This window comes from Tumidithrix helvetica PCC 7403 (genome assembly GCF_965232925.1).
Taxonomy (GTDB): Bacteria; Cyanobacteriota; Cyanobacteriia; order Pseudanabaenales; family Pseudanabaenaceae; genus Tumidithrix; species Tumidithrix helvetica.
This window is the reverse complement of record NZ_CBDDRA010000041.1, coordinates 1-41,272: the sequence shown is the minus strand read 5'-3', so window position 1 is coordinate 41,272 and position 41,272 is coordinate 1. Positions and strand designations below refer to the sequence as shown.

The window sequence follows — 41,272 nt, the reverse complement described above, 5'->3', positions numbered from 1 at the left end:
GAAGAAATGGAATTCTCGATATTGGATGGATTGGTACTGCCTAAATTAGTTCTTGATATATGTTCAAAAAAAGAGGTTTATTTTCCTTGTTGACTTCCGTCCACCTCAGGGACTATGTTATGCCCCGATCGCTTATTCATTCCTAAACTTTGCGATCGCAATAACTTCTCGGAACCCATCAACGAAGTAAATCATTTTTGAGCGATTGTGGCAATAAACAAATAGCTTTAAAGGGTGTTTCGGTCTCAATGGAAGGGTTAAGCAGCAAGCTTAAATATCCCAAAAATTATCTAAACAGAGGATTTTTGGATTCAGGATATTCAGCTAAGCAACATCGTCGCTCCGACTACTACCAAAAACGACGCAAAAAAAAGCCAGAAGAAATGTCGCCACAAAGGCACATGTCTGTTGAGTACAGCCTCTTCTGGTTTCACTGGATCGTAGTAGATAGTTACATTCTTGCCAACAGCATAGGGAGAAAGATGCATATTAGCATCTCGTTTAGTATTTCCGTTAACTGAGTAAAAGTAGAGTCGCTCGCTCACATAGCGCTTTCTTTCCACAGTATACTCATAGCGAACATGAGGATACCAACCATCAGAGTCTTCTTTAAGGTTGCTTTCCAAAACCTCTCCCGTTGTCGTAGACCAACGCTTTGACAAATGCTGATGCCTCAATGTCCAGAGTAGGTAGAGACCAAAACCTAGTCCAATGACAATGCAGATGAGACCAGCGATTTGAGGACTGAGTTGCATAGATGTCAGATAATTCGGGATGATTGTAATATACTAAGCACGGTTGAGGATTAAACTTTCTGGGTTGTCACAAGCTTGACTAATTATGGTTTGACTGCGAAATTAAAAGTACATTTTTTAGTCGTTTACAGCATAACGACTAAAATCAGCGGCGGCAGACAAACTCGAACTCAGCACCAGCGGCTTTCAACCGTCCGCCTGCATTTGAATTGTTAGACGGCTTTTTTCTAAGTTGCTTGCAGAATATAGAACGTATAACCATAGAAGTCGTTGAATTTTTCAAACAGTCTCATTTCTTCTTCAGTTTCATAAATAACTAATTCAGTATTTGGGGTAATTTCCATCTGTTGCATCCGCTCACGGAGTGGTTCATAATAATTGACCCACCAAGCCTGACTCGGCAGCCGATGCGTAGAAAGTACGCTAAAGCCAGACCGATTAGCCCGATCGATATTCTCAGCCTCGCTACCCATCATAGGATAGGCGTTTTGCCAATACGCGATCGCAGGCTCTGGCACATTATCAGTAAACCAACTCATCTCTGATATGACGGCAATGCCGCTGTTGGCAAGAAGCGGTTGCCAGATTTTAAGAGCCTGCTCAAATCCAAGATTATAAGCAGCCCCCTCAGACCAAAGCAGGTCAACCGAACCCACTGACCAATCGAGCTTAGCCATGTCACCCTGAATTGGAGTGATTAAATGCTCAAGACCAAGCTGTTTTGCGCGAACTTTGAGTTCGTCGATAAAAACCGACGAGGAATCTACTGCCATGACAGTGCTTTGGTAGTGTTGTGCAAGCAGCAATGCACTAGCACCGCTTCCACATCCTAGATCAGCAATTCGCGGCTTGAGCGGCAAAGTAGAAAGATTGCACAAAATATTGCGCGAGAAGTCAGAGTCACCTGGACCTTTACGGTCAAGTCCACGGTGTAAATCAGTCAAAGCGGCAACGTACTCAGTTTGAGTGTCTGTACTCATATGGATTTTTGGTAGCTCTAATACCAAGAGGCTTTTGCCGTCTAACTATGTATTAGACAGAAACTTTCTGCCTAATCTGACTATAAGGCGTTTAGACGGAAAGTCAACTTTCTGTATAAACGCCCTATATGGGATCAAAAGCGGAAACTTTCTGTCTAAGATCCCAATTTGGGGGTGTTATACAGAACCTTTCTGCATAGCCACCCAGATTGGTGTGTTATACAGAAAATCTTGGATTTTATTTAGATTTGTGTCTGTCTTGTACATTGAGTACATTCTCAATAGTGGAATTTTTATTAAAATTGAGTTATCAATTAGCCGATCTCATAATGAGACTCAAAAATGCCTCATTCATCATATTTTTTCAATCATCATTTTTTTCAATAAATGCTGATTCTCAAGAAATACCTGCTGAATGCAGGATAGAAGTAAGATCGTAGTATTTGCAGATTTGCAAAGTACGATCTGAGCTTTAGAATCACAGTCAAAGCATCTATCAATCATATCTCATATAAGACTTATTGGTATCGCTGTAAGTCTTATATACAGAACGCGAGACTCACAAAATACTATACTTGGGTGCGATTCATGTAGATTCATTATTATGTACCTTCAACATATAAAGACTAAGCAAAAGGATAAATGGATGAATGCGATCGACGAATCAGATGGAGCGATTGAAAATAGCTCCAATTCCAAAAAATTAGTGCCAAGAAAGTCAGTGCCAAAAGTTCTGACCGCTCTTGGGCTAACATCAGTCAGCATTTATAGTTTTGCCTGTGTAGGTTTGTGGTTTGGGCAAACTCGATTTATCTTTAAACCAACCCATACAGTCACTACTACACCAACCGAAGCCTATAAGCTCGCATATCAGGATGTCTATCTACCAGTAAACCTAGAAAATGGTAGCATCGAAAAAATTCATGGATGGTGGATTCCTTCTGCCAATAAAGACGCTCAAGTTTTGCTTTATCTGCATGGCAATGGCAAAAACATGCAAGCAAACTTAGCACAGGCCAATCGCCTGCATAAATTAGGTTTCTCTGTATTACTAATTGATTATCGCGGTTATGGACTCAGTGACGGAGGCTTTCCCTCAGAGTCTGGTGTGTATGTAGATGCTCAGACCGCATGGAATTACCTCACCCAACAGCAACAAGTTAACCCTAAACAGATTGTGATTTACGGACATTCACTTGGAGGTGCGATCGCGATCGACCTAGCTAGCAAACATCCCGATGCTGCAGGATTAATTATCGAGAGTTCCTTTACCTCAATGCGCGATATGGTATATCGGGATCCTAAGTTCTCTATTTTTCCAGTCGATCTACTCCTCAATCAAAAGTTTGATTCCATTCACAAAGTTGCTTCTCTCAAAATGCCCGTTCTCTACATTCATGGTACAGATGATGAACTCATTCCAGCTCATATGAGTCAACAACTCTTTGATGCTACTTTGACAAGGAAGCAACTGCTGTTGATTCCAAATGGAAAACATAATACAAATGCAGTTGTGGGCGGTTCAATTTATCTCCAATCCGTACAAAACTTCGCTCAAAAGGTCAAAACCTAGCAGCCTGTCAATTATGAATGATGGGTATAAATATATTTTTTGAAGGGTATAAAGAGGGTAAAGTCGCTTAACTGAAAATCTCTAATCACTTAACGCTTTTTTTGCCTGCTGCCAGAGAACTTCCAACTGCTCGATCGCGTAATTTTCCAATGACTCTTCAGCAAGAGATTCCATAATTGCCAGACGTTGGATAAATTTACGGTTGGTCGATCGCAGTGCCGCATCAGGATCGAGCCCATGCCACCTAGCCACATTGATCAGGGTAAAAAGCAAGTCTCCCAATTCCGACTCTTGATTGTCCTTACTTTCGTGCTTAAGGGCTTGTTGAAACTCGGCAAGTTCCTCATCAAACTTCGCCCAAACACCTTCCACATTCTCCCATTCAAACCCAGCCTGGGCTGCTTTTTGCGAGATCTTCATCCCAGCACTTAAAGCGGGTAAGCTACGGCTGTAGCGACGTAACTTATCACTGAGCTTGGGCGTTTTATTGGGATCTTCACCCTTCTCTTGGGCTTTGATCTGTTCCCAGTTTTGATGAATCTGTTCCATGCTATCGACCTTGACATCCGCAAATACATGGGGATGCCGACGAATCAGCTTCTGGGCAATTCCCTCGGCTACTTCTGCAAGGCTAAATTGATTGGTTTCGCTGGCAATTTGCGATTGCAAAACTACCTGCATCAGGAGATCGCCCAATTCCTCTGCGATCGCACTGCGATCGCCACTCCGAATCGCCTCGGTGACTTCGTAAGCCTCCTCGATAATATAGGGAATTAGGGTCTCTGCAGTTTGTTCTAAGTCCCAAGGACAGCCACCATCAGGCGATCGCAACTTCGCAATTACTTCAATCAGATGTTGCACAGCTTCCAAATTTTTATCGGTCATAACCTCTCACTAGATAGGTCGTGGGGGAATTCTCTAATTTATTTGACGACGAAACTCTTTTGGACTAATACGGAGCGGGTTTTGGGGATCCCAGATACCGACTTCTAGCAATCTTGCCTTTGCTTGAGCGCGACTTAGGTCAGCCTCATATTTCACATTAGGAGAAACTGAATCAGCTATCACAAGTCCTTCCTCCACAAGTTGGGCATTAATCAAGCGATCGCCTTTCCATAAATAAGCTAGCACGCGTTCGGAGTTATCTTTTGTAATGACATCAAACTCTAGCAAGACTTTCTGCTCTTTCACCAATTCTTCTAAGCGTTGACGAGCGCGATCGCCCCAAGGACTTTGTTCTTTGAGTGGGGCGCTAATCCCAATCAAACGCACCCGTTTCAAAACTGCCGTCAAATCATCACTGGGTGCGCCTTCAATACCTTGACCGCTGACAACACGGTTAACTGTCCAAGTTTCACCCCGATGGACTTCAGGCTTCTTGGCAAAATTAAGGCTAATATTGATGACCACAAGCAAGATCAGCAGTCCCAACCATAAAACAACCGTTGAGCGATATCGTTTTAGCCCTGTAGGTTTTAGATCGTTGCGCTTTAATTCAGCCTTGCTTTTCATATTTGAGAATCTATCCAAGGGCTTACGATCCAAATAACTTACCACTAGCGATCTGTCAAGAATATTTTGGGATTGAAAATCAAATAAAACAACCCCTCACCTATTCAAATCTGGAACCGAAAACCCCTAGTCGTGATCTAGAGGCAATGCAAAAGAAAACCACCGCTTCCTTTGTTTAGGAAAGTATTGACCAAACTGAATCTGATACACTTCATCCTCATCTTGAGTTTCTAGCTCTAAATCGGAAGAAGCATAGCTGGAGCAAATTAGGGCATAGCCTTCTTGCTTGAGTGCTTGTGACAACCCCATGGCTTCTGACTGATCGAGTTGTCCAGAGATCACGCGCATGGCACAAGCCGTACAAGCCCCATTGCGGCAAGCAAAGGGTAAATCAACGCCCTGCTCTTCTAGGGCTTCAAGAATATAGCGATCGCTGCTTATCTCTGCCTCATAACGCTTCCCTGTGAGGCGATCGAGAATAGATACCGTATGTCGAACTTTCTGCTTAATCATTTTGCTTAACTTGATTATTTATCTTTGGGGGATCATGCCCGTTTCGCGTGCATAGGCAAAGATGCCTCCCGCGTCAATAACTGGTGCGACTTCGCCCAAGGGTTTGAGCTCAAAGGTTTCACCCGTGGTGTCGTTGGTAATGCGATTATTGTCAAAATCTAGGGTGGCAACCTGTCCAGTTTGAAAGCGATCGTGCAACTTGTTGCCTGATTCCCAAGGATATAACTCACCAGTAGCCGTACAGTTGCGAAAAAAGATGCGAGCATAGGACTGCGCCACCACAACTTTTACACCTGCTGCACCAAGAGCGATCGGAGCATGTTCGCGCGATGAACCACAACCAAAATTTTCACCACCAATCAAGATTGGAAATTCGGTTTTGATTTCCCCTTCTACAATAAATTTGCCATAGCGATCGGGCAGTCCAATCATGGCATAGCTTCCTAGCTTCTCGTACTCATCAGGCTTAGAAGGAACTAGGGTTAAATATTCGGCAGGAATGATCTGATCTGTATCGATGTTGTCGTCAACAACAAAAACTTTACCTTGGACAATTTTGCTCATAGCGTAGTTATTCTGGTTTTATGACATCCTTACTCTATTTATAACTTGTTCAAGCCAGTCAAACACAAATAATATCCAGAAATATACAGAATATTTGCACTGTAAATCCTGACAATTTTATGGTGGATAAGCGAAGATATAGCAATAGAATTTTCGAGGCTTTATGAGTTTAAAAGAATCCGAACAAATTGAAAAAGTGCTAGATATTTTGTCTCTATGCAAACGAGCTGATGGTAGAGCTTTGGTACATCTGGGAGAAACTGCCGATCGCCGACAGTTTTACGTGCTTGAAATTGCCGATGGCGATCCCATCCTAAAAGCGAAAAAGCATTTGCAAGAACTGAAAAATGAACTATTGAGACAAGACTTTTAGTTTAGTCCCTTCTAACAGGAACGTTCTAGAGGCAAGGAATCACACTAAGCAATTAGTTTGCTGATTTCCTCAACCCACCGCCTGCGATCGCTGTGCGTTAGGGTGAGAATATCCTCCAGAGCCCAGTGAAAATGAAACGCGATAAAGGCTACCTCCTCGTAAAACAGGTCTGAGGGGTAGCCTACAATTCCCCCAGGGGAGAAACTCCTATACTTTGTGGGTGTAGGTTTCCGAATAATTGCTTTAGGTAGAGAAAGTCAATCAAAAAGGTTTCCTCTAAAAGTTCGGGCGTGACTTGAGTCAGTTCGCCAAGCCGTGTAATCACTTGGGACAGCATCACAAACACACCATAGGCAGGCTCGGCAATCACGCGGCGATCGCTCTGTAACACAAGTTCGTCTTTTCCAATCGCCAGCCGCATACTTCCTTGACGATGCAAATTTCCCTGGAGATCTAACAAACCTTTAGGAAGCGTAAATTTAACTTCTTGGTGAGGCATTTTCATTTACAAACGCAGTTTTACTCGTAAGAATCCTTTGGCAGATCGGGGACTGCCTTTTGGAGGATGTGTTAGGCGATCGCCTTAGCGCATGGTGGCAAAGTTCTAAGTTCCAAATCAAAACAAGAAATAGAGTATAAAGAATTAAGCGCCTAGATCTGTGCTTGTAGAAACACCTTCATCTTCTAGATCGTTAATTTTGCGATAAAACTTTTGTAAATAATTTAAATCAGAGGCAAATAATCCCTCAATCACTGTAGGGGTAATCTCATCCAACGCCCCTAATTTTGTAATTACCCTTGTCAAGATAATCACAGTGGCATAGGCAGGGTTGCCCTTTACTCTTGGATCGCGCATTGGCACTATTTCATCCATTGCCCTTGATAAGCGCATAATTCCCTTGCGATGAACATTCCCCTGCTCATCAAGATAGCCTTTGGGTAAGGTAAATTCAAACTCAGTTTGAATCATGGGTTGTAACTACCTAACTTATTTAACCCGAATAAACTCATTGACACTCAATTCAAGCTCAGCGACGGAAAATTCACTAGAATCTGCTTTAAAACTACTTGCAAGCTTATAGCGTACTGGCCAAGCACCATTAAACCTAAATCTAACTTTCTCAGTAGCAGATTGATCGTAAACAGTGATATCACCATCTCGTAGCTGCTCAGCCCAATGTCCTGTTTCTACTTTAGTAAACCAATCCCAGAGAGTCGTGGATATGGTTATTCCCTGCTTAAGGGTGATATTACTGCTTTTACTATTACCAGCGATTTTTGTGCGAACTACACGTCCTTTAGTATTGCCAGTCTTGCCCCATACCTGTGGTGTGACTTCAGCAATTTCGATCGCATCTTGGCTGCGTTCAAACCCACTACATTCCATAAAGTAGCCGTCGATCGTTTCATTACTTCCCTGAAGTGTAATTTCAAGGTAGAAACGTGCCGTAGTTAATATTTCAAGTTGCTGAGCCATATTTGAATAAAAGCTAAAGCACTTTTATCAATGAATAGATACATTAATACAGTATTTCATCTGCGATCGCAGTAAACAAGGTAGTACAACCGTACATCCTGCCTCTTGGCTTTAAGTAGAGGCAGGATGTACGATCTTAATTATTTTGTGCGAAGCAGACTATGAAAGCCAACTTCGACTGTTTCTGTAAACAATTCGGTGCTATCAGGGGCAAACTTTGAGGTTTTGTAACTCTTGCACATAGCCCCTGTAAACGTCCAAGTAGCAGCCTCTTGCCCCCCTTGGTTGTAAAGAACAATGGAACCACTCTTCAGCGCTCCTGCTGATGCTGTACCGCCTCCAAGCATGGGAGCAGAGTGACAATCTGCATACCATTGCTGAAGTTTTTTCTCGTCAGTTGTACCGACATAAACAATCGTGACAGTACCAGTAGTACAGCCAGTAATCGTTGCCTGCATTTGAGTAACCCCATCTTTGGATACACCAAAGGGTTTTGTATCTCCAGTGGTATCCAAAGTGATGGCGATACCGCTGATGCTCTTAACATACAGGTCTTCTAATCCGTCCATCTTCACATAAAACTTAGAACAGGCGAGAATTTCACCATTAGCCATAACTTTACTTCCAAAAATTTAACCTAGCTAAAGACCGAGAAAAGTTCCTATGATACTTCTATTTTGCACGAACCATTGACTCAGCAACAATTTCAAAGGTTTCAACCGCCAAGTCTTTACTCTCAGCATTCAGATCTGACATTTTGTAAGATTTTGGCCAGCACTTCTCAAAGTTCCAACGTAGAACTTCTTTGTTACCTGAATCGTAAGCAACGATAGATCCAGACTTGCGGTTTTCAGACCACTTACCATCTCCTCCATCAGGCGTTAGCATTACCGCCTTCATCCAGTTGTAAAAATCTAGGTCGCCCTCTTTTAGATAAACCTCAATCGTAAAGTTTGGGTTTTCTAAAAAGCCTGCAGATGTACTCTGACGCATGGTCATTCCATCTTTTGTTGAAGCAAGCGCCTTTTCGTGACCAGCCGTGTTTCCTGTAAAAGTAATTTCAGTAACACTCTTGATCATTTTTTGTTCTAAGCCACCGAATTCCACATAAAATCGACTAGTAGAAACTGGTTTGAGTTCAGCCATTTCGCTACTCCTTTGTAGTAAAACAGTTAGTTTTTATCGATTAACAAAGATAGAGCGCAACCAATGCTTAGCTATCTTAGGTATCAGATTTTTTAAGAAATATTAGAGACTCAGACCAAGCATTACGTGTATCTCGATCTGTTTCTAGCTGTATCAGCATTAATACCCTATCAATATAGGGATTTAGACATCACAAACCCTAAACATAATTTATCATGTCTAATTGCTAAAGCAAAGTCGGCTATCTGGTGCGCCCGAATAATCAAGGGAGTACCAAAATTTACTGAGTCATTACCAGACAGCCAATCTCTAGTTGTGATTATTGGTTAGGGGACCACTGGCTGACGCGGAAGATCACAAATTCTGCCGGTCTTACAGGGCAAACACCAATTTCAACATACAAACGTCCCATCATCATGGTTTCATGGGTGTTGATCGAAGCATCGCACTTGACGTAGAAAGCTTCAGCAGGAGCGCCACCAAATAGGGCACCATTCCGCCATAGTCCTTCTAAGAAGTTACCAACAGTGCGCTTGACTCTTTCCCATAGATCCATATCGTTGGGCTCAAACACGACCCATTGCGTACCAATTTCAATGGACTTCTCAATGTAACTCAGCAGTCGGCGTACACTGATATAACGCCATTGAATGTTATCTGGCTCAACCAAAGTACGTGCACCCCAAACCTTAAAGCCACGGTTGTAGTTAGCAAAGTTACGAATACAGTTGATGCCTAAGGGGTTGAGCAGTTCTTGCTCGCGCATGTTGGTTTCGTAAGCTAGACCTAAAACGCCTCTGGGGGTTTCGTTTGCAGGAGCTTTAAATACGCCGCGTGATTGGTCGGTGCGACACCAAATGCCCATCATGTGGCCGCAAGGGGGAACGAGGATGGGCTTGCCGCCTGTACGAGGGTTGGCAACTTTAATCCAAGGATAATAAAGTGCGCCAAACATAGAACGGCGATTAAATGCGCTCAGCCATTGGGCAACGTCTTGGGGCTTTTGGCGATCGGGGGTGACTGGCTCAGGTCCTTTACCTGGTTTAACAGGGGGTGCATCTAGCACTGCCATGCGGAAAGCGGGACCTGGGAAAGCGTTTTCGCACATAGACACCATCATTTCCATGATGCCGTGTACTTGATCTAAGTCCATAAGACCCTCTTGATAGACCCGCATCAGATCGGGGCAGGCAATCATAGAGACTTCATCAATTTCAAAGATGCCTTGAACGCCTGTGCGATCGTCCCGTTGTCCTTGCAAATCTCTAGAGAACCTAACAGGTGTAGAGATATAAGGGGGTGGGGCGATTTCAAAGGTACCGTTGGAAGGACGACGAGAAAGGGGTTGTCCGCTAACAGAAATATCAGCACCTGTGACAAATTCTGAAGCTTCTAAAGCTGTCACCACATAGTCTGCCAATTCCGTAGCCACCTGAGGGTTCATACTGAGGTGATCGTAGCGTTCTAAGAGTTCGCCTCCCTGTGATATCACAACACTAAAGAATTCCCCTGTATTCATCGGTGGGTCAGTGCCTTCAGGGGCATCTTCAGGTAAAGGTTTAGGCGTGCTCTCAAGAATAGAAACCTTAATCCGCTCTACGCTTGCAGGTAAAGCTAATTGTCCGTCAGATGCCTCTGCTTCTTTTAAGATGAAACTCAAGGAAGGCTTATTGCTTGAGGTACCAATTTTAAGTGCAGTTTCTGCTGCTGGAGGTAAAGGCGAACCAGGTAATTTTGTACCGATACTAATTACCCAACATCTGCCCCCACCATTGTTAAACCAGCCATTTACCGCAAAGGGTAGGTAGGCATCAAAGTCTGTGTAACCGTCTGAACCTGGTTTTGCGTAGTACTCGCGATATTGGTCCCAGTTGGTCACCATCATCGGTTTAAACATCTCAGCATCACCGCGCACATCTTCAGTGAAGCCGATAAAACCAGCCACGCTCATGCTAATGCCTTCAATCGGTCGGCTACCTTTATCTACCTCTTCGACATATACGCCCGGGGCAAAATAATCTAATGCCATAAACTAATTCCCTCTGTTTAGTAATTCGTAAGGGGACATCTAATTTTTTGCTTTGTAACGCTGAGCTATCACAGGTGACATAGCTGGAGTCATGTAGCTAAAAAATTAGGGTGTATAGAATTACAGCTTAGATAGCAGTTAAACTAAGGGTTATTAGACTTAAGTCTAAACTCTTTAGAAATTATGAGATTTAGGCAGGGTGATTACAGGTAAGTACTTAGATATTTACTAGGTCGGTTTGGAGACACTACAGGGGATCCGGGGCATACCTCTAGGCTAGAAAATCGCTAGTTAGAAATCATATTTTTGGATGTAAGTACATGTAAACAATTGTAATTGCTTACATGTAACGGCTTAATTCTACAAAATCAGTCGTAATCGATGGAGCATAAAGCAATGATATGCCAACACCACAATTAGTTTCTGTTTTACTCGTTGAGGATGAATTACAGTTTCGTAGGGGGTTACAGACACTACTTACTTTCTATAATGATGACTGTTATCTACAGTTTCAAATCGTAGGTGAGGCGATTTCTGTGGATCAAGCGATCAAGTTAGCAATGGAACAAAATCCTGCCCTAATTTTATTAAATTTAGGCTTGCCAGAATTTGACGGAATTAAGGTTTTGGTTGGTTTGAGAGACCGAGGCTATAAAGGAAAGGTATTAGTCCTATCAGCACATCGTAAGGATGAGTGGGTGTATCGTGCTATGCAAGCTGGGGCAAAGGGTTATATTGCCAAGGATCGGGTGGGTAGCCAACTTTATGATGCAATCTCTACTGTCATGAATGATGAGATCTTCTTAGCCCCAGAAACTGCCACGAGTTTCTTTCGGATGTTCCATTTTTATGCGGGCCGATCGCTTCAAGCGGATCGAGAAGTACATTTAACCGAAAGAGAACATGAAGTTTTACATTGGTTAGTGCAAGGAGCATCAAACGAAGAAATTTCTAGCTATCTATTTGTGACTGTAGCAACGGTAAAAGCGCATCTGACCGCTATTTTTAATAAGTTAAGTGTCAATAGTCGCAGTCAGGCGATTATTAAGGCACTGAAGTTGGGATTAGTGATGACATAGCTTCGGCTCTGCCTAGCCACTGGTAACAGAGCCGAAGCCATCAGAATCAAAGGGTTTTATCAAGTCGTTATTATTTAGATTTATGGTTACAGATCTCAAGACTTGGCAAGCACAAAATCGGGATGCGATCGCGCAGAGATTAGAAGGAATCAGCGAACTCGAACAACAATATTGTTGCTTTGAGCCTTCTGGTATTCATTTTGTTGCGGTCAATAAAGAGGAATCTATCCTTCAACTGGCTTTATTTGGGCAAGTAGAGCTAAGCTCGGAACTGGTGCAATCTGAGATTGACCTTAAGCAACCACTCAATTTAAGTGCTTTCTATGCCCAAGCTATTTTGTTAAGTCTCGTATGGCAACCTCAACCCCAACGGGTTTACATGGCTGGTTTTGGCGGTGGCAGAATTCCTTTGGTTTTACATCACCATTTTCCAGATCTGAAGATCGAGTGTACCGAGATCGATCCAACCATTGTGCAAGTAGCACAGGAATTTTTTGGCGTTCAACTTGATGCAAGGCTCCAAGTTGCCATTCAAGATGGGCGCAAATACCTGGTAATGCAAGATTCCACAGTTCGTTATGATCTAATTATTGTGGATGTAATTTTGGGTAATGGTTATGCCCCCTATCGCATGGCAACAAGAGAGTTTTATCAGCTTTGCCAAGATCGCCTGAGTCAAGACGGCATAGTAGTTGTGAATCTAATTCAAAAAGATCCGTTTTATCTCGAAAAAATCAAGACGATTCACAGCGCTTTTGAGCACATTTATCTATGTCCTTTAGAAAAGGGAAATACAGTGATTTTAGCCACAAATCAAACTTTGCGATCGAGTTTAGAAATCATTGAGAAAGCCGCGCAAATTGCTTCAGAGCATCAATTTCCTTTCCCATTCGCCGATCGCGCTCAGCAGATAATAACCCCCGATCGGATCCACGAGTATTTACCCGATCTAGAGAAATCCCAAATTCTTACAGACGAAGCACCCCCTCAAGACTACTTTGAGCAATTGCCTTCTTTTAAAACTGTTTTTGCTAAGGTGAGTCCTGAGCATCCCTGTCCTTGCGGATCGGGTAGCCTATATCAAGATTGTCACGGTAAACCGACCCTTTAGTTGAGAGATATATGAGCAATTATCTTGCGATCGCGACGGTGACAGCTTCTCTGCAAAAGGTCTTACAGGAGGCAGTGCAAAATGATGTAGAGGGAGCTAGAGCCACAACTGCCGCTCCTAGCTCGATGGCTAGTGGTCTGCCAGAAACAGGAGTGAATATCTTTCTCTACCAAGTAGTTAGCAATCCTTCCCTTGCGAATGCAGATTCGACACCCTTTCGTTCTAAAGGTACGCCACTCAATCGTCAAGCCGCTCTGGATCTTTACTATATGATGAGTTGCTATGGTAATGATGCGGAACTGCAACCTCAGAGGATCTTGGGTAGCGTAGTACGCACGATGAACGATCGCCGAATTCTCACACCCGAATTAATTCGGCAGACCTGTAACGATCCAACATTTCCCTATTTGGTTGATTCAGACTTAGAAGATTACGTTCAACAGATTAATATCGTCCCAATCAATCTAACTCTTGAAGACCTATCCAAAACTTGGTCGGTGTTTTACCAAACGCCCTACGTGCTTTCAATTGCCTACAAGGTATTGGTTGTGATTATTGAGGGAGACGAAGGATTTAAGCGGGCTCTGCCAGTACGCGATCGCAACTCAGGCAATCTCACGCCTTTCCCCGCTCAGCCTAAAGTGGAACAGGTTTATGCCCAAACAGGAAAGCTCGATCCCATCTTGGCAGATAGTACGCTCTCGATCAAAGGTAGGAACTTACGAGGTTCTGTTACAGAGGTGAGAATTGGAGATGTGAGAGTGACTCCAACAGAGGTAAAAGAGCATGAGATTATTTTGCCGCTTAGTTCTGTTCCTATTGGTTCGTTATACGCAGGTGTACAAAGCTTACAAGTAATTCATCGTGCCTTAACATCTGCTGATGCAGGTTCGCGCTTGACCAGTGGCGTAGAGTCAAATGTTGCTCCGTTTGTGCTTTGCCCAAGCATTACAAAAGTAACCGTCACAGAAGTTGAAGAACATGACGAACTGCGTTCCGCTATGATTAATGTACTGGTAGATCTTGCGATCGGTAAAAAACAGAGGGTCGTGCTAGCACTCAATGAATGGTCGATCTCCAATCCAGTTTCTTACATGTTCGATCGCGAACCACTCGTAGCTGACACCCATAGTGTTTCAATTCCGATCGCTCAGGTCAAACCAGGAGAATATCTTGTTCGCATTCGCATTGATGGGGCTGAAAGCAAAATCGGCGTAGATACCGATCCGAATAGCCCAACATTCGAATGGTTCAACAGCCCCAAAATCACGATTTCATAGATAAACGAATCACAACCTACTAAATATTATGAGTGAAGATAATCTCGAGAAACAGCTCAATCTGGAAGTTGAGATGATGAGTACCAATCAACTAACTACCCTTGGCAATCAAGCGCAAGAGTTAGGACTAATTGCTGGACATGGGTTTCGATCTGGGAAATATGAAATTTTGCGACAGGGGGAATTTGTGCTTTTAACTCCTGCGGAAGCTCAGAAATATCTGGAAAATTTGATTAAAGAAATTACAGGCTAAATGGTCTTATCTACAGTAAGTACTTATGATAATTGGCATGCCATCAATCATGCTTATTTAATAGCGGCTCTCGCATCGATACGTTCTATTTTAGAGCAACGTATCGAAAGATTTTCTGACAATAGTAATGGCACTGCCCATATTGGTAGCGAATTTCAGTCAGACATCTATACCCCATCGCTCGATGGTGCACAAAAGCAGCCTCTCTCATCTGCCCAGTTTAATCACGCTCCTTTTGCCTTAGATCGCCTATGTCAAGCGCTTGACCTGTCACCCTTTGACCGAGATGTCCTGCTTTTATGTGTGGGCATGGAGTTTGATAGTGGATGGGCAACCCTCTGTGCCAAAGCATCGGGAGACTCTCAAAGAACCTATCCTACCCTCGGCTTAGCGCTGTCCATCTCCTCTACACCTGATTGGGTAGCATTGTCGCCGAAAGCTCCTCTAAGACGTTGGCGTTTGATTGACATCGGTGTTGGCAATGCGCTCACGACTAGTCCACTTCGTATTGATGAACGCATTCTTCATTTTTTAGCGGGCGTGCATTATCTGGACGAACGCTTAGCAGGAATCGTCGAACCGTTGCAGTTTCTACATTCATTAGTTCCTTCTCACCATCAAATCGTGCAACAAATGTCTGCAACTTGGGCAGAGTTGTCATCGGGAACTGTTTTACCAGTGCTGCAATTATGTGGCGATGATGTCAGTAGTAAGCGCGCGATCGCAGCCATGGCAAGTCAACAGACTGGGCTCAAAGTTCATGCACTCTCCGCCGAAATGATTCCCTCCGATCTCAATCAGTTCCAATTATTGAAATGTCTTTGCGAACGGGAGTACACGCTTAACGATACGGCATTACTGGTAGACTGCGATCAAGTTGAAAACCTCGATCCGCATCGAGATGTCGCCATCGCCCGACTCGTCGAGGTAATTGACTGTCCTGTGATTATTACCAGTCGCGATCGACGGCGGCAACGCCAGCGCCCAATTGTTACCTTTGATGTCCATCCACCTACCAGTGATGAGCAGCATATCATCTGGCAAGATGCCCTGACGGGCACAAATATAGTTGAGGTAGAGCATTTACAGACTCACATCGAAACCCTCGTTTCTTATTTTAGTCTCAGCGCTCCTGCGATCCAAACGATTTGCTTAAAAGCAAAGGGAGTCAATACAGAGATCGTAGCGCAAGCAAATTTAGAGCATACCCATGGGCAAGTAGATAAGAGCAACCACCAGCCTAAATTTCAAAAATCTCTATGGGATGCATGCCGTTCGCAAGCACGCCCGCGTTTAGATGAACTAGCTCAGCGGATTGACTCGGCTGCGGGCTGGGACGATCTGATACTTCCCGAAAAAGAACGGATGGTTTTACAAGATATTGCCGCCCACGTTCGCCAAAGGCTGAAAGTCTATGAGGATTGGGGATTTGCAGGAAGAGGGAAAAGAGGTCTGGGGATTACATCCATGTTTGCAGGAGGAAGCGGAACGGGCAAAACAATGGCAGCAGAGGTGTTAGGAATGGAACTCAAGCTAGATGTTTATCGGATCGATCTGAGTTCGGTGATTAGTAAATACATTGGTGAAACAGAAAAGAACCTTCGCCGCCTATTTGATGCTGCGGAGGGTGGTGGGGTCATCCTTTTGTTTGATGAAGCTGATGCCTTGTTTGGGAAGCGATCGGAGGTCAAAGACAGCCACGATCGCCACGCCAATATTGAAGTGAGCTACCTGCTGCAACGCATGGAAGCCTACCGAGGCTTGGCAGTTCTCACTACAAACTTAAAAAGCTCTTTAGATCAGGCTTTCTTGAGACGATTGCGGTTTGTCGTGCAGTTCCCCTTCCCCGATGCTAAACAACGACTGGAAATTTGGCAAAGGGTTTTTCCTAAACAAACTCCTACGGAGGGACTAGATTTCCAAAAGTTAGCAAAACTAAATGTAGCAGGTGGAAATATTCGTAACATTGCTTTAAATGCCGCATTTATTGCAGCGGATGCAAGCGAACCCGTGCAAATGAAGCATATCTTACAGGCTGCCAAGATCGAATACATCAAACTTGAGAAGCCTATGACCGATGTTGAAGTGAAGGGCTGGGTGTGAGCGATCTAAAATTTGCGATGCATCACCTTGATATTAAGTAACTCTAATAATTGTTAAGTATCGCCATCCCTTGATTTAACAGGCTTTGAGAAGCCCTACAATAGAATCATTAAATCACTTCCTTTCTAAGAGGTTAAATATATGAAACTAATGGAAATGTTGAAGCGGATGATGCAATACCTAAGCGATGGTGCTGCGAATATCTTTAGTCCAAACCGTGATAACTACCCTGCCACTGGCGTGCAACCCTTTTCTGACGATCCGCCCAGTGAAACCATTCACGGAACTAAATAGAAACGAATTGCTGTTTAGATAAGAGGCACAAACTAAATTCTCCTCTATCTATGTCTTGCTTGTGTATAGTTAACGAATAAATTTTAACTTCCTTCTAAGATGCGAGGGTGGGCGTAGCTCACCCTGTTTGCGTTTATGGCAGCTAATCCAACAGATCTGAAGTTTGGATATTCCTTTGACGACATTGGCGCTCGCTGAGAGCTTGGGAACCAAGCTCTCAGCGAGCTTTTTGATATAGTTGGTTAGGGGTTTACGCGACACCGTCGGATGCGTTGCCAAGGGCTTTGGCGATCGCTTGCAGTTTGCTGAAACCACCACCAATTGTTTACATTTTTTAAGTTGACTTTTTGAGCTATTGCCTTTAGTTTGGATTGTATCGTCTCATCGACTCCCCCCTCGATCCTTGAAAACTGCATATTTGCGTTGACATGCGTCGATAGCTTATCTAGAAAGGGTTTCAGGAACTCAGTTACCCTTGATAACCTGTCAATAAGCAAGTCTTATTGACACTAAATGAGGTGCGTCGATTGACCCCTCTAAAAGCTTTGCTAGGTATGACTCAAAAATGGTAGCCCTTGCATCTGCCCCACCCCGAAAGGGAACTGAAACGGGGCAGAAAGATCGAAGGTTGAAGAATGAAGATCGAAGAAATAGAGAAAGAATGAATTTGTTTGTGTAGGGGTAGCACCCCTGTGCCTACCCCGTAGAGATTTTGGCAACCATACAGAGACTGGCGTGCGAAAAATCCTAGGCGATCGCATAGAGATCTGGGCGATCGCGGGGGGATTGCCCCTACGGGTTTTTGGATGTTTTGTGATTCCTATCAGAATGCGTTTCGCAGAACGAAATTAAACCCTCCGATTTCGATCTTCCGCCTTCCCTCTTCCGTCTTTATTTTGTAGTGCTTATTGACAATAACAAGATCGAAAGCCAATACCCAGATAAAGCAAAAACCCTCTCGTTGAGAGGGTTTTAAGGCATGGACACAACTGGACTCGAACCAGTGACCCCCACGATGTCAACGTGGTGCTCTAACCAACTGAGCTATGCGTCCTCGAACAATCGGATTATCAATATACCATAGACCGTGAATTTAGAAGATACCTACAGTAAAAATTCTTCAAAAGGTATTGGGTTATAGATCTTGTCACGATCGATCGCAGCGAGAATCTTATTATCACAGCGATCGCTTCGCAAGCATTGACAGACGAGGTCAGCAACATCTGCACGATGAATCGTGCCCGAAATCTTAGGATTTTCTGTGAGAATGCCTTTACCTGTCGGTGGCTCAGACTTTAAGCCTCCTGGACGAATAATCGTATAGGTCAACCCACTCTCGATCAAATAATTTTCTGCCTGTGCCTTCTCGACGAGAACGCTACTAAGCGCCTGTAAAGCTTGTGGAGGAAGTGCTTCCGCACTATTGCCACTCCCAATCGAAGTAATCAAAATAAACTTTTTAACTTTTGCCTTGACCGCAGCATCGATCAAATTTTTATTTCCTAAAAAGTCAGCTCTTACCCCATCTTTGGGCAAACCACCAATGGTGCTAATTACCAGATCGGGAGCCTCTCGCAGCATAATTTGCTCTAGATCTGTTGAATTTAGGGCATCAGCGATCGCCACGAAAATACCCACTGCCCCAAACTCTACTTGGTAGGTGATGTCTCTCAACAGTGCCGTAATCGCATAATTTTGAAATAGAGAACTTGTCGTTAAGTTCTTGGCAATTTCTCTGCCTACACCACGACTAGCACCCGCTAAAAATATGCGCTCAACCATGTTGTCCAAAAGACATCACAACACCGATACGAATTTGTTTTAACTGTTAGTTAAATCAACTAAATTGATTCACTATATTAAAACGGGCTAGGAGGGATTCGAACCCCCGACACCGTGGTCCGTAGCCACGTGCTCTAGTCCACTGAGCTACAAGCCCTTAACTTGCATTAGCAAGAATAACACATCTTGATGCAAAACCCAAAAATTATCTTACTTTAACGTAAGCTTGGGATAATAAAAGCTGAAACCCTATACAGTGAGATTAATTTTATCCCCAAGGATTGGATGGTCGATCGTTAATGCTTACCCAGTAGCGAATGTCAGAAATTTTTAATACTTCCATTGCGGAAGCTTCCGCCCAAAAATCCCACCCTGCCCAACCTGCATTTTGGTCGCCATCATGAAACTCTGCCATCCGAAAACCATCCTCTTCTAAAACTTGTAGACCTTGGCGGCGACATTTCTCATCAGCAATGGATTGGGAAGTCAACGTCTTACCCTGCACATGAGGAACTGCGATCGCTTTGCCTCCAGACCAAGAACCTCTTAAGGCACCACCATTTGTAGTATTTGGGCGGGGAAGTCCTGCGGGTTTTGGTAAGCCCATCTTTTTAATGCCCAGTAACGGTAGAACTGCATGAGTGTCCGTATCGCCGCTATAGGCGTTGGTAAAAGCATCCGCACCAAATAAAGCATAGGGTTTCCCATTGAGAATGGCGATATCTAGTACGCACCAAGTCATGGCTTTGCGATCGGATTTAACTTCAACTTTAATAGTTGGAGCAGGGACATAAATGAATGAATTATTCATGGTTTAACCCACTTTTGCGATTTTTAAATTAAATTTCACTAACTTTACAAAGACCAAGCTATTCTCAAATGATGCAATGCCCGATCGCAGGATTGCTACTTTGGGAAATATACTCAGAATGTTAGCTTTAGCGCTACTTATATATTGATCTGTAATGAGTTAACATTGCAGAATATAACCTTTTCGATAGGCTGGGAAATTAATACGGCAATTCCCCCATGACCGCTTCTCAACAGTCAAATCCTTGGATAGGACGCACAGTTGGCGATCGCAACCGATATCGCATTACCAGCCGTTTAGGTGGCGGCGGAATGGGAGATGTTTTCTTGGCTGTAGATACCCTACTCGGGCAACAAGTGGCGTTGAAACTGCTCAAGGAAAAACTGCTAGAAGAAGGCGATCTGAGACAACGATTTGAGCGGGAAGTTTTACTCTGTGCCGCGATTCAAAGTGAGAATGTCGTACAGGTAAAAGACTATGGCGTGATCGATGAAGGCTACCCCTTTTATGTCATGGAGTATTTGCGAGGACAAACCCTAGGTCAGCTCTTGCAAAAAGAAGGACGTCTCTCTGTAGAGCGATCTGTAGGCATTATCAGTCAAGTTTGCGATGGATTGCAGAGGGCGCATAAAGGTGTGGTGATGTCTCATGACGGGGCGACCTCAGGCGAACTCATTCAGATTGTGCACCGTGACTTAAAGCCCGAAAATATTTTTTTAGTCCATTCCTCTCTGGGTGAACTGGTCAAGGTTTTAGATTTTGGGATTGCCAAAGTTTTTAGCAATGAGACGCCTTCTACCAATACAGGTTTGTTTATGGGCACTTTTCAGTATGCTGCTCCCGAACAAATTGAAGCCAGAAGAGATCTGGATCTACGCGCTGACATTTATAGCATCGGCATGATTCTCTATGAAATGTTGAGCGGCTCCGATCCCTTTGGTTGTAGCGCAGAGGCTGGAGGTACTTGCTGGTTGCGATCGCATGTCTACGAACCACCCCGATCGCTGCGATCGCAGCCCAATTGCGAGCATTTATCGATCAAATTAGAAGCCGTGGTGATGCAGTGTCTGCGGAAAGTACCTAGTGGTCGCTTCGCTTCTGTTTCAGCATTGAACCAAGCCTTGCAAACTGCAACGGGGGTAAAGGTGGACGCTAGGACGATGATGCGATCGCAGGCTGAAACAATTATCATGAAGCCTATTTTAGATGCTCCATCGCCCCATGTAACAACGCCTAGCACCCCGTCGGTGAGAGCGTCACAGTTTACCAGCTATTTTTCTTACATGCTGGCAAAGTTGGAGCCAATCTTACTCAATTACATTGGACCCATTGCACCAATCTTGCTAAAGCAAACTAGTTCGCAAGCTTCTAGCCCCTCAGATCTAATTAAACGACTACTTCAGCACATACCCCCCAACAAGCAGTCAGAATTTAAAGCCACTGTTAGAGCCGCGATCGGGACAGTTGATACCAACCCAAGCAAGGGGAAAAAAGTTGATGCCACTACCTCAGGCAAGGGGCAAAAAACTGCGCCTCCATCATTGCCTCCAGTGGTGCTGTCTACCAACCACCAAATTAACCAGAGTTTTATCGATCGCTGCGAGAAAGAACTAGCCGATACGATCGGACCAATGGCAGGCTTAATTTTGCAAAAAACCCTCGCGCAGAAACCTTCTTCTCAAGCAGAGTTAGTTGAAATGCTGGCAGAGCAGATCCCTAACCCCACCTATGCTGCAAAGTTTCGCCAACGCTTAGGATAGCTGTTAGCAATTAGCGTTTAGCCCTTTTAAAGACTTTACACGGTATGGCAATCATCCTACGGAATGTTCTAACTTATCTGAAAACCGAAAACTGAAAATCGATATTCCTACTCATGTCGATTTAGCATCTCCATTGCCATGGCTAGACTTAGCTTCATGCGATTAAACGCCTCGGCTAAAACGCCAATTTCGTCATGGGATGTTTGTTCAAATTCGGCATCCATTTTGCCAGTACTGACTTCTTGGGCAACTTGAGCCATGCGTTTGAGGGGCTTAATCACGGCTTGTTTTAAGAGTAAATTGATCAACAAAATCGCGATCGCAAAGATGCTACATACCGCCAGCATCACAAACAACAGGGATTGTCTGGCACTGCTAACAATTTCTTGGGCCGGAACAGAAATGATCTGAGCGCCAACAATCTCATTGAGCTTCCAACCAAAGCCTCCTTCACGTCCGTAGCTGGCTAGCATACTTTTTGGGGCAGCTTCTGGCGTACTGTGACAGCGCAGGCAACTCTCTTTGCCAATCGCAATCGGTCGGGCAATGTAAAACAAGTCACCGCCAGGAAAAGAACGAAAACCCGTTAATTCTTTGAGCCCCGACTCAGTCCGAAATCGTTGCACCAAGTCTGACTCAAAGCTATCTGCCTTATCGCGCAGGTTGGTAGGATTGAGTGTAGCTTCTTTATAAAAGAAGTCAGCATAGTCTTTATTTGTACGCAGATGCTCAAATACCTCTCGGGCTGAGTACCCAGGAACCGTCTGCGGTAAAAATTCTGCTTCAGTTTCTAATCTCGGGGCAAGTTGTGGATTAATCTGGGTGCTGGTGTAGTTACGCACAGAGTTCATAGCCTGAATCAAAACTAGGGCTTTAGAGACAATTTGACCTTCGGCGTTACGATTCAGGATTGCTGACAAAGCAAACCCGCTGATCGCAATACTAATTAGAAAAGCAATTAGTAGAAGTAGGTTAAACTTTGCTCCAAGTCTGAGATTTTTAAACATGGTGGCTTTACAATACAGGCAAGAAAAGTATAAACCCCATTTATGCTGCGTATTACTTTCTAAAATATGTTTTCACGTCGCCTATTGCTCAGTCACTTTCTACTGGGATTACTTATCAGTTGTACTCAAGAGAAACCTGTTAGTAGAAAAAAGCTGATTGTTGGCATTGTCGGCTACGGTGAGGGTAACAAATCTATCGATCAATATGCCCGATTTAAAGATTACCTATCTACTCAGACAAATTCAGTAATTGAGTTAGAGCCTGCCTTTAACGAAGTTAAAGCACTCGAGCAAATTCAACGACGCATCTGGTCGCTCGTATTTGCACCGTCGGGTTTGGCAGCGATCGCCATTTCTAAGGAACAGTACCTACCGTTGTTTCCCATGCAGGGAGTCGCTAATTTGCATTCTGTACTGGTTGTCAAAAAAGATAGCCCAGTGCAAAAAATTTTCGATCTGCAAGATCGGGCGATCGCGCTAGGACAGGTTGGTTCGGCAACTGGATACTACCTCCCCATTTACAACCTATATGGGTTAAAGCTATCAGAAATTATATTTGCCCCTACACCCAAAGCCATCTTGGAACTGGTAGATAGTGGAGCCGTCGCAGCAGGAGCAGTCTCCAAGCCTGAATTTGACCGATTTAGTCTGGAATTTGGGCAACAAAAATTCCGCATCCTTCAAACCAGCATGCAGAGCGTGCCACCAGGCATGGTCTTGCTTGCCCCAACGGTAGAGCGTAACGAACAAGAGCTCATCGTTGCTGCCATGAAATCTGCCTCGCCCACAATTATTGCTGAAGCAGGCTACATCACGAATGTGCCACTGCCTGACTATACTTTTTTAATCGAAGTGGTCGATCGCGTTAGACCGATTGTGACCCGCATTAAGCAAAAACCTGCCCCGCTTTACGAAGAAAAGTGAGAAACGGGGAAAACTTAAGATCGCGTCGCATCTTGTCATCCGTACAAGCATAATTGCCCTCTAAGATAGGTAGCAGATGTGGTATTTATTAGGCATTTTGAAAGCGCGTAGAGCGTAACACTCAAAGCCTGCTCCGTCACACATTCAATAAAAGTTGGTATTACGTAAGGGAAATCTATGGCAGCTATTGGCATCATGACCGCGCAAGTCCGACAAGAAAGGGCTGTAGGGCAGATTCATGTCTACGATGGCAAAGGTAAGGGCAAATCGCAAGCAGCCCTCGGTGTGGTTTTGCGATCGCTTGGGCTAGGCATGGCAGCAACAGAAGCCTCGCACCCCTTTGAAACCCGAATTTTGCTGTTACGATTTCTCAAAGGACCCGAGCGCGAATATGAGGAAGATGCCGCGATCGCGGCGTTGCAGCAAGGATTTCCACACCTGATCGACCATGTCCGTACGGGGCGAGCCGATTACTTTGATGCCGAGCATGTCACACCCCTCGATCGCCAAGAAGCCCAAAGGGGTTGGGATGTGGCGAAAGGCGCTATGGCTTCGGGGCTTTACTCGGTGATTGTGTTAGATGAAATTAACCCCGTCCTCGATTTGGGGCTGTTGCCAATTGATAAAGTCGTAAAAGACCTCAAGCACAAACCCGAACATATCGAAGTCATTGCCACAGGTCGGGGTGCGCCCCAAGCCCTGCTTGACATTGCCGATCTGCACTCAGAAATGCGTCCCCACGAGCATCCCAATGCCGAAAGCTATGGCGTCTCGGGAATTGAGATTTATACAGGGGCGGGCAAAGGCAAAAGCACTTCTGCTTTGGGTCGATCGCTCAAAGCGATCGGTACGGGGATCAGCCGAGATTTATCGCACCGCGTCTTAATCATGCAATGGCTCAAAGGTGGCTCAGGCTATACCGAAGATGCGGCGATCGCTGCCCTACGTCGCAGTTTTCCCCATGTCGTCGATCATCAACGCTGCGGACGCGATGCGATCGTCTGGCGCGGACAGCAACAGGAAATTGACACGATCGAAGCGCAACGGGGCTGGGAAATTGCTCAAGCCGCGATCGCTTCTGGGCTTTACAAAACAATTATTCTAGACGAACTCAACCCCACAGTCGATCTCGATCTGTTGCCCGTTGACCCCATTTGTCAAGCCCTTCTACGCAAACCCCGCGATACCGAAGTAATCATTACGGGACGTTGCTTGCATCCCCCCGCCTATTTCGATCTTGCCAGCGTCCATTCTGAAATGGTTTGCCATAAACACTATGCCGAGAAAGGAGTCGATCTAAAGCGAGGCGTCGATTTTTAAAGAATGGGTTAAACTAATCACTATGATAATTTTTGTTTAGACGTAGCTGTTGTAGACCATGGAATCACTGTTTTCTACTCAAGGTGTCATGATCATGCTGCTGGGAGCCTATGCGGTTGCCATGTGGATGTTTCTGACCAGTGCGCCCAAAGTCCATACATTGATGGTGTCTGATATGGAGCAGGCAAAATATTTTTACGAAGGGCAACTGCAACTGCCTACCGCTGATGTCCCTCTCCATTACTATTATGGCTATGAGCATGGGCTAACGGCTGGTACTGACCCGATCTATCTGCCCTCCGAAGCCAGACAACCACGCTCAAAATATTCAGCAGATTCAGAGGGGGCGTGGTATCAATTACAAAAAAACATTCAACTGCATGTCGTTCCTGGGGCAAATGTTACGGAACCCAATCGCGGTCGGCATATTTGCTTTAATCGAGACTGCGTGGAGCAAGTGTTGTTGCGAATTCAAATGAAAGGGGTTAAGCACAAGATTCGTAGCGAAAAACCACTCAAATTTTGGGTCAAAGACCCCGACGGTCAAATTATTGAGATTGCTGAAGTTGTAACCTAATCGAACTGCGAGATTCAGCGATTAAAAAAAGTTTGCGTTTCCTGCTAAACACGAGAAGCGCATTGTCAAACATGCTACCTAAGCAATTAGGTAGTTTTTTTATTTTGGACGGTGAGAACTCTCTAACCCGAATTCACGTTTGATTAGCTGGGATAAAACAGTTTATCCGTGTTGCTATATGCCCAAGCAATGCGATCGGGGTCTTTGGTTTGGCTCCAGTTTGGAAAGTCGGTAGTAAGTTTACGACGACCAATAGTGCCCGCTGCAACCTGAAACCGCTGTGCTAATTTAGTTTGATTAAGGGGCTGTGTGGGTTGTCTGTATGGTTGGGGTAGGTGGGTGACTGACTCAAATAGGTAGATAATAGTGCCGTTGTCGGTACAGTCAATACCTGCATTGTATTCTGCGGCTTTACCATCTAAAAAGGCTTTTGCGAGATCGTTAGGCTGATGGGTTTGCAGATTAAAATCAAGTAATGTGACTCTGCCCTGATTTTTCTGAATAATTCGATAGAGCGTTTGGTTGAGATGCGCAATTGTCTGTTGCTGCGCCAACCATCCCTGCTGCTGTTGGTTAAGCTTCTCGCACTTTTGCAGTTGAACCTTATAACTGACAATGACGAAGATTTTCCAGAGGAGATATGCACCACCAATCACGATCGCAATCGGTAGGATTGCCTGGACAATGGTGATGCAAATTCCCACAACGACAAATAAGCCGATGATGTAGCCCATGATAGATTCCCCAAAAGCCCTCGCGATGAAATATAGGTGTCTCTACAATTTATACTTCCGAATTAATTCCATTGCTTTGCGATAGTCATCCATTCGACGCTGTTGCTTAAAGATTTGTGCGGCATCGGTTAAGTCTGCAAGGGCTCCTTTTTTATCTCCCAAACGAATCTTGGTCAACCCTCGATTACCATAGGCTTCAGGATAATCAGGCTTGAGACGAATTGCTTCAGAATAGTCTGCGATCGCACCTTGATAGTCTTCTAAAGTTTTCTTGGTAATGGCACGATTGTAGTAGGGTATGGCATAGTCAGGCTCCAGACGAATCGCCTCAGAATAGTCTGCGATCGCACCTTGGTAGTCTTCTAAAGCATCTTTCGCATTTCCCCGATTGTTGTAGGCAGAGGCATGGTTGGGTTTGAGACGAATCGCTTGGTTGTAAGCTGTAATTGCACTCTGATAGTCCCCAGAAGCATAGAATGAATTCCCCCGATCGTAGGAGGTCTCGGCATCAGTTTGCTTTTGACGAGGGCGATCGCTTTCGTTTAAAGTAATTTCTTGGTAGGTATCTAAAGTATCCTTCGCATTTCCCTGATGGTTATCGACCGAGGCATTACCATCACCAACACCAGCTAGTACAATCGCCCCCGCTACAACAAAGAAAGTCCCCGCCTTACCTAAAAACACGATCGATTCTCCTCTGCTAGAAATGCTGTTCACTTTATCCTATCCCTAGATTCCTTTTTTGAAAATCACCGAATGATTTTGGGAATTTGACAAAAGGACAAAAGACTGAGACCAGAAGCTTGGTAGTCAAGCGATCGCCTTTTCAAGTAAAGTTTTGAATAATTTGCTGAAATTTCTCGTTGATTTGTAGTTACAAGAAAGGTGACAGCTATGGCTAAAGGTTTTGCTGAGTTGGGTCTTGCAAGTTTGTTGTTTTTCTTGCCCGTACAAGGGATATGCCCCCTACTCAATCTAGAAGCACAGGCACAAACAGACCGACAGACAGAAGCGGGTAGATTGATAAATCAGGGGTTACAGCAATATCGCAGCAGTCAGTTTGAGTCAGCATTTCGATCGTGGCAACAGGCGTTGCAAATCTATCGAGACCTTAAAGACCGAACAGGTGAAGGAAAAGTCTTGAACAATCTTGGCATTGCTTACTATAGCCTTGGACAATATGGAAAGGCAGTTGATTTCTTTCAACAGCGTTTGACAATCGCACGCGAACTCAACGATCGTAAGAGTGAAGCCAATGCACTCGATAGTTTGGGTCTGAATTACATTCAGTTGGGACAATATGAGAAAACAATCGTTTTTTACCCTCAGGCAATAGAGATATTCCGCAAACTTAACGATCGTAAAAACGAAGGAAATTCTCTCGGCAATCTCGCAATTGCGTACCGCGAGATAGGGCAATATGACAAAGCGATCGCTTCCCACCAGCAACAATTGGCGATTACTCGTGAGATCGAAGATCGCGCAGGCGAAGGTAGAGCACTCGGTGGACTTGGTATTGCGTACCGCGAAATAGGGCAATACGACAAAGCCATTAGCTATCTTCAACAAGATATGGCGATCGCCCGCGAACTCAAAGACCGTAACGGCGAAGCAAGGGCACTCAACAATCTCGGCATCGCTTACAGTAACTTAAAGAAACCTGAGAAAACAATTGCCATATACCAGAAGGCTTTAGATCTGCTACGCGAACTTAAAGACCGTGCCAGTGAGACAAGAGCACTTGGCAATCTTGCCATTGCTTATCGCGAACTTGGGCAATATGACAAGGCAATTGCTTTCCACCAGCAACAATTGGCGCTCGCACGCGAGCTTAAAGACCGTGTTAGTGAAGGAAAAGCGCTTGGTGGGCTTGGCATTGCTTACCATGCAAGCGGACAATATGACCGAGCGCTCGCGTCCTATCAGCAAGACTTAGCGATCGCTCTCGAACTTAAAGACCGAAGTGGCGAAGCAAGAGCGCTCAATAATTTAGGCTTTTTATTGGCTAATCTAAATCAACCCGAACTTGCCATTCTCAATTACAAACAATCCGTCAGCATCCAAGAATCAATCCGTAAAGATCTGAACGGTCTGAGTAAAGAAGAGCAAAAGTCCTTCTTGGAAACCGTTGCAGATACCTATCGTCACCTTGCCGACTTACTACTCAAACAAGGACGCGTCACAGAAGCAATGCAAATCCTTGACCTCCTTAAAATCCAAGAACTCGAAGATTATCTCAAAAACATCAAAGGGAACGATCGCACTAGTCAGGGTATTCGACTTTTAGAACCTGAAGTGGCAATCAGTCGTCAGTCGTCAGTTATCAGTTTTGAGCAGATTCCCACTTTGAATCACCAACTGGCTAGCCAGATTCAAAAACTACCCAAAGCAGAAATTAATAGGGTTCCTGAATATCTACAAAAGTTACCTCAAGGAGTTGTCTTAATCTATCCTCTAATTCTCGAAGAGCGCCTCGAACTCATCATCTTTTCTGCGAACGGTCTTCCCGTAAACCGTACCGTTGCGCTCAAAAAAGCCGATCTAGAGAAACTCGTCACTAATTTTCGTTCTGACCTGCAAGACTTCAGTTCTATGGATGTCAAGGATTCTAGTAAAAAGCTCTACGACGTTCTGATCGAGCCGATCGCATCTGACCTCAAACAAGCAAACGCCAATACAATTCTCTATGCTCCCGATCGCCAACTACGTTATATTCCCCTTGCTGCCCTCTACGACGGCAAGCAATGGCTAGTCGAGAAATATCGCGTAAATAACTTGATTGCCTACAGTCTCTTTGACCCAGATAGTAAACCCCAAGCAAATCTCCGCATTTTTGCAGGCGCATTTGGCGGCAAGGGCAGTGAAACTCGCTTTGGTCTGGGTGGACTACCTTCCACGATTCCTGAAGTCGAGAATATTGCCTCTACCTTTTCGGATACGACCAAGTTAGTCGAACAGAACTTTACCGCAAATGATACGAAAGCAAAAGTCATAGGACAGACAATTATTCATTTCGCCACTCACGCTGAATTTAAATCTGGCAAACCTTCAGATTCCTATGTGTTGTTTGGGGATGGTAGCAAAGTTACCCTTGCTGAGATTAACGGGTGGCAGCTTAAAGATGCCGATCTGGTGGTTCTGAGTGCCTGTCAAACGGGTGTAGGCAGTTTAGGGAATGGTTCCGAGATTCTCGGTTTTGGCTATCAGGTCCAGAGAGCAGGCGCAAAAGCTTCCATCGCTTCTCTCTGGACTGTATCCGACGGTGGTACGCAGCTATTGATGGAGGCGTTTTATAGAAGTTTGAAAAAGGGAAATGCCAGCATGTCAGCCTCCTTGCGGGAGGCACAACTCAGCATGATTCGCAAACCGATCGAATCGGGTGGCGTTAATTTCAATCATCCCTATTATTGGTCTGCATTTGTTTTAATTGGGAATGGTTTGTAGGTAGGTGGACATCATTGAATGTAGGAGTGAAAGTATTGGTGAATGTAAATAACATCAGTCATTCCATTAGATGGAAACAGCTCACAATGCCGCGAGAATGAATTCCACAGGATTGATAGAAGCTGTGTCAACCTCTATCAATTGTTGCTTCTCTTGGGGGGTGAAATCCTCAAAACTGGCTTTCTGGCTGACAAGCAGATCGACTGTGGCATCAGCAATATCGCGATTAGAACTGGTACGATCGCGCAATCTTTGCTCTAAGATCTCTACTGGGGCGGTGCAGTAAATCATCTGACATGGAATCTGCGCTTGAACCGCTGCTTTAAGCACTTGAGCGCGTAAGGCTAAGCGATCGTATTTCGCATCCAAAATCACTGTAAATCCTTCTTTTGCCAGCAAGATACCTAGTTCGCAGAGCTTGGTATAGGTTTTCTGCGTCATCTCAGGTGTATAGAGTCCCTGTCCCCCACGTTCCATTAGATCGATGCCAGCAATGTGCTTTCTCACAGCATCCGATCGCAGATGAATGGCGCCTAGTTTTTGGGCTAGGGCTTTTGCTGTCGTACTCTTGCCACTGCCAGACAAGCCCGATACGAGCAACAGCTTGCCTTGCTGGGGTTGGGTATATTCGTAAGCCAGTTGATAATAAGCGGATGCTTCCTGTTTTGCGTTCTGTTTAACATCAGCAGGGATATTGGGATCGTCTAACAAGAAAGAAGTCACCTTGGCACGGATATAGGCACGCATACTGCAATATAAAGGCAGAAGCTGCGCCGCCGCATAATCGCCCGTACTTTCAAGATAAGTATTTAAGAACGCATTCGCTAGGTCGGGTCTTCCACGAAATTGCAAATCCATAAATAGGAATGCAGCATCATAGACGACATCGCTATTGCGGAAAGGTTCGTTAAACTCAATGCAGTCAAAGATTTGAATCTTGCCGTTGTACAAGCAAATATTCTTTAAGTGCAGATCGCCATGACATTCCTTAACCTTGCCTTGGGCAATACGATCGCGGAATAAATCTTCATGTTCGGTAAAAAATTTCTCGGTATAGGCACGGGTGCGATCGAACTGATCTTGGGTTTGCGCAATTCCAATATACTTCTGCGTATGCTGGTAATTGTCTTCGGCAACCGTTCTTACGGCTGACATTGTGCCAAAACTGGCAATGCGATCGCTGGTGGCGGCATGGGCATGAAACGTAGCCAGTTGTTTGCCAATATCGACAACATTCTCTAGGGTAAGTTTTCCTGCTTCAAAAAGCTCAATGAGGAGATTGTCTTGAGAGAACTGTGGCATTTGAATCGCGTATTCCACAGGTTCAATTTCAGCCCGTTCTTGGGAGTCACCTGAAGCGAAGGCGAACTTGCCATCTTTTTCTACAATCCCTAAGACTCCTAAATATAATTCTGGTGCGAGGCGGCGGTTGAGTCTAATTTCCTCTTGGCAAAAATAATGTCGCTTCTGTAAGGTCGAAAAATCTAAAAAACCAAAGTTCATCGGCTTTTTGATTTTGTAAGCATATTTTCCTGTTAACAAAACAAACGAAATGTGCGTTTGCATTAACACGATGGGCTCTGTGACTTCATGGTCGTAAAAGTCAGCCGAGAGCATTTGTTCGATCAAGATGGGTAAGGACATGAAATCAAAGTTACAGACTAAACAGCAAAAGCGATCGCAAATTGAATCATATCAAGTTCTTTTCAATAGCAATAATTTATTTGTATCGTTTAGCAACTAATGGTGCAAGATCTCAGCTAGTGTAGTCAAATAGAATAATCAGATCGCCTGTTAATCCTTTGCTGCGAGAAAAGGGGGAATCTCTCATTCTTGCGATTTGAGATCTAACAAAAGAAGTCTAAAGGATTTGCATCGCTTCGCTTAAGTTTAATAATAGCTTGTAATAGCGAATCACCCCTACAAGAAAAAGAACTAAGGTCAATACGGCCAAGATAGGAAAAAACACAGCTAATCCCAGCGATACAATCAGTCCTATACCAATCAGCAAAATCCCCTCTGCATCTTTTGCAAGGTTATTCTTATGGATAAATTCTGCAACCTGTTTGAGAAAGATTAAGAAGGAGACATAAGCGATCGCTGAGATCGTCGTTTGAAAATCCGAAACAATTTTGGGAAGTTCTATGAAGTAACTCAAACCACCAATGATAATCGAAATTACATCGAAAACGACAGATATATAGATCGTTTCTTTCCCAGTCATTCTATCTGGAGCCGTTAAGCAAAACAATTTGCCCACAATAGCCATAATCTGAGCGATCGCCAGTGCAATTACAAAAGCGATCGCTACAAGTGCAACAAGTCCTAGGTTCCCAGTAAAGGGTGAAATAATGAGAATAATAATGCTTAAGACGGTGAGGGCAAGGCTGTAATAGAGTAGCGAAATCCCCATGGGTACTTTAGTTTGCTTAAGTTGCCTCGCAGGGTTTGGATTTTGTCTAGAATTATTTTGCTGTCTCATAGAGGTCTGAGGTTGGTTCCTTGCAGTTTAAAGCCACGAAAGTTTTATTGCAACCCACTACAATTCCTGTCAGACAAATCTCATCAGACAAATCTCAGGATTTTGACCTTCTCAAAGGCTCCTTGTTTTCTCGATTCTATGCAAATCGCTCCGATTATTTAGCAATCAAATATTGCTAAATATCAGACTGAGTTCCTCAAGTCCATCTAATAGGTTAGCAAGCCGATCTTCTAGCAGATGGGATAGTCGATCGGCAATGCGATCGCGGGTAACTTGACGAACGGATTGTAAATGCTCTTCCCCTTTGGGTGTGAGGGTTAACACGACTTGCCTTCGCAATTTAGGATGCTCGATACGCGTGACAAATTGTTTTTGTACCAAACGCTCAACCATTACAGAGGTAGAGGCACTACTAACGCCAAGATAATCGGCGAGTTCGGCAAGAGATGCGCCCATATTCGCCTGCAAAAAAGCCAGAGTACGTAACTGCGGAATCGAAAGACAGGAAGATTTTTGCTGGCGCACCTCGGTATGAATACATTGCATCACAGTGGGGATAACATCCATAACTCTCGTAGCGCAATGTTGGGATGAAATTGAGTTATGTGATGCATTCATCTTGACCAATTGGATGTAGTAATGTAGTAATACTAAATGTTAGCTAAGTTAACAATCAGAATACCTTAAATTTGCAAAAATGCGAACTGCTTGAAAAGCAAACTTGAGAACCATGCGACATCCTATTTTTTCTGCATTACTCTTGATTTCGGTTTTGATAGGAAGCCCCTGTCTGCTTACGGCTTGTGGGACATCTCAGACCCAGTCAGACAAAGCAGGGAAAGACGAGAAAAAGGCAGTTCTTGTGGTTTTGGCAGTCGCAAAACGCCAAAGTATCCCGCTCTTGGTGCAGACTACGGGTGTTGTGCAGGCCTACGCAACAGTATCTGTTAAATCTCAGATCGCGGGGCAGCTCGTCGAAGTTTATTTCAAAGAAGGGCAGGATGTCAGTCAAGGAGATCGCTTATTTACGATCGATCCGCGTTTGCTGGAGGCAAATTTGGCAAATGCGATCGCCAATCGCGACAAAGCCGCAGCCCAAGTAGCTCAGGCTCAGGCTCAGGTGGGGCAAGCCCAAGCGCAGGTACTCCAAGCCCAAGCAAACGTGGCGAGAGATGTGGCACAGGCAAAGAATGCCACGCGGCAGGCAGAGCGTTATACGGGCTTACAGAAGCAGGGTGTAATTAGCCAGAACCAAGCAGAGCAATTTACTTCTACGGCTGAGTCACAACAAGCGATCGTCGTCGCTAGCCAAAGTAATGTGGGCAATGCGATCGCAGCGGTAGATTCTGCCGAAGCCAATCTTGAAAATGCTAGAGCGGCTTTAAATTCGGCGGATGCTGTGGTTGAGAGTGTCAGAGTTCAGCTTACCTATACAGCAATCTTTGCACCGATTGATGGTCGTGTTGGAAAACTGAATGTGGATCGGGGCAACTTGGTCAAAGATAACGACACAAACCCTTTAGTTGTCATTAGTCAAATTACACCTATTTATGTGGAATTCTCGGTTCCGCAGCGGTTACTTCCCGAGATCAAAAAATATCAAGCTCAGAAAAAATTAACCGTAGAGGCAAACCCACCTCAAGATTCAGGAAAACCCGCGCAGGGCGAATTGGTATTTGTCGATAGCACAGTGGATGCCGCCACAGGCACGATCAAACTAAAAGCGCAATTTGCGAATCCACTCAAACAACTTACCCCGGGGCAATTTGTGAATGTCAAGCTAAAACTTGCTGAAAAGCCTAATGCGATCGCTGTACCCACCATAGCTATACAAACTGGGCAAAAAGGTACTTTTGTTTATGTAATCAAATCCGATCAAACGGTGGAAATGCGTCCTGTTACGACTGGAACCACTGTGGACAATTTGATTGCGGTTGAGAAGGGCTTAGAAGATGGCGAACGCGTGGTTATAGACGGACAATTTAATCTTTCGCCCGGAGTCTTGGTGAAAGAGCAAGAAAAAGGAAAGGAAGAAAAAGGAAAAGAAGGGAAAGAAGAAAAAGGAAAAGAGAAGGAGAAATAGAAGCGCTCAGGCATCCTTAAAAGCAAAGGAAAAAAGGAAACATGAATATCCCTGATTTAGAGGAATTTAGGAGGAGTAGATCGCAGCTCTTATAGAACGGGTCAAAGTATTTTTTATCCAATAGGTTTTCTATGAATCTCTCTGAAATCTTTATTCGTCGTCCGATCATGACTGTTTTGGTGATGATGGGCATTTTGATTTTTGGACTCGCTAGCTACCGTTTACTGCCTGTGAGCGATCTGCCGAATGTGGATTTCCCTAGTATTCAGGTGACGGCTAACTTACCCGGTGCTAGCCCTGAAACCATGGCATCCTCGGTTGCAACGCCTTTAGAACAACAGTTTTCGACAATCGCGGGCATTAGCTCCATGAACTCGACAAGTACGATTGGTACTTCTCAAATTACGCTGCAATTTGACCTCAGTCGTAACATTGACGGAGCCGCTCAAGATGTGCAGTCCGCAATTTCAGGTGCGGCGCGGAGGCTTCCCGCCACCATGCCCACGCCTCCTACCTTTCGTAAGGTAAATCCAGCCGATCAACCGATTTTCTATCTGTCGCTCAACTCAACGGTGTTACCACTATCAGAAGTCAATAAATATGCCGAGACGCAGTTGGCTCAGCGTATTTCCACGATTGATGGGGTAGCCCAAGTGAATGTGATGGGTTCCCAAAAGTATGCTGTGCGCGTACTAGTCGATCCGCAATCGCTTAGTGCCAAAGGCTTTGGCATTGATGAGGTTGCAACAGCGATCGACAAGGGGAATTCTAACCAGCCTACGGGTACGCTGAATGGAACGCAACAGAATGCCACCATTTCCACGAATGGGCAACTAACCAATGCTGAGGACTTTGCAAAAATAATCGTCACCTATCGCAATGGTTCGCCAATCCAGCTAAGCGAGATCGGGCAGGTGATTGATAGCGTAGAGAATGACAAATTAGCGAGTTGGTTTAACGGGAAACGCGCGATCGTGCTGTCAATTCAGAAGCAACCCGGAACCAATACGGTTGAGACCGTCGAGCGGATTCGCAAGATTTTACCCGACTTTCGCAAGCAAATTCCTGCTGCCGTGAATATGGAAGTGCTGTTCGATCGCTCCGAACCAATTAAGGAATCGATTGATGATGTACAGTTCACCCTGCTGCTGACGATCTTTTTGGTTGTCGTGGTAATTTTCTTGTTTTTACGCAATCTCTCGGCGACGATCATTCCCAGCCTAGCCGTGCCGCTTTCCTTGATTGGCACGTTTGGGGTCATGTTCTTGCTGGGCTACTCTTTGGATAACATCTCGTTGATGGCACTCACGCTTTCAGTTGGATTTGTGGTTGATGATGCTGTCGTTATGCTAGAGAATATTGTGCGCTATATGGAAGAGGGCGAAAAACCTTTCCGTGCTGCGCTCAGAGCCTCTCAGGAAATTGGCTTTACGATTCTCTCGATGACGATTTCGCTGGTTGCCGTGTTTATTCCTATTCTATTTATGGGTGGCATCTTAGGCAGACTGTTTAAGGAATTTGCCGTTACGATTAGCGTTGCGATCCTGATGTCAGGGCTGATCGCGATTAGCTTAACCCCAATGTTATGCTCGAGATTTCTACGAGTAACAGAACACAAACACGAAGAAGATCCCCAACTGCTCGCGATCGCCGCATCCGATCTTTCTCAAGAATATGCCCAAGAATATACTCAAGAATATATAGGTTCGGCTGGTTCCACAGATACAGTGCAAATCACCGTATCTGACGGTGGGCAAGAATATACAAGTTCTACGAGTCCTACAGATATCACTCAAACCGTCGGTGGAAACGGTCAAACGATTGCTGGAAATGTCCAAACGGTTGTTGGTGGAAATAGTTCGCCACCGCCTCGATCTGCTTCGTCATCCTTTTTGGCTCGTTTGTACGATCTATCAGAGAGATTCTTTATTAACATGCAGAATGGTTATGCTTGGAGTTTGAAAAAAGCATTTAAGCACCATCGCATTACCTCTACGCTCTCCGCCTCGATTTTAGTGGGAACCGTTGTTCTATTTGCGATCGTACCCAAGGGTTTTATTCCTAACACAGATATTGGCTATATCACCGCCACCACCCAAGCTTCTCCAGATATTGCCTTTGACGCCATGGTGCAAAAACAACAAGCCATTGTCGATATCATTCGCAAAGATGAGAATGTTAAAGCCGTAAACTCAACCGTTGGTGCAGGAGGACCCAATGCCACAGCCAATACTGGACGGATTTTTATCCCACTTAAGCCTCGCAATCAGCGATCGCTAAGTTCGGATGAGTTTCTGCAAGAATTGCGTCCAAAACTGACGAAAGTTCCGGGGATCAAAGTCTTTTTGCAAAATCCCCCCGCAATTAACATCGGTGGGCAGCAAACCAAGGCACAGTATCAGTTTACCTTGAAAGCCACGAGTTTTGAGGAATTACAGAAGTATGCGCCTGCCTTTGAGAAAGAACTGCGTAAATTACCCGAACTCCTAGATGTCAACACCGATCTGCAAATTAACAATCCCCAAGCTTACGTCAAGATTAACCGCGATCAAGCGGCTCGGTATGGCTTAACTGCGAACCAAATTGAGACGGCTTTGTCCTATGCCTATGGTACGAGGCAGATTTCGACGATCTATGCATCGGATAGTCAATATCAAGTCATTTTGGTTGTGGGCACAGAATATCAACGAGATCGCAATGGTTTGGATTTGCTCTCAGTGCGATCGCCCAATGGTCAATTAGTCCCACTCAATGCAGTTGCCACAATCGAGCGATCGGTTGGACCTTTGGTAGTTACGCACTCGGGACAACTGGCTTCGGTGACACTCTCGTTTAATTTAAAGCCTGGGATTTCGCTCGGTGACGTCACGGGCAAGATTACCGAACTGGCAAACCAAACCTTACCTAGTGATATCAGCACGGGGTTTCAAGGCTCGGCACAGGCATTCCAAGATTCTTTACAGGGTTTACCATTTCTACTGCTTGCGGCAATTTTCATCATCTACATCGTGCTAGGTATTCTGTACGAAGATTTCATCCATCCGATTACCATTCTCTCTAGCCTTCCCTCTGCGGGCTTCGGTGCGTTAATCACGCTCTTGGTATTTCGGGTTGATTTAAATATCTATTCTTTTATCGGCATCATTCTTTTAATTGGGATTGTCAAAAAGAATGGGATCATGATGATTGACTTTGCGATCGGCGCTCGCAACGACGGGAAGAGTCCCGTAGATGCGATTTACGAAGCCTGCTTGGTTCGCTTTCGTCCCATTATGATGACGACAATGGCAGCGCTGATGGGAACCCTACCGATCGCTCTTGGCTTTGGTGCTGGTGCTGAAGCCCGTCGCCCTCTGGGGCTAGTGGTTGTGGGTGGTCTACTGTTCTCGCAATTCCTGACGCTCTATCTCACACCTGTGTTCTATACCAATATGGAGTCTTTAAAGCGAAGATTTAGCAAGCAGCGCAAAACTGCTGTTGTAGAGTAATATTACGTAACGCATATAGCAAGTCTATTTGCAGGGTGGGATTTATAAGTTATGAGTTTTTCCCTACGATCTACGATACAAGGCAAAACAAGAATTCCTTGCGAATCATCCCTTGAACGCGGATCAGATTGATATTCAGTTTGTCAGCTATGGAATGGATGGAATAGGAGCAGCTTTTGCACTTGGCTTTTGTGCCGTACTAGTAGAAGGAAGCGTTTCACTATCAGGTGTGGCAATGTCCCCAGGTTGAATCAATTTGATCGTCATTTGATTTTGCTTGATCCAGCCCTGCTTTCTTAAAAATACTTCTTGAGACTTGCCCGAATCAAAAGTTTGGGGTAGCTTGGCGCGTAGTGCATTTACTCTTTGTTCGGCACTTTCGACCTCAGCCGAAATAGAATCTAATCTCTCTTTTTGCACGGCTTGATAGGGCATCAACTTCGTTAAAGCAATAATTGCTGCTGCCGACAAAAATATATTGACAGCAATCACAACGGCAGCTTCTAAGCCCTTTGTCCTGTTTTGCTGCGATCGCTGGCGTTTAAACTTTGCTTCAGCAGCCTCACTATAGCTAACTTCACGATAGTCAGAGAAAGCTATAACTGAACTTGCCTTTGTTGTTGGCGCTACAGATTGAGCATTTGCATATAGCGACTTTTGAGACTGAGATCTCAAGCTTCCTTGACTACCAGATTGAGTTGAAGCCTGACCAGTCGTTTGACCACTAGACTGATTGCCAGATAAACCACTCCGCGACGTTTCCTTACCTTGCTGATTGGTAGCAGGCTTTCGACGCAAGGGACGGTTAGGTTCTTGCGAAGATGGAAAGTGGGATGCGCCTCGTCTGGCAACCATCTAATGACCTCTAGCTAAATAAAGTTAGATATGATGACTAAGAATTGTACAGAGCAGAACCAAGCAAGAGCGCTAGAACTGCGGGGAACAAGGCGACAACCAGAGCTGTCAAAACTTGAGCCTCTGATAAACCCATAAATTAACTCCTTAATATAAGCAGATGATGTGATTTTAACAATACACTGTTGCTAGGAAAATTGACTAGTCATGCCAACAATTATCACTTAACTTTACGGATAATTGCTGCAATCATAGAGCAAGATCTGAATTATTAGAATCTTCACTGATTAGATCTGCGATCGGCAAGGGCTAAAATGCTTGGCTTTTCTAGATTTGGCATCTTTTTGAGATATCGATCCTTAATTGTTTGTGAATGTTGTAAGGGTTCTAGCCCTTGTAGGCAAGATGCCTATGCTACAAATTCATTACAACTCATTTAGGATTGCTATATAAAGCCTACAAATAGATCTCACGACCTGCCTCTGTAAATTTGACTTCATTGACTGTCAAAGCCTGATTTTGCATCAGGGTGGTTTTAATCGAAGCAAACAGGGCAAATTGTTCGCAGCTAGATAAAGAGGTCATGCGCCTTTGCGAACTTGGATCGAGGGTAATATCGACGGTGGCAACGCCATTTTCTAGGGTGACTTTATAGCCACTGACCCTAAAGCCATAAATTCTCTGATGCTCTAGCAAACTTCTTAAAGTTCTGGTTGCAGTTTCTTGCTCCGAACTTGAGGTAGGAATTTGTTCGATCGCGGCGATTAGGCGCTCGCATTGACTATCTGCATAAAAAATCTGCGTTGGTGTAGTCTTTGCATTAGCTTTTGGCAAATCTGGTTTCGGCAGATCGGAAACAATTGAGTCTGATGGAATTTGATAAGGATTTGATGCGGTGGTTAGTTTCTCTGCCGTCGGGCTTAAGATATGTTGAGGTTTGCCTAGGTTAGTATTTTCTGTCTGAAACGATTTTGCGGACTGCTCGGAGCGATCGCTAATATTCAAAGGATTTTGCTGAGCTACCAAATAGCCACATAAGATACTTAGACCTAATAAGCCTATGTATAAAGGGGGCTGCCAAGAGTTCTGCAAAATTTTTTTCATAGCACTGTAAAGATTCTGAATCGATCGGACATAGCTCAGTAAAGATCCTATCTTTTGACTGATAAGTTATGGCAAAAGTTTCTATTACATTAAGTTTCATGGTGTAATATTATGGTCTCGCACAGGATCAGTATCAAGCGGACTCACTCTCGATGACTGCACAAAAAATTCTGGTGATTGATGACAGCATCATGATCCGCAAAATGGTTAAAAGCATACTTGCGGACAAGTACGAAGTGCTGGAAGCCAATGATGGCAAAACAGGGCTTGATGCCGCAAGACGAATTTTCCCTGATTTGATTTTGCTTGATTTTGTGATGCCTAAATATAATGGGTATCAAACATTACAGGCGATTCGACGGGTCGAAGGTTTGCAAGATACACCTGTAATCATGATTTCAGGCTTAAAAGAGCAGGTTGCCGAACATGTGCCTGAGCCATTTGTTGGTTTTGAGTTTCTTGAGAAACCGTTTGAGGCAGAAGTATTAGTCTCTCGCATTCAAAGTTTACTCAGTGGCTCGGCACCTCAAAGTGCAGCTGAAGTCGTACAGCCAGTAGTCAGTCTTTCCGCACCGCTACCGCCCCCCCCTCTTAAAGAAAGAGACGTTACTAAAGGTGACGAGCCTAGCCTGCAAACGGTGATGGCGAAACTAACTTCAACCGAGACCCTATTAGTTCAGGGGATCGAGAACTTGGTACAGCGCGAAGTGGTTGCCAGAATTAATGCTTTAAGCGATCGCGTTGAAAAGCAAGACGCAGTCGTGGCTTCTATGGAACAGCGTCTAGATCGACTTCAGCAACTCCTCGAGCACCAAAATAAAGGCTTAATGGTGATTCTCAGAGAAATTAAAGCCTTGCAATCTGTACGTCAATAGACAATTGGCAATTCCAGCAATAACTTTTTAAAATCGTGGAAACGCACAGATTTTCACAATTTTTTGTATAGAAGTACCTCAAAGTTTTGCTCTATTTGGTTATGATAGTAGTGTTGCTCTAGTACGTTCAATTTTCGCAAACGATAAGCTGAAGTTAGTTTAGGAGAAAGCTATGGTTTTAGTTGCGCAGGCAAGCCAAAGTGAAAGAACCCTGTTCATTCAACGTACCTATGGCCATCTTGCAGGGGCAGTAGCAGCTTTTACGCTTTTAGAATTTGCTTTTCTGAATTCGCCCTTAGCTGGAATGATGTTAAATCTCCTTGCTGCCAATCGATATATGTGGTTGGCGCTTTTAGGAGGCTTTGCCCTATTGGGGTGGTTAGCAAGAGAGCTAGCTTCTCGAACATCTTCTTTGCAATCTCAATATATGGGACTGGGATTCTATGTGATTGCGGAAGCAATCATTTTTGTCCCGCTTCTATTCATTGCAATTCATTTCTCAAGTCCTTCGGTCTTACCCAATGCTGTTGTTTTGACAGGGGTAATGTTTGCGGGGTTGACCGCGATCGCTTTTACAACGCGCCAAGACTTCTCTTTTTTAAGAGGCGCGTTAACGATGGGTGGATTTATCGCCCTCGGGCTGATTTTGTGCAGCATTATGTTTGGCTTTAGCCTTGGGCTTTGGTTCTCGCTGGCTATGGTTGTCTTTGCCTGTGCTGCCATTTTGTATGACACCTCAAATATCATCCATCATTTCTCAACGGAGCAGTATGTGGCAGCATCGCTGGAGTTGTTTGCTTCGGTGGCACTACTGTTTTGGTATATCCTCCGCATTTTGATGGAGTTTAATCGTCGCTAAATTCAAACTGGACTTTGGACTAGAAAAAGAAAAAAAGGCAGCAGGTGCTTGGCACAAACTGCCAAAAGAGCAATGATCAATTAACCAAAATTGACATTGACAATAATGATTTTCCAGAAACTCCA

Annotated in this window: 42 protein-coding genes and 2 tRNA genes; 17 read left to right on the top strand and 27 right to left on the bottom strand. The window is 44.5% G+C overall.

Annotation, left to right across the window (positions count from 1 at the left end; genetic code table 11):
• Positions 1-320 precede the first annotated feature (320 nt).
• On the bottom strand, positions 321-755 hold the full coding sequence (locus ACP2WE_RS24305) for a DUF3592 domain-containing protein (RefSeq protein WP_425218103.1): 435 nt from the start codon (positions 753-755) through the stop codon (positions 321-323).
• 227 nt (positions 756-982) lie between these two features.
• Entirely contained in the window at positions 983-1,735 is a 753-nt protein-coding gene (locus ACP2WE_RS24300; RefSeq protein WP_425218102.1) for an SAM-dependent methyltransferase, read from the bottom strand.
• 604 nt (positions 1,736-2,339) lie between these two features.
• Here ACP2WE_RS24300 and ACP2WE_RS24295 point away from each other — a divergent pair.
• A complete protein-coding gene (locus ACP2WE_RS24295; protein WP_425218101.1) occupies positions 2,340-3,308 on the top strand; it encodes an alpha/beta hydrolase in 969 nt (322 codons plus the stop codon).
• An 81-nt stretch (positions 3,309-3,389) separates the two neighbouring features.
• Here ACP2WE_RS24295 and mazG read toward each other — a convergent pair whose 3' ends face one another.
• From mazG to ACP2WE_RS24275, 4 genes are all read right to left on the bottom strand, one after another.
• The gene (gene mazG, locus ACP2WE_RS24290) at positions 3,390-4,193 is read right to left on the bottom strand and encodes a nucleoside triphosphate pyrophosphohydrolase (protein ID WP_425218100.1); all 804 of its coding nucleotides are present in this window, start codon (positions 4,191-4,193) and stop codon (positions 3,390-3,392) included.
• 33 nt (positions 4,194-4,226) lie between these two features.
• Positions 4,227-4,820, bottom strand: a complete 594-nt coding sequence (locus ACP2WE_RS24285; RefSeq protein WP_425218099.1) for a thermonuclease family protein — start codon at positions 4,818-4,820, stop codon at positions 4,227-4,229.
• Between the two features lie 126 nt (positions 4,821-4,946).
• Entirely contained in the window at positions 4,947-5,333 is a 387-nt protein-coding gene (locus ACP2WE_RS24280) for a 2Fe-2S iron-sulfur cluster-binding protein (protein WP_425218098.1), read from the bottom strand.
• 18 nt (positions 5,334-5,351) lie between these two features.
• Positions 5,352-5,897: a LeuD/DmdB family oxidoreductase small subunit gene (locus ACP2WE_RS24275; RefSeq protein WP_425218097.1), complete on the bottom strand. Its 546-nt coding sequence runs from the start codon at positions 5,895-5,897 to the stop codon at positions 5,352-5,354.
• Between the two features lie 163 nt (positions 5,898-6,060).
• Here ACP2WE_RS24275 and ACP2WE_RS24270 point away from each other — a divergent pair, with 163 nt between their 5' ends.
• Positions 6,061-6,270 (top strand): hypothetical protein, encoded by a 210-nt coding sequence (locus ACP2WE_RS24270; RefSeq protein WP_425218096.1) that lies wholly within the window; start codon positions 6,061-6,063, stop codon positions 6,268-6,270.
• 44 nt (positions 6,271-6,314) lie between these two features.
• Here the strand turns inward: ACP2WE_RS24270 and ACP2WE_RS24265 are convergent, their stop codons facing one another.
• The 7 genes from ACP2WE_RS24265 to ACP2WE_RS24235 all read right to left on the bottom strand — a co-directional run bounded on the left by ACP2WE_RS24265 (position 6,315) and on the right by ACP2WE_RS24235 (position 10,922).
• Positions 6,315-6,437: a DUF6760 family protein gene (locus ACP2WE_RS24265; RefSeq protein ID WP_425218104.1), complete on the bottom strand. Its 123-nt coding sequence runs from the start codon at positions 6,435-6,437 to the stop codon at positions 6,315-6,317.
• A gap of 14 nt (positions 6,438-6,451) precedes the next feature.
• The gene (locus ACP2WE_RS24260) at positions 6,452-6,775 is read right to left on the bottom strand and encodes a hypothetical protein (RefSeq protein ID WP_425218095.1); all 324 of its coding nucleotides are present in this window, start codon (positions 6,773-6,775) and stop codon (positions 6,452-6,454) included.
• Between the two features lie 138 nt (positions 6,776-6,913).
• A complete protein-coding gene (locus ACP2WE_RS24255; protein ID WP_425218094.1) occupies positions 6,914-7,240 on the bottom strand; it encodes a hypothetical protein in 327 nt (108 codons plus the stop codon).
• Between the two features lie 18 nt (positions 7,241-7,258).
• Complete coding sequence (locus ACP2WE_RS24250; protein ID WP_425218093.1) at positions 7,259-7,747, bottom strand: phage tail protein; 489 nt, start codon at positions 7,745-7,747, stop codon at positions 7,259-7,261.
• A gap of 140 nt (positions 7,748-7,887) precedes the next feature.
• The gene (locus tag ACP2WE_RS24245) at positions 7,888-8,361 is read right to left on the bottom strand and encodes a phage tail protein (RefSeq protein ID WP_425218092.1); all 474 of its coding nucleotides are present in this window, start codon (positions 8,359-8,361) and stop codon (positions 7,888-7,890) included.
• 58 nt (positions 8,362-8,419) lie between these two features.
• On the bottom strand, positions 8,420-8,893 hold the full coding sequence (locus ACP2WE_RS24240) for a phage tail protein (protein ID WP_425218091.1): 474 nt from the start codon (positions 8,891-8,893) through the stop codon (positions 8,420-8,422).
• 319 nt (positions 8,894-9,212) lie between these two features.
• Positions 9,213-10,922, bottom strand: coding sequence for a phage tail sheath family protein (locus tag ACP2WE_RS24235; RefSeq protein WP_425218090.1), 1,710 nt, complete (start codon positions 10,920-10,922; stop codon positions 9,213-9,215).
• Between the two features lie 401 nt (positions 10,923-11,323).
• Here ACP2WE_RS24235 and ACP2WE_RS24230 point away from each other — a divergent pair, with 401 nt between their 5' ends.
• The 6 genes from ACP2WE_RS24230 to ACP2WE_RS24205 all read left to right on the top strand — a co-directional run bounded on the left by ACP2WE_RS24230 (position 11,324) and on the right by ACP2WE_RS24205 (position 17,042).
• Entirely contained in the window at positions 11,324-12,001 is a 678-nt protein-coding gene (locus ACP2WE_RS24230) for a response regulator (protein ID WP_425218089.1), read from the top strand.
• 82 nt (positions 12,002-12,083) lie between these two features.
• Entirely contained in the window at positions 12,084-13,112 is a 1,029-nt protein-coding gene (locus tag ACP2WE_RS24225) for a spermidine synthase (RefSeq protein WP_425218088.1), read from the top strand.
• 11 nt (positions 13,113-13,123) lie between these two features.
• Positions 13,124-14,392, top strand: coding sequence for a Pvc16 family protein (locus tag ACP2WE_RS24220; RefSeq protein WP_425218087.1), 1,269 nt, complete (start codon positions 13,124-13,126; stop codon positions 14,390-14,392).
• A 28-nt stretch (positions 14,393-14,420) separates the two neighbouring features.
• On the top strand, positions 14,421-14,645 hold the full coding sequence (locus ACP2WE_RS24215) for a hypothetical protein (RefSeq protein WP_425218086.1): 225 nt from the start codon (positions 14,421-14,423) through the stop codon (positions 14,643-14,645).
• On the top strand, positions 14,646-16,748 hold the full coding sequence (locus tag ACP2WE_RS24210) for an ATP-binding protein (RefSeq protein ID WP_425218085.1): 2,103 nt from the start codon (positions 14,646-14,648) through the stop codon (positions 16,746-16,748). It begins immediately after the preceding gene.
• 141 nt (positions 16,749-16,889) lie between these two features.
• Positions 16,890-17,042 carry a hypothetical protein gene (locus ACP2WE_RS24205; protein ID WP_425218084.1) on the top strand — a complete coding sequence of 51 codons (153 nt, stop codon included), beginning with the start codon at positions 16,890-16,892 and terminating at the stop codon, positions 17,040-17,042.
• 69 nt (positions 17,043-17,111) lie between these two features.
• Here the strand turns inward: ACP2WE_RS24205 and ACP2WE_RS24200 are convergent, their stop codons facing one another.
• The 5 genes from ACP2WE_RS24200 to ACP2WE_RS24180 all read right to left on the bottom strand — a co-directional run bounded on the left by ACP2WE_RS24200 (position 17,112) and on the right by ACP2WE_RS24180 (position 19,635).
• Positions 17,112-17,357, bottom strand: a complete 246-nt coding sequence (locus tag ACP2WE_RS24200; protein ID WP_425218083.1) for a hypothetical protein — start codon at positions 17,355-17,357, stop codon at positions 17,112-17,114.
• A 665-nt stretch (positions 17,358-18,022) separates the two neighbouring features.
• Positions 18,023-18,096, bottom strand: a tRNA-Val gene (locus ACP2WE_RS24195).
• A 50-nt stretch (positions 18,097-18,146) separates the two neighbouring features.
• The gene (locus ACP2WE_RS24190; protein WP_425218082.1) at positions 18,147-18,824 is read right to left on the bottom strand and encodes an SDR family oxidoreductase; all 678 of its coding nucleotides are present in this window, start codon (positions 18,822-18,824) and stop codon (positions 18,147-18,149) included.
• An 83-nt stretch (positions 18,825-18,907) separates the two neighbouring features.
• A tRNA-Arg gene (locus ACP2WE_RS24185) sits at positions 18,908-18,981 on the bottom strand.
• Positions 18,982-19,092: 111 nt separating this feature from the next.
• Entirely contained in the window at positions 19,093-19,635 is a 543-nt protein-coding gene (locus ACP2WE_RS24180; RefSeq protein ID WP_425218081.1) for a hypothetical protein, read from the bottom strand.
• Between the two features lie 218 nt (positions 19,636-19,853).
• Between ACP2WE_RS24180 and ACP2WE_RS24175 the strand changes: the two genes are divergently transcribed.
• A complete protein-coding gene (locus tag ACP2WE_RS24175) occupies positions 19,854-21,395 on the top strand; it encodes a serine/threonine protein kinase (protein ID WP_425218080.1) in 1,542 nt (513 codons plus the stop codon).
• Between the two features lie 107 nt (positions 21,396-21,502).
• On the opposite strand, the gene ACP2WE_RS24170 is transcribed toward ACP2WE_RS24175, so the two are convergent.
• Entirely contained in the window at positions 21,503-22,402 is a 900-nt protein-coding gene (locus tag ACP2WE_RS24170; protein ID WP_425218079.1) for a Tll0287-like and HAMP domain-containing protein, read from the bottom strand.
• A gap of 66 nt (positions 22,403-22,468) precedes the next feature.
• On the opposite strand from ACP2WE_RS24170, the gene ACP2WE_RS24165 reads away from it, so the two are divergent.
• The 3 genes from ACP2WE_RS24165 to ACP2WE_RS24155 all read left to right on the top strand — a co-directional run bounded on the left by ACP2WE_RS24165 (position 22,469) and on the right by ACP2WE_RS24155 (position 25,223).
• On the top strand, positions 22,469-23,326 hold the full coding sequence (locus ACP2WE_RS24165) for a phosphate/phosphite/phosphonate ABC transporter substrate-binding protein (RefSeq protein ID WP_425218078.1): 858 nt from the start codon (positions 22,469-22,471) through the stop codon (positions 23,324-23,326).
• Between the two features lie 177 nt (positions 23,327-23,503).
• Positions 23,504-24,646 (top strand): cob(I)yrinic acid a,c-diamide adenosyltransferase, encoded by a 1,143-nt coding sequence (locus tag ACP2WE_RS24160; RefSeq protein ID WP_330486210.1) that lies wholly within the window; start codon positions 23,504-23,506, stop codon positions 24,644-24,646.
• A gap of 58 nt (positions 24,647-24,704) precedes the next feature.
• Positions 24,705-25,223: a VOC family protein gene (locus ACP2WE_RS24155; RefSeq protein WP_425218077.1), complete on the top strand. Its 519-nt coding sequence runs from the start codon at positions 24,705-24,707 to the stop codon at positions 25,221-25,223.
• Positions 25,224-25,366: 143 nt separating this feature from the next.
• Here the strand turns inward: ACP2WE_RS24155 and ACP2WE_RS24150 are convergent, their stop codons facing one another.
• Positions 25,367-25,957 (bottom strand): hypothetical protein, encoded by a 591-nt coding sequence (locus ACP2WE_RS24150; protein WP_425218076.1) that lies wholly within the window; start codon positions 25,955-25,957, stop codon positions 25,367-25,369.
• Between the two features lie 42 nt (positions 25,958-25,999).
• Complete coding sequence (locus tag ACP2WE_RS24145; protein WP_425218075.1) at positions 26,000-26,674, bottom strand: tetratricopeptide repeat protein; 675 nt, start codon at positions 26,672-26,674, stop codon at positions 26,000-26,002.
• A 177-nt stretch (positions 26,675-26,851) separates the two neighbouring features.
• Between ACP2WE_RS24145 and ACP2WE_RS24140 the strand changes: the two genes are divergently transcribed.
• Complete coding sequence (locus tag ACP2WE_RS24140; RefSeq protein ID WP_425218074.1) at positions 26,852-29,401, top strand: tetratricopeptide repeat protein; 2,550 nt, start codon at positions 26,852-26,854, stop codon at positions 29,399-29,401.
• 81 nt (positions 29,402-29,482) lie between these two features.
• Here the strand turns inward: ACP2WE_RS24140 and ACP2WE_RS24135 are convergent, their stop codons facing one another.
• The 3 genes from ACP2WE_RS24135 to ACP2WE_RS24125 all read right to left on the bottom strand — a co-directional run bounded on the left by ACP2WE_RS24135 (position 29,483) and on the right by ACP2WE_RS24125 (position 32,450).
• A complete protein-coding gene (locus tag ACP2WE_RS24135) occupies positions 29,483-31,045 on the bottom strand; it encodes a bifunctional aminoglycoside phosphotransferase/ATP-binding protein (RefSeq protein ID WP_425218073.1) in 1,563 nt (520 codons plus the stop codon).
• A gap of 217 nt (positions 31,046-31,262) precedes the next feature.
• The gene (locus tag ACP2WE_RS24130; RefSeq protein ID WP_425218072.1) at positions 31,263-31,883 is read right to left on the bottom strand and encodes a hypothetical protein; all 621 of its coding nucleotides are present in this window, start codon (positions 31,881-31,883) and stop codon (positions 31,263-31,265) included.
• Positions 31,884-32,048: 165 nt separating this feature from the next.
• Positions 32,049-32,450, bottom strand: coding sequence for a MarR family winged helix-turn-helix transcriptional regulator (locus ACP2WE_RS24125; protein WP_425218071.1), 402 nt, complete (start codon positions 32,448-32,450; stop codon positions 32,049-32,051).
• A 163-nt stretch (positions 32,451-32,613) separates the two neighbouring features.
• Here ACP2WE_RS24125 and ACP2WE_RS24120 point away from each other — a divergent pair, with 163 nt between their 5' ends.
• Both ACP2WE_RS24120 and ACP2WE_RS24115 read left to right on the top strand, forming a co-directional pair.
• Positions 32,614-33,966, top strand: a complete 1,353-nt coding sequence (locus ACP2WE_RS24120; protein ID WP_425218070.1) for an efflux RND transporter periplasmic adaptor subunit — start codon at positions 32,614-32,616, stop codon at positions 33,964-33,966.
• Between the two features lie 131 nt (positions 33,967-34,097).
• Positions 34,098-37,454, top strand: a complete 3,357-nt coding sequence (locus ACP2WE_RS24115) for an efflux RND transporter permease subunit (RefSeq protein ID WP_425218069.1) — start codon at positions 34,098-34,100, stop codon at positions 37,452-37,454.
• Positions 37,455-37,601: 147 nt separating this feature from the next.
• On the opposite strand, the gene ACP2WE_RS24110 is transcribed toward ACP2WE_RS24115, so the two are convergent.
• From ACP2WE_RS24110 to ACP2WE_RS24100, 3 genes are all read right to left on the bottom strand, one after another.
• Entirely contained in the window at positions 37,602-38,309 is a 708-nt protein-coding gene (locus ACP2WE_RS24110; protein WP_425218068.1) for a slr1601 family putative cell division protein, read from the bottom strand.
• Between the two features lie 37 nt (positions 38,310-38,346).
• On the bottom strand, positions 38,347-38,445 hold the full coding sequence (psaM, locus tag ACP2WE_RS24105) for a photosystem I reaction center subunit XII (protein ID WP_425218067.1): 99 nt from the start codon (positions 38,443-38,445) through the stop codon (positions 38,347-38,349).
• A 320-nt stretch (positions 38,446-38,765) separates the two neighbouring features.
• Positions 38,766-39,413, bottom strand: coding sequence for a hypothetical protein (locus tag ACP2WE_RS24100; RefSeq protein ID WP_425218066.1), 648 nt, complete (start codon positions 39,411-39,413; stop codon positions 38,766-38,768).
• Between the two features lie 152 nt (positions 39,414-39,565).
• Here ACP2WE_RS24100 and ACP2WE_RS24095 point away from each other — a divergent pair, with 152 nt between their 5' ends.
• Positions 39,566-40,288, top strand: a complete 723-nt coding sequence (locus tag ACP2WE_RS24095) for a response regulator (RefSeq protein ID WP_425218065.1) — start codon at positions 39,566-39,568, stop codon at positions 40,286-40,288.
• Positions 40,289-40,460: 172 nt separating this feature from the next.
• Positions 40,461-41,147, top strand: a complete 687-nt coding sequence (locus tag ACP2WE_RS24090) for a Bax inhibitor-1/YccA family protein (RefSeq protein WP_425218064.1) — start codon at positions 40,461-40,463, stop codon at positions 41,145-41,147.
• Positions 41,148-41,272 lie beyond the last annotated feature (125 nt).

Bases quoted from the DNA above. Each gene is read 5' to 3' on its own strand.
- ACP2WE_RS24305 (WP_425218103.1), bottom strand. From the start codon at position 755: ATGCAACTCAGTCCTCAAATCGCTGGTCTCATCTGCATTGTCATTGGA.
- ACP2WE_RS24300 (WP_425218102.1), bottom strand. From the start codon at position 1,735: ATGAGTACAGACACTCAAACTGAGTACGTTGCCGCTTTGACTGATTTA.
- ACP2WE_RS24295 (WP_425218101.1), top strand. From the start codon at position 2,340: ATGTACCTTCAACATATAAAGACTAAGCAAAAGGATAAATGGATGAAT.
- mazG (WP_425218100.1), bottom strand. From the start codon at position 4,193: ATGACCGATAAAAATTTGGAAGCTGTGCAACATCTGATTGAAGTAATT.
- ACP2WE_RS24285 (WP_425218099.1), bottom strand. From the start codon at position 4,820: ATGAAAAGCAAGGCTGAATTAAAGCGCAACGATCTAAAACCTACAGGG.
- ACP2WE_RS24280 (WP_425218098.1), bottom strand. From the start codon at position 5,333: ATGATTAAGCAGAAAGTTCGACATACGGTATCTATTCTCGATCGCCTC.
- ACP2WE_RS24275 (WP_425218097.1), bottom strand. From the start codon at position 5,897: ATGAGCAAAATTGTCCAAGGTAAAGTTTTTGTTGTTGACGACAACATC.
- ACP2WE_RS24270 (WP_425218096.1), top strand. From the start codon at position 6,061: ATGAGTTTAAAAGAATCCGAACAAATTGAAAAAGTGCTAGATATTTTG.
- ACP2WE_RS24260 (WP_425218095.1), bottom strand. From the start codon at position 6,775: ATGAAAATGCCTCACCAAGAAGTTAAATTTACGCTTCCTAAAGGTTTG.
- ACP2WE_RS24255 (WP_425218094.1), bottom strand. From the start codon at position 7,240: ATGATTCAAACTGAGTTTGAATTTACCTTACCCAAAGGCTATCTTGAT.
- ACP2WE_RS24250 (WP_425218093.1), bottom strand. From the start codon at position 7,747: ATGGCTCAGCAACTTGAAATATTAACTACGGCACGTTTCTACCTTGAA.
- ACP2WE_RS24245 (WP_425218092.1), bottom strand. From the start codon at position 8,361: ATGGCTAATGGTGAAATTCTCGCCTGTTCTAAGTTTTATGTGAAGATG.
- ACP2WE_RS24240 (WP_425218091.1), bottom strand. From the start codon at position 8,893: ATGGCTGAACTCAAACCAGTTTCTACTAGTCGATTTTATGTGGAATTC.
- ACP2WE_RS24235 (WP_425218090.1), bottom strand. From the start codon at position 10,922: ATGGCATTAGATTATTTTGCCCCGGGCGTATATGTCGAAGAGGTAGAT.
- ACP2WE_RS24230 (WP_425218089.1), top strand. From the start codon at position 11,324: ATGCCAACACCACAATTAGTTTCTGTTTTACTCGTTGAGGATGAATTA.
- ACP2WE_RS24225 (WP_425218088.1), top strand. From the start codon at position 12,084: ATGGTTACAGATCTCAAGACTTGGCAAGCACAAAATCGGGATGCGATC.
- ACP2WE_RS24220 (WP_425218087.1), top strand. From the start codon at position 13,124: ATGAGCAATTATCTTGCGATCGCGACGGTGACAGCTTCTCTGCAAAAG.
- ACP2WE_RS24215 (WP_425218086.1), top strand. From the start codon at position 14,421: ATGAGTGAAGATAATCTCGAGAAACAGCTCAATCTGGAAGTTGAGATG.
- ACP2WE_RS24210 (WP_425218085.1), top strand. From the start codon at position 14,646: ATGGTCTTATCTACAGTAAGTACTTATGATAATTGGCATGCCATCAAT.
- ACP2WE_RS24205 (WP_425218084.1), top strand. From the start codon at position 16,890: ATGAAACTAATGGAAATGTTGAAGCGGATGATGCAATACCTAAGCGAT.
- ACP2WE_RS24190 (WP_425218082.1), bottom strand. From the start codon at position 18,824: ATGGTTGAGCGCATATTTTTAGCGGGTGCTAGTCGTGGTGTAGGCAGA.
- ACP2WE_RS24180 (WP_425218081.1), bottom strand. From the start codon at position 19,635: ATGAATAATTCATTCATTTATGTCCCTGCTCCAACTATTAAAGTTGAA.
- ACP2WE_RS24175 (WP_425218080.1), top strand. From the start codon at position 19,854: ATGACCGCTTCTCAACAGTCAAATCCTTGGATAGGACGCACAGTTGGC.
- ACP2WE_RS24170 (WP_425218079.1), bottom strand. From the start codon at position 22,402: ATGTTTAAAAATCTCAGACTTGGAGCAAAGTTTAACCTACTTCTACTA.
- ACP2WE_RS24165 (WP_425218078.1), top strand. From the start codon at position 22,469: ATGTTTTCACGTCGCCTATTGCTCAGTCACTTTCTACTGGGATTACTT.
- ACP2WE_RS24160 (WP_330486210.1), top strand. From the start codon at position 23,504: ATGGCAGCTATTGGCATCATGACCGCGCAAGTCCGACAAGAAAGGGCT.
- ACP2WE_RS24155 (WP_425218077.1), top strand. From the start codon at position 24,705: ATGGAATCACTGTTTTCTACTCAAGGTGTCATGATCATGCTGCTGGGA.
- ACP2WE_RS24150 (WP_425218076.1), bottom strand. From the start codon at position 25,957: ATGGGCTACATCATCGGCTTATTTGTCGTTGTGGGAATTTGCATCACC.
- ACP2WE_RS24140 (WP_425218074.1), top strand. From the start codon at position 26,852: ATGGCTAAAGGTTTTGCTGAGTTGGGTCTTGCAAGTTTGTTGTTTTTC.
- ACP2WE_RS24135 (WP_425218073.1), bottom strand. From the start codon at position 31,045: ATGTCCTTACCCATCTTGATCGAACAAATGCTCTCGGCTGACTTTTAC.
- ACP2WE_RS24130 (WP_425218072.1), bottom strand. From the start codon at position 31,883: ATGAGACAGCAAAATAATTCTAGACAAAATCCAAACCCTGCGAGGCAA.
- ACP2WE_RS24125 (WP_425218071.1), bottom strand. From the start codon at position 32,450: ATGGATGTTATCCCCACTGTGATGCAATGTATTCATACCGAGGTGCGC.
- ACP2WE_RS24120 (WP_425218070.1), top strand. From the start codon at position 32,614: ATGCGACATCCTATTTTTTCTGCATTACTCTTGATTTCGGTTTTGATA.
- ACP2WE_RS24115 (WP_425218069.1), top strand. From the start codon at position 34,098: ATGAATCTCTCTGAAATCTTTATTCGTCGTCCGATCATGACTGTTTTG.
- ACP2WE_RS24110 (WP_425218068.1), bottom strand. From the start codon at position 38,309: ATGGTTGCCAGACGAGGCGCATCCCACTTTCCATCTTCGCAAGAACCT.
- psaM (WP_425218067.1), bottom strand. From the start codon at position 38,445: ATGGGTTTATCAGAGGCTCAAGTTTTGACAGCTCTGGTTGTCGCCTTG.
- ACP2WE_RS24100 (WP_425218066.1), bottom strand. From the start codon at position 39,413: ATGAAAAAAATTTTGCAGAACTCTTGGCAGCCCCCTTTATACATAGGC.
- ACP2WE_RS24095 (WP_425218065.1), top strand. From the start codon at position 39,566: ATGACTGCACAAAAAATTCTGGTGATTGATGACAGCATCATGATCCGC.
- ACP2WE_RS24090 (WP_425218064.1), top strand. From the start codon at position 40,461: ATGGTTTTAGTTGCGCAGGCAAGCCAAAGTGAAAGAACCCTGTTCATT.